The organism is Mesorhizobium sp. 43Arga, from assembly GCF_053714255.1.
Window position 1 is genome coordinate 1 of sequence record NZ_JBSKBO010000012.1, and the last position, 57,244, is coordinate 57,244.

At 62.0% G+C, this 57,244-nt stretch carries 51 protein-coding genes (1 of these 51 cut by a window edge); 25 read left to right on the plus strand and 26 right to left on the minus strand.

Features of this window, described 5'->3' with window-relative positions:
• A partial coding sequence (locus tag ACWGS8_RS30240) for an Ig-like domain-containing protein (RefSeq protein ID WP_454584367.1) occupies positions 1-1,995 on the minus strand: 1,995 nt, incomplete at its 3' end.
• A 322-nt stretch (positions 1,996-2,317) separates the two neighbouring features.
• On the opposite strand from ACWGS8_RS30240, the gene ACWGS8_RS30245 reads away from it, so the two are divergent.
• On the plus strand, positions 2,318-3,262 hold the full coding sequence (locus ACWGS8_RS30245; RefSeq protein ID WP_454584368.1) for a transglutaminase-like cysteine peptidase: 945 nt from the start codon (positions 2,318-2,320) through the stop codon (positions 3,260-3,262).
• Between the two features lie 84 nt (positions 3,263-3,346).
• On the opposite strand, the gene ACWGS8_RS30250 is transcribed toward ACWGS8_RS30245, so the two are convergent.
• From ACWGS8_RS30250 to ACWGS8_RS30265, 4 genes are read right to left on the minus strand one after another with little or no spacing between them, the layout of a single operon-like run.
• A complete protein-coding gene (locus tag ACWGS8_RS30250; protein WP_454584369.1) occupies positions 3,347-3,988 on the minus strand; it encodes a ribbon-helix-helix domain-containing protein in 642 nt (213 codons plus the stop codon).
• Positions 3,978-5,267, minus strand: a complete 1,290-nt coding sequence (locus tag ACWGS8_RS30255) for an HlyD family type I secretion periplasmic adaptor subunit (protein ID WP_454584370.1) — start codon at positions 5,265-5,267, stop codon at positions 3,978-3,980. Before ACWGS8_RS30255 ends, ACWGS8_RS30250 begins: the two co-directional genes overlap by 11 nt.
• 47 nt (positions 5,268-5,314) lie before the next feature.
• On the minus strand, positions 5,315-7,447 hold the full coding sequence (locus ACWGS8_RS30260; protein ID WP_454584371.1) for a type I secretion system permease/ATPase: 2,133 nt from the start codon (positions 7,445-7,447) through the stop codon (positions 5,315-5,317).
• A 40-nt stretch (positions 7,448-7,487) separates the two neighbouring features.
• Positions 7,488-8,936 (minus strand): TolC family protein, encoded by a 1,449-nt coding sequence (locus ACWGS8_RS30265; protein WP_454584372.1) that lies wholly within the window; start codon positions 8,934-8,936, stop codon positions 7,488-7,490.
• A 459-nt stretch (positions 8,937-9,395) separates the two neighbouring features.
• Between ACWGS8_RS30265 and ACWGS8_RS30270 the strand changes: the two genes are divergently transcribed.
• Entirely contained in the window at positions 9,396-9,932 is a 537-nt protein-coding gene (locus ACWGS8_RS30270; protein ID WP_454584373.1) for a hypothetical protein, read from the plus strand.
• Positions 9,933-10,070: 138 nt separating this feature from the next.
• On the opposite strand, the gene ACWGS8_RS30275 is transcribed toward ACWGS8_RS30270, so the two are convergent.
• The 11 genes from ACWGS8_RS30275 to ACWGS8_RS30325 all read right to left on the minus strand — a co-directional run bounded on the left by ACWGS8_RS30275 (position 10,071) and on the right by ACWGS8_RS30325 (position 18,606).
• Positions 10,071-10,646 (minus strand): hypothetical protein, encoded by a 576-nt coding sequence (locus ACWGS8_RS30275; protein WP_454584374.1) that lies wholly within the window; start codon positions 10,644-10,646, stop codon positions 10,071-10,073.
• The gene (locus ACWGS8_RS30280; protein WP_454584375.1) at positions 10,643-11,233 is read right to left on the minus strand and encodes a L,D-transpeptidase; all 591 of its coding nucleotides are present in this window, start codon (positions 11,231-11,233) and stop codon (positions 10,643-10,645) included. Before ACWGS8_RS30280 ends, ACWGS8_RS30275 begins: the two co-directional genes overlap by 4 nt.
• Complete coding sequence (locus tag ACWGS8_RS30285; RefSeq protein ID WP_454584376.1) at positions 11,217-12,380, minus strand: AAA family ATPase; 1,164 nt, start codon at positions 12,378-12,380, stop codon at positions 11,217-11,219. The genes ACWGS8_RS30280 and ACWGS8_RS30285 overlap by 17 nt, the downstream gene beginning before the upstream one ends.
• Positions 12,377-13,012, minus strand: coding sequence for a TadE/TadG family type IV pilus assembly protein (locus ACWGS8_RS30290; protein ID WP_454584377.1), 636 nt, complete (start codon positions 13,010-13,012; stop codon positions 12,377-12,379). The genes ACWGS8_RS30285 and ACWGS8_RS30290 overlap by 4 nt, the downstream gene beginning before the upstream one ends.
• A gap of 2 nt (positions 13,013-13,014) precedes the next feature.
• Positions 13,015-13,557: a TadE/TadG family type IV pilus assembly protein gene (locus tag ACWGS8_RS30295; RefSeq protein WP_454584378.1), complete on the minus strand. Its 543-nt coding sequence runs from the start codon at positions 13,555-13,557 to the stop codon at positions 13,015-13,017.
• Between the two features lie 5 nt (positions 13,558-13,562).
• Positions 13,563-15,065, minus strand: coding sequence for a TadE/TadG family type IV pilus assembly protein (locus ACWGS8_RS30300; RefSeq protein WP_454584379.1), 1,503 nt, complete (start codon positions 15,063-15,065; stop codon positions 13,563-13,565).
• Positions 15,066-15,142: 77 nt separating this feature from the next.
• Entirely contained in the window at positions 15,143-15,445 is a 303-nt protein-coding gene (locus ACWGS8_RS30305; protein ID WP_454584380.1) for a hypothetical protein, read from the minus strand.
• Positions 15,432-16,877: a type II and III secretion system protein family protein gene (locus ACWGS8_RS30310; protein WP_454584381.1), complete on the minus strand. Its 1,446-nt coding sequence runs from the start codon at positions 16,875-16,877 to the stop codon at positions 15,432-15,434. The genes ACWGS8_RS30305 and ACWGS8_RS30310 overlap by 14 nt, the downstream gene beginning before the upstream one ends.
• Before the next feature lie 47 nt (positions 16,878-16,924).
• Positions 16,925-17,989 (minus strand): Flp pilus assembly protein CpaB, encoded by a 1,065-nt coding sequence (cpaB, locus tag ACWGS8_RS30315; RefSeq protein ID WP_454584382.1) that lies wholly within the window; start codon positions 17,987-17,989, stop codon positions 16,925-16,927.
• Positions 17,990-18,057: 68 nt separating this feature from the next.
• The gene (locus ACWGS8_RS30320; RefSeq protein ID WP_454584383.1) at positions 18,058-18,231 is read right to left on the minus strand and encodes a Flp family type IVb pilin; all 174 of its coding nucleotides are present in this window, start codon (positions 18,229-18,231) and stop codon (positions 18,058-18,060) included.
• Positions 18,232-18,432: 201 nt separating this feature from the next.
• Positions 18,433-18,606, minus strand: coding sequence for a Flp family type IVb pilin (locus tag ACWGS8_RS30325; RefSeq protein WP_454584384.1), 174 nt, complete (start codon positions 18,604-18,606; stop codon positions 18,433-18,435).
• A gap of 541 nt (positions 18,607-19,147) precedes the next feature.
• Between ACWGS8_RS30325 and ACWGS8_RS30330 the strand changes: the two genes are divergently transcribed.
• From ACWGS8_RS30330 to ACWGS8_RS30395, 14 genes are all read left to right on the plus strand, one after another.
• Positions 19,148-20,533, plus strand: a complete 1,386-nt coding sequence (locus ACWGS8_RS30330) for a CpaF family protein (RefSeq protein ID WP_454584385.1) — start codon at positions 19,148-19,150, stop codon at positions 20,531-20,533.
• Positions 20,533-21,504: a type II secretion system F family protein gene (locus ACWGS8_RS30335; protein WP_454584386.1), complete on the plus strand. Its 972-nt coding sequence runs from the start codon at positions 20,533-20,535 to the stop codon at positions 21,502-21,504. Before ACWGS8_RS30330 ends, ACWGS8_RS30335 begins: the two co-directional genes overlap by 1 nt.
• A gap of 12 nt (positions 21,505-21,516) precedes the next feature.
• Complete coding sequence (locus tag ACWGS8_RS30340) at positions 21,517-22,473, plus strand: type II secretion system F family protein (RefSeq protein WP_454584387.1); 957 nt, start codon at positions 21,517-21,519, stop codon at positions 22,471-22,473.
• A gap of 53 nt (positions 22,474-22,526) precedes the next feature.
• Entirely contained in the window at positions 22,527-23,084 is a 558-nt protein-coding gene (locus ACWGS8_RS30345) for a tetratricopeptide repeat protein (protein WP_454584388.1), read from the plus strand.
• Between the two features lies 1 nt (position 23,085).
• Positions 23,086-23,610 carry a prepilin peptidase gene (locus tag ACWGS8_RS30350; RefSeq protein ID WP_454584389.1) on the plus strand — a complete coding sequence of 175 codons (525 nt, stop codon included), beginning with the start codon at positions 23,086-23,088 and terminating at the stop codon, positions 23,608-23,610.
• A 119-nt stretch (positions 23,611-23,729) separates the two neighbouring features.
• Complete coding sequence (locus ACWGS8_RS30355) at positions 23,730-24,527, plus strand: sterol desaturase family protein (RefSeq protein WP_454584390.1); 798 nt, start codon at positions 23,730-23,732, stop codon at positions 24,525-24,527.
• Positions 24,499-25,209 (plus strand): methyltransferase family protein, encoded by a 711-nt coding sequence (locus tag ACWGS8_RS30360; protein WP_454584391.1) that lies wholly within the window; start codon positions 24,499-24,501, stop codon positions 25,207-25,209. The genes ACWGS8_RS30355 and ACWGS8_RS30360 overlap by 29 nt, the downstream gene beginning before the upstream one ends.
• Entirely contained in the window at positions 25,187-26,245 is a 1,059-nt protein-coding gene (locus ACWGS8_RS30365) for a phosphatase PAP2 family protein (RefSeq protein ID WP_454584392.1), read from the plus strand. Before ACWGS8_RS30360 ends, ACWGS8_RS30365 begins: the two co-directional genes overlap by 23 nt.
• 179 nt (positions 26,246-26,424) lie before the next feature.
• Complete coding sequence (locus ACWGS8_RS30370; RefSeq protein WP_454584393.1) at positions 26,425-27,567, plus strand: hypothetical protein; 1,143 nt, start codon at positions 26,425-26,427, stop codon at positions 27,565-27,567.
• A 213-nt stretch (positions 27,568-27,780) separates the two neighbouring features.
• Positions 27,781-29,418: a DUF882 domain-containing protein gene (locus tag ACWGS8_RS30375; protein WP_454584394.1), complete on the plus strand. Its 1,638-nt coding sequence runs from the start codon at positions 27,781-27,783 to the stop codon at positions 29,416-29,418.
• A gap of 141 nt (positions 29,419-29,559) precedes the next feature.
• On the plus strand, positions 29,560-30,954 hold the full coding sequence (locus ACWGS8_RS30380) for a multicopper oxidase family protein (RefSeq protein ID WP_454584395.1): 1,395 nt from the start codon (positions 29,560-29,562) through the stop codon (positions 30,952-30,954).
• A gap of 86 nt (positions 30,955-31,040) precedes the next feature.
• Positions 31,041-32,354 (plus strand): NAD(P)H-dependent oxidoreductase, encoded by a 1,314-nt coding sequence (locus tag ACWGS8_RS30385; protein ID WP_454584396.1) that lies wholly within the window; start codon positions 31,041-31,043, stop codon positions 32,352-32,354.
• A gap of 66 nt (positions 32,355-32,420) precedes the next feature.
• Positions 32,421-32,663: a type II toxin-antitoxin system VapB family antitoxin gene (locus tag ACWGS8_RS30390; protein ID WP_454584397.1), complete on the plus strand. Its 243-nt coding sequence runs from the start codon at positions 32,421-32,423 to the stop codon at positions 32,661-32,663.
• On the plus strand, positions 32,663-33,055 hold the full coding sequence (locus ACWGS8_RS30395; protein WP_454584398.1) for a type II toxin-antitoxin system VapC family toxin: 393 nt from the start codon (positions 32,663-32,665) through the stop codon (positions 33,053-33,055). The genes ACWGS8_RS30390 and ACWGS8_RS30395 overlap by 1 nt, the downstream gene beginning before the upstream one ends.
• A gap of 115 nt (positions 33,056-33,170) precedes the next feature.
• On the opposite strand, the gene proC is transcribed toward ACWGS8_RS30395, so the two are convergent.
• The 3 genes from proC to ACWGS8_RS30410 are packed head-to-tail and all read right to left on the minus strand — an operon-like array spanning position 33,171 to position 36,339.
• Positions 33,171-33,986, minus strand: a complete 816-nt coding sequence (gene proC, locus ACWGS8_RS30400; protein ID WP_454584399.1) for a pyrroline-5-carboxylate reductase — start codon at positions 33,984-33,986, stop codon at positions 33,171-33,173.
• Positions 33,987-34,046: 60 nt separating this feature from the next.
• Entirely contained in the window at positions 34,047-35,372 is a 1,326-nt protein-coding gene (locus ACWGS8_RS30405) for an O-antigen ligase family protein (protein WP_454584400.1), read from the minus strand.
• Entirely contained in the window at positions 35,341-36,339 is a 999-nt protein-coding gene (locus ACWGS8_RS30410; RefSeq protein ID WP_454584401.1) for a glycosyltransferase family 2 protein, read from the minus strand. Before ACWGS8_RS30410 ends, ACWGS8_RS30405 begins: the two co-directional genes overlap by 32 nt.
• Before the next feature lie 171 nt (positions 36,340-36,510).
• Here ACWGS8_RS30410 and ACWGS8_RS30415 point away from each other — a divergent pair, with 171 nt between their 5' ends.
• Genes ACWGS8_RS30415 through ACWGS8_RS30425 form a run of 3 tightly spaced genes read left to right on the plus strand, consistent with a single transcriptional unit; the run spans position 36,511 to position 39,394 of the window.
• The gene (locus ACWGS8_RS30415; protein WP_454584402.1) at positions 36,511-37,683 is read left to right on the plus strand and encodes a glycosyltransferase; all 1,173 of its coding nucleotides are present in this window, start codon (positions 36,511-36,513) and stop codon (positions 37,681-37,683) included.
• Positions 37,680-38,471 carry a WecB/TagA/CpsF family glycosyltransferase gene (locus ACWGS8_RS30420; protein ID WP_454584403.1) on the plus strand — a complete coding sequence of 264 codons (792 nt, stop codon included), beginning with the start codon at positions 37,680-37,682 and terminating at the stop codon, positions 38,469-38,471. Before ACWGS8_RS30415 ends, ACWGS8_RS30420 begins: the two co-directional genes overlap by 4 nt.
• Positions 38,468-39,394, plus strand: coding sequence for a DUF6492 family protein (locus ACWGS8_RS30425; protein WP_454584404.1), 927 nt, complete (start codon positions 38,468-38,470; stop codon positions 39,392-39,394). The genes ACWGS8_RS30420 and ACWGS8_RS30425 overlap by 4 nt, the downstream gene beginning before the upstream one ends.
• A gap of 1 nt (position 39,395) precedes the next feature.
• Here ACWGS8_RS30425 and ACWGS8_RS30430 read toward each other — a convergent pair whose 3' ends face one another.
• Entirely contained in the window at positions 39,396-40,691 is a 1,296-nt protein-coding gene (locus ACWGS8_RS30430; protein ID WP_454584405.1) for a lipopolysaccharide biosynthesis protein, read from the minus strand.
• 199 nt (positions 40,692-40,890) lie between these two features.
• Here ACWGS8_RS30430 and ACWGS8_RS30435 point away from each other — a divergent pair, with 199 nt between their 5' ends.
• The 4 genes from ACWGS8_RS30435 to ACWGS8_RS30450 all read left to right on the plus strand — a co-directional run bounded on the left by ACWGS8_RS30435 (position 40,891) and on the right by ACWGS8_RS30450 (position 47,459).
• Positions 40,891-43,437: a GumC family protein gene (locus ACWGS8_RS30435; RefSeq protein WP_454584406.1), complete on the plus strand. Its 2,547-nt coding sequence runs from the start codon at positions 40,891-40,893 to the stop codon at positions 43,435-43,437.
• Positions 43,438-43,620: 183 nt separating this feature from the next.
• Positions 43,621-44,520 carry a bifunctional methylenetetrahydrofolate dehydrogenase/methenyltetrahydrofolate cyclohydrolase FolD gene (gene folD, locus ACWGS8_RS30440; RefSeq protein WP_454584407.1) on the plus strand — a complete coding sequence of 300 codons (900 nt, stop codon included), beginning with the start codon at positions 43,621-43,623 and terminating at the stop codon, positions 44,518-44,520.
• A 28-nt stretch (positions 44,521-44,548) separates the two neighbouring features.
• Positions 44,549-45,547 (plus strand): GlxA family transcriptional regulator, encoded by a 999-nt coding sequence (locus tag ACWGS8_RS30445; RefSeq protein ID WP_032920700.1) that lies wholly within the window; start codon positions 44,549-44,551, stop codon positions 45,545-45,547.
• A 268-nt stretch (positions 45,548-45,815) separates the two neighbouring features.
• Entirely contained in the window at positions 45,816-47,459 is a 1,644-nt protein-coding gene (locus ACWGS8_RS30450) for a vWA domain-containing protein (protein WP_454584408.1), read from the plus strand.
• Between the two features lie 64 nt (positions 47,460-47,523).
• Here the strand turns inward: ACWGS8_RS30450 and edd are convergent, their stop codons facing one another.
• From edd to zwf, 3 genes are all read right to left on the minus strand, one after another.
• Positions 47,524-49,347 (minus strand): phosphogluconate dehydratase, encoded by a 1,824-nt coding sequence (gene edd, locus ACWGS8_RS30455; protein ID WP_454584409.1) that lies wholly within the window; start codon positions 49,345-49,347, stop codon positions 47,524-47,526.
• 70 nt (positions 49,348-49,417) lie between these two features.
• Positions 49,418-50,134: a 6-phosphogluconolactonase gene (gene pgl, locus ACWGS8_RS30460; protein WP_454584410.1), complete on the minus strand. Its 717-nt coding sequence runs from the start codon at positions 50,132-50,134 to the stop codon at positions 49,418-49,420.
• Complete coding sequence (zwf, locus tag ACWGS8_RS30465; protein WP_019860336.1) at positions 50,116-51,585, minus strand: glucose-6-phosphate dehydrogenase; 1,470 nt, start codon at positions 51,583-51,585, stop codon at positions 50,116-50,118. Before zwf ends, pgl begins: the two co-directional genes overlap by 19 nt.
• 309 nt (positions 51,586-51,894) lie before the next feature.
• On the opposite strand from zwf, the gene ACWGS8_RS30470 reads away from it, so the two are divergent.
• Positions 51,895-52,641, plus strand: coding sequence for an SDR family oxidoreductase (locus tag ACWGS8_RS30470; protein WP_454584473.1), 747 nt, complete (start codon positions 51,895-51,897; stop codon positions 52,639-52,641).
• Between the two features lie 109 nt (positions 52,642-52,750).
• Here ACWGS8_RS30470 and ACWGS8_RS30475 read toward each other — a convergent pair whose 3' ends face one another.
• The 3 genes from ACWGS8_RS30475 to ACWGS8_RS30485 all read right to left on the minus strand — a co-directional run bounded on the left by ACWGS8_RS30475 (position 52,751) and on the right by ACWGS8_RS30485 (position 56,840).
• On the minus strand, positions 52,751-53,620 hold the full coding sequence (locus tag ACWGS8_RS30475; protein WP_454584411.1) for an SH3 domain-containing protein: 870 nt from the start codon (positions 53,618-53,620) through the stop codon (positions 52,751-52,753).
• 358 nt (positions 53,621-53,978) lie between these two features.
• On the minus strand, positions 53,979-55,265 hold the full coding sequence (locus ACWGS8_RS30480) for an NAD(P)/FAD-dependent oxidoreductase (RefSeq protein ID WP_454584412.1): 1,287 nt from the start codon (positions 55,263-55,265) through the stop codon (positions 53,979-53,981).
• A 138-nt stretch (positions 55,266-55,403) separates the two neighbouring features.
• Positions 55,404-56,840 (minus strand): glutamine synthetase family protein, encoded by a 1,437-nt coding sequence (locus ACWGS8_RS30485; RefSeq protein WP_454584413.1) that lies wholly within the window; start codon positions 56,838-56,840, stop codon positions 55,404-55,406.
• 143 nt (positions 56,841-56,983) lie between these two features.
• Between ACWGS8_RS30485 and ACWGS8_RS30490 the strand changes: the two genes are divergently transcribed.
• A protein-coding gene (locus tag ACWGS8_RS30490; protein ID WP_454584414.1) for an HAD family hydrolase crosses the window boundary here: on the plus strand, positions 56,984-57,244 show its 5' end (the start). It continues 456 nt past the right edge of the window; the window shows 261 of its 717 coding nt (coding positions 1-261); it begins with the start codon at positions 56,984-56,986; its stop codon lies off the right edge, out of view.

Here is a 57,244-nt window from a genome sequence, read left to right on the forward strand (position 1 = left end):
GACGTCATTGGCAAGCACGTCGCCCGAGACCGTGCTGGTCGGCGGCGTGTTGGCCGCACCCGCACCATCCTCGACGACCGCATAGGGGCCGTCATTGTGCGCCGTCGGCACGTCGTCGACGACGTTGACCTGGACCGTTGCACTCGCCTGGCTGCCGTCCGTATCCGTGGCGACCACATTGATGCCGGTCAGGTTGATGATGTTCTGCCCACCCGCGTCGGGATGCGGGAAGTTGTCGAGCAGCGTCACATTGATTGTGGCCGACCCGTCGCTGCCAGCCAAAATAGGCAGCGACGACGCGACCAGATCGATACGGATGGCATCGACGCCGTTGATCGAACCGGTGATCTGCGTCGGGCCGGCCAGTGTCCAGACGATGTCGGCGCCGGCAACCCCGTTGACGTCGGCCGTGATGCCGGCAACCGATGTGAACGCCACCCCGGTGATATTGTCCGAACCGGCATGAAACGATACCGTTCCGCTGCCGTCCTCGACATTGGTCGCGGCAGCGCTGCCGGTCGCATTGACGGTGCCGAGCCCCGCCTCGTCCACGGTGATGATCGCGTTCGTCAGCACCGACGGGTCAACCCCGTCGCTGATGGTGATATTCAGCGTCGTCTGCGAGGTGTCGCCGTCGCCATCCTTCAGCGTGTAGGTGAAGGTGTCCGTCACCGGCGATGCGTTGCTGATATTGGCATTGGCAACGTAGCTGTAGGTCCCGTCCGGGCTCAGCGTCAGCGTGCCATACTGACCAACGACATGGAAATCGCCGCCCACCACTGTGGTTGCCCCGGCGCCAGTGACGCCACTCACCGAAGCACCGTCGGCACCCCTGGTGTCGGCGCCAGCCGGATTGCCGTCGCCGCCAAGCCCGGTCATCACGTTGCCGTTTACCGTGCCGCCTTCCGTGACGCTGTCCGTATCGGCAACCGCCGTCGGCACGTCATCGATGATGGCGACGGCAAAAGTGGTGCTGGCCGAATCGCCGTCAACATCCGTAACCGTGACGCTGAAATTGTCGGGAACCGTGTCGTTGGGATCAAATCCGGTTGTCTGATCGGGATGGGTGACCGACTGGGTTACCGTATAATCGTAGTCGATGTGACCGGTGTTGGGATCGAAGGAAAGGATCGTGATGTAGCCGAACTGCCCTGGAATCTGCTGGCCGGCGGCGGTGACGGCGACGCCGTTGATGACGATTGACCCGATCCCATCCGGCGCGTTGACACTGATCGATCCGACCCCGGAGGTTTCCGCATTGCTCGGCGCGTCGCTGCCCGGCGACTGTGTCGGGCCGCCGTTCAGGCCGGTTTCACTGGCTGCCTGGTCGGGGTTGAGCAATGACGTGGCCACCACTGAAACCGGCCTGTCGACCAGAGACGGGAACAGTTCGCGATGTTCCGGCTGGCCGAACGCCAGATCCGTCGGCGGCAACAGCGCCGACAGGCCGAATCCGTCGCCGATACCGCCAGGGGGAACAGAGAAGTCTCCGCCGGCACTCGAGGGTGAACCGCCGGCGCCTGCCGATATCGAACCGTCGGCGCCGAAGGCGACGTCGACATGGCTTGCTTCCAACGCCGCGATCAAGGCAACACGCGGCACTTCGACATCGCCAATGATGAAGGTCGGCACGTTGAGGGCGCCGTCCTTGATGACGATCACCGATCCGTCCGCCTGCTCGAGCACGAGGTTATGGCCGTCGACCTTGATGTTGTCGATCGAGACATTGGCCGGAAGCTTCACCACATGGTTGGCGTCGGCCGCATATTCGTGCGGCGCGGCTGCCGGCGGCATCGTCGCCTCTGTAGGTGCTTCCGGTTTGACGGGCGCGCCGTTGCCGACATCGACAGGAACCGGTTCAGCGGCGGCGGGGGCCGCCTTTTGCGCCGGGCTGGCCTCCGCGACCTGCATCTGCGCCAGCGACGGCAGGCCGTTATGTTCAGAGTGCTCGTCCCGGGAATGAGAGACGGTGTCCAAATCGTTACTGGTGGTCATAGCCAAACCCCTCCGGCATTTCCCGGAAAGAGACAGTGGCCACTTCTACTTTGCAACTGTCCTGCAATCTGTTTCATATATTCTGATATGCGGGCTTCGGCATTTTTTATGCGTGGTAAATTCGAAACATATAACCTGATATACATTGGCCGGTATGCGATCCGTCCGGCTGGGATTGGCTTTGGTCGCTTGGTAAACAGAAGTATAAACTTGTATAAAACTTTAAATAAAACAACAGGTATCAAGTACACGAAACTTATCCACCTTCCTTTCCAATAATTTGAGACGGGCTTGGTAGCGTCCACAGTCAAAGGTGGGCGTTATGACAAAAGAAAAATCTACCCTGGCGGCAATCGGGCTCAAAGCGCTGCTGCTGGCAATCGGCATTATGGGCCTGCCGCAGCCATCGTTCGCGCGCACTCTCCCAACGCGCGCCGATCGTGTCGATTCGCTGCTGGCGAAGGTCGAAACGCCTCCGGCCCTCGGTGGCATTTCGCTGTTGCGGCTGCAGCCCTGGCAGCCGGCTTCGGCCTACACTATAGGCATGGTTCTCGGCAGCTACGGTCCTGCCGCCAGCGATCAGGAAACCGGCTTTTCGACGGCACAAGGCAATGCCGGGATCGATCCCATCCAGACGGCGGCGATCATCCCCGGCGTGTTCGGATCGGTTGCGCTGTCCATGCATAATTTTCCGGTTTCCGCGCGTTGGGCGCCGGTCTACAAGGCGATCGTCGACTGTTCCGCGGGTAATGGATGCGACGGCAAGAACAGCATCTTCACCGCGATCGTCAATGCCGCCAAGGACAAGCGGTTTGTCGACAAACTGTCCTTCATCAACTCAAGCATAAATCACGCCATCGCCTACAAAAAGGACAGCGCGGTTTACGGCAAGCTCGACTACTGGGCCAAGCCTTCCGAAATTCTCGAGCGGCGGGCGGGCGATTGCGAGGATTTCGCCATTCTCAAGATGGCGGCGCTGCTGCGTGCCGGCATTCCGGCGCAGAGCATGTCGCTCGTCGTCCTGCAGGACCGCAAGCGCGGTTTCTTTCATGCCGTGCTGTCCGTCAGCACCGGCAGCGGCGTCTTCATTCTGGACAGCCTGAGCAACGTCGTCTCGCGCGACAGCGATCTCCCGGACTACGTGCCATTGTACTCGTTCAGCACCGACCGTGCGTGGATCCACGGCACCAGGCCCGGCGCGGCCCAGGTCGCCGATATCAAGGGCGGACTTGCGACGGTCGCACCTGGCGAAGGCCTGCAGCCATAGCATACCCAAGCGAAGCAGCCGGTTCGGCACGCTTCGCTCTCATATCGCCTCCCCAGAACAGGGATCAATTTCTGGCGATATGCACTAGCCGCCGAAAACGAAGGCCATCAGCAGCTCCGGTTCGAGCACCGGCGCCCGCACCGCGTTCAATTGCCCCCGGTAGCGGCGGTCGCCCGCGCCGATGACGAAGCCGGTGGCGACCGGCGTTTCGCCATTGGCGTCGAGCCGCGCGAATATGTCAGCGACATTGAGATCGAGAGCAAGCTTCAAGTCGTGGCGCGCATCTTCGCTTGGCGCGACCGGCAATTGACGCCTGACCAGTTGCTGGAACGGCGCATTAAAGGTCAGGATCCTCTTCGACGATGAGAGCGCAAAAGCCGGTGACGGGCAGGCGACCAGAGTGGCGTTGATCGTCTTGATCGACGCAAGCCGTCGCAAGGTCTGGTTTTCGTCGGCCAGTCCGCGCATGCAGGCCACCCGGATTGCCGATGTCAGGTTTCCTGTGTGGGCATGGCTTTCGGCGATCTCGTCGATCAGCATGCCGATCGTGCATTTGCGGCTTTCGGCCATCTGCTTCAGCGTGGTCCAGAACGCTCGCTCCAGACGAATGCCGCGTCGTGTGCCGCCACGCGCCACAACCCGGAATTCCAGCCCGAAATCCTCTGTCGTCATGGGTGGCAGCAGCCGCTCACGATCGGCGGCAGGAGAAATGACGCTATCGTTCACTCATTGCCTCCTCGCGTGCCTTGTTGATCGGCTTCAGCAGATAGGTGAGGATGGTTTTGCGTCCGGTCTTGATGTCGACCGAACATATCATGCCGGGGATGATCGAATAGGTCTTGCCATCCCGTGTCAGTGTCGACCTCTCGGTTGCGACGCGCACTTGGTAGTAGGGCTCGCCCGTCTTCTGGTCGACCAGGCTGTCGGCGGTGATGTTGGAGACCTTGCCCTCGATGCCGCCGAAAATCGAGAAATCATAGGCGGTAATTTTGATAAGCGCGTCCTGGTCCGGCCGGATGAAGGCAACATCGCGCGGTGAAACCCGCGCTTCGACCAGCAGTGTCTCGGAAGTCGGCACGATGCCGGCCACGACCGCGCCGGGCTGCACGAAGGCGCCGACCGTGTTGATGTCGAGCGTGTTGACGATGCCGTCGACGGGCGAGCGAATATCCGTGCGCGCCACCTTGTCGGTAGCGCCGCGTATGGTCTCATCGACGACCGAAAGATCGGCCAGCGCCTGCGTCAGGTCGCTCAGCGCCTCCTGCTGCAGCTGCAGGCCGAGCTCGTTGACTTGAAGCTGGGCCTCGGTGATGGCCGCCTTGGCCTTCTTGATGGTTTCACCGGCGAGGTTCAGCTGCCCATGCAGTTCGGTCTGCTCGCGTTCGACACGGATCTGCTCGGTCCTGGCCATCAGCCCCTTCTTGACCATGGATTCGACCAGCGCCGTTTCCCGGTCGCTGACTTCGAGATTCTTGGTAAGGCGATCGAGATTGGCGTTGGCTTCGTCCAATTCGTTCAGGCGCTGATCGAGGCGCGATTTGAGGACCGACAGCTTGACCTGGAAGTTGTCACGGCGCGCAACGAGCAGCTTCTGCTCGTTGTCGCAGATTTCTGGGGCGACCTTCTGGATTTCGGGCGGACAGGGAAATGGACCGTCGATATTGCCGGTCTGCTCGAATTTCAGCCGCGCGATGCGGGCCTGCAGCGCTCGTGCCTTGGCCTGCTGCTCGCCGAGGCTGGACGTGTTTATCGTGTTGTCGAGGCGGATGATGAGATCGTTCTTCTTGACGATCTGCCCGATCTTCACGGCAATTTCCTGAACGACGCCCGGCTCGCTGGCCTGGATGATCTGGGTCTTGGAAGCCGGTATGACCTTGCCGTCGCCGCGCGCGATTTCGTCGACCTCGGCAAAGGACGCCCAGGCGACGGAAGACACAAAGAGTGCCCCTATGATGAACAAGGACGCCGACGCGAAAAGCGGCGGCCGGTCTTCCCTTGCAAGCATGTCCTACAACCCCAACGCATTGAATGCGTTCAATAAGTCTGTTTTTCTCAGGCGCTTGTTTTCTGCAGCGCCTGTATCACTTGGTCCTTTGGTCCATCGGCAACGATCCTGCCTTGCTCGATGACGATAAGACGGTCGGCCAGTTCGAGCATGCTGAAGCGATGCGTTGAAACGATCAGCGTCGTGTTCCGGTCGAAAGCCACTTTGAGCTGCTTGATCAGCTGCCGCTCGGAAGCCAGGTCCATCGACCCCGACGGCTCGTCCAGGAAGACGATTTTCGGTCTGGTCAGCAACAGACGGGCAATCGCCATCGTCTGCCTCTGGCCGCCCGATAGATTGGTGCCGCGCTCGCCGACATTCATGTCGTAGCCACGCGGATGGCGAGAGACGAAATCGTCGACGCCGGCAGCCTTGGCCGCTTCGACGATCTGCTCATCGGTCGCCTCCGGACATGCCATCAGGAGGTTTTCCTTGATGGTGCCTGAAAACAGATCGTTGGCCTGCGCGACGATCCCGACCGCGGCGCGAACCTCCGAAGGGTGGTATTGGCGGATGTCGATCCCGTCCAGCAGCAGCTCGCCTGATGTCGGCAGGAAGAGCCTGCCGATCAGCCGGCCCATCGTCGTCTTTCCCGAACCTATGCGGCCGATGATGCCGATGCGCTCACCTGGCTTCACCGAGAAATTCAGGCCGGTCAGGACCTCGTTCTCGGAACCCGGATAGACAAAGCCGACATTCCTGAACACCATGGCGCCGTTGCGAATGGGCCGGTTGACGAAACCCACGGTATCCGGGCGATCCTCCGGCTGCGCCATGATCGAGTTCACCATGCGCAAGGAGAGCATGGCCTGGCGAAGCCTGGACAAGGTGATTGCGATCTGGCCCAGTGGAGACACTGCCCGGCTGGCCAGCATCACGGTGCCGATAATGGCCCCGGTGGAGACGTGTCCTTCCGAGAAGGCGTAGGCACCGGCCACGATCAGGGCGACGGTGACCATTTGCTGGATGGCCTGCGTTATATTGCCGGCGGCCGCCGAAAGCTGCTTGATCTTTTCGGACGTGTTGGACGCATTCTTGGAATGCTCTCCCCATTTCCGCAGCAGATACGCCTCGGCCCGCAGCGACTTGATCGTCTCCAGCGTGGAGATGGATTCGACCAGCAGCGCCTGCCGTTGCGAGGCTTCGTTCATGGAGGCCGCGACACGCTTGCCGATGCGCCGCTGCGTGATCAGCCCGACGACCACGGAGGCGACGAAGGCCAAGGCCGGTATGATGACCAGCCAGCCGCCGATCGCGTAGATGACCAGGAGAAAAACGAACACGAAGGCGGTGTCGATGAACACGCTGATGGTGTTCGACGTGAAGAATTCGCGCACGAATTCATACTGCGTCACCCGATTTGCATATTCGCCCGTCGAGCCAGGCCGCGCCGACAGGGACGAGTTCAGCACTTTCTCGAACAGCAAATAGGAAATGCGCAGATCCGCCTTGCGCCCGGCATAGTCGATGAGGGACGCCCTCGCGGTTTTCAGAAGCAGGTCGAACAGGATGACCGCGCCGATGCCGATCGACAGCACCCACAAAGTCGATATCGCCTTGTTCGGCAAGATCCTGTCGTAGACGTTCATGGTGAAGATCGGCGAGGCGAGGGCCAGCATGTTGATGAAGATTGCCGCCAGGATGACCTTCGAATAGGTGCGCCAGAACGGCCCCATCGTTCCCGTCAGCCAGTGTCGCCTCTCGATCTTCGGCGCCGAACCGACGTTCATCCCTTCGGCAGCGTTGGCGTATGTTATCGAGAAGGAAACGCCGCCACTGATGTAGCTGGCCGCCAATTCGGATTTCGTGATGGTTACGCGGCCATCCTCCTGGGGAGCGGTCGTGAATGCGCCGTCCTCGGTTTCGGCCAGCAGGGCAACCGGCAATTGGCTGACGCGAAACACGATGGCGGGGAGGTCGATGCGTCCCCGAAGAAACTCGCGATGGCTGAATTCGGTGATTTCAAGGCCGATGCGCTCGGCAATATGCCGGATAGCTTCGATGTCGATACGCGTGTCCGACAGCGGCACGCCGGCGAACAGCACGGTCTGCGCGCTCGGCCTGCCGAGATAGCCGGCAATGGCCGAGAAGCAGGCCTTGAACGCCTCCTTCGGGGAGAGGATGTTGGGTTGCTGGTTCACGATCCGCCCTTAAGGACTTTCGATCGGTCCTTACATCCGCTTACTTTTTCCTGACCGGTGCCAGGATATCGAATGGCAGGTCGTTCTTCTGTTCCGACGGCGTCCGCGCATAGGTTTCCGTGTCGGCCGTTTCCGGTGCGCCGAACTCCGTCCGCGCATAGGCCGCGGCCTGCTTTGGCGGGCGGATGTCCATCGTTTTCAGCAACTGCCCAGTGGCCGCGAGAAGCCGATATTGGGCAAAGAGAGAGGCGTAGGATGCGGTGTCGGCCAGTGTCGCCGTATTGAACCGTGTATTCTGCGCATCCAGCACATCGAGCAACGAGCGCTGCCCGACCTTGAATTGCTCGCGATAGGACGCGACCAGCTTCTCGTTGGAAGCGGCCTGCAGCTTCAGCGTCTTTGCCAGGTCGGCTTGCCGGAAGCGGCGGTCCCACGACGTGCGAACGGCTTCTTCGATTTCCCGCAGCACCTGGTGCTGCGCAAGCCGCTGCTCGCTGGTGCGACGGATCTGCTCCTGCTCATTGGCCTTGTCGATGCCGCCCCGGTACAGGTTCCACCGCAGCACCAGGCGTGCCTGCAGGTCGGACGTGTCTCCATTGGCGCCGTCGATGTCATACCCACCCCGGGCGACGCCTTCGGCGACGATCGACGGGCCGTATTTCGCACGGGCCGCGTCCACCAGCGAGGCCGCGGCGGCGATATCGCTATTGGCCATATGGACGCGCGGATTGCTTTCCCGCGCAAGGCCAATCGCATCGTCCAGCGACCTTGGCAGCGCGCCGGAAACATCGGCCGGCCTCGATGCATTGGTCAACGGCTTCCCGACGGTCTTGAAGAACCGTATCCTCGAAGCCTCCAGCTCCTCCGAGGCTTCCTGCATGCGGGCCTTGGCCGCGAACAGGCGCTCTTCGGCCTGTTGCCGGTCGGCCTCGTTCAAGCCGCCGCCAGCAATGCCTTCCTGAATGTCGTGGAGCATTGCTTGGTGGAAGCCGAGGTTCTTCTTTGCCTCAGCCACGATCGAACCCTGAAGCATGTATTCGAGATAGTCCTGGACAACCGAGAGTCCGATGAATTCGGACCGCTCCAGCACACGAAACGACGCGCCGTCGACGCGCGAGGCCTGGCGGTTCAATTCGGCCCGCCTTGCGCCGCTGTCATAGAGCGTTTGCGAAACCGTCAGATCGGTTTCCGCCGGATAAAGTGCGTCATCCTCTATCGAGAGCACGCGCCGCGAGGAATTGTCGAGACGGCGAGCCCCGGCCGACGCTTCCAGGTCGACGCTGGGAAGATAGAGGCCCTTTGCCTGACGCAGCTCGAACTCGATTGCTTCGCGATTTTCTATGGCCTGGCCGATTTCGGGATTGGATTCGACGGCAACCGCCATCGCTTCCTTGAGCGTAAGTGCACTCGCACTTGCGCAGGCCAGCATCGTAGCCGCCATCAAAAGACCGAGGCGTTTGCCCACAGTCGACATGCCTATCGTATTCATTTAACCCGCCCCAACGTTTCCCCTGCGCCCTTTGCGAGGCGCTGATCCAAGCCTGAGCCTGTCTCAGGCGACTATCCAACAATTTCAAGAAATATGTGAGTGATTATTAATTTAGAGCAGCCTAAATTAGATATTTGGGCCATAAGGTTGGGAAATGTAGCAAAAATGGCACAAAATGGCTTGGCTGCGGCTCTGCTGAACGCCGCCAGGTGTGGAAAAGTCCAGACCCACATGCGGCTCAAATGCGGGCAGAATCGTATGAAGCCCGCATGGGCCGGAAGGCGGCCGTGAAAAATTTGACGGCGTTCGGCCAAGATCAGGCGGCCACTGCATGAAGGGCCGATACTGAATTGAGGGCTGCCCGCATGAACTCCCAAGCAGGGCGATAGTGGGGCGCCCTTGCGTTAAGCCTCGCGCAATCTCTGCAATCTATGCTGATGCCAGATTGTCGAGGTTAAAATGAAGCGCAGGCCACTACTACTCTTCGCTTTTCCGGCTTTCATCCTGATGGTTTTGGCTTGCGAGCGAATGGCTACCATGCTGCTCGGGAGCTATCCCGCCAGCCCCGCAATGTGGCGGATCTGGCTTGAGCTGCGCCCCTTGCCGGCGATGTTCTGGCAACAGGTCGACCTGTATCTCTACGGTTCGATGGCCCTGGATGCCCTCATCCTGGTTGCCGCGGCGCTGGTGTTCTGGAGCGCATGCCGTGTGAGACCAGCGGCCGCCTTCTTCCTGGCCAACCACGTTGCCCTGCTGTTTGCCGGATTGATGATCGCTTCCAGCAGTCATTCGCAGACGGCGAGCACGGTCGCGGCTTTTCCAATGTCCAACGGTCTCCAATTCGCCCTGAAGATCGATTTTACCTGGCAGAACAGCCTGGTGCTCGTTCTGGGTTTCGCGGCCTGCGCGTACTGTCATGTCGCGTTCCTTCGCGAGACGCGACTGCGCGCAGAGTCCCTGGCCCTGCGCCTCATGACTTTGGGACGGGATTTTTAGAGCAATTCCAGGAAAAGTGTGAGCGGTTTTCCGTCCGGAATTGCGTCAAAACAAAGAGTTAGAGCAGTTTGCCGTTTCCGTGAAACGGTGAAATGCTCTAGTGGGCGCACCGGGTTTCACACCGGAACGCGACATGCCTCAATTGATCTTGCGATAATAGACCTTGCCGTCCGGCGTCTCCGTTCGCTGGTAGGCGGGGTTCGGGCCAGGGGGCGCGGCACTCCTACGCTTGATTGGCCGTGGCGTCTCGACAGCCACGGGTTCGGCCGCGACATCGCTGTTGCCGGAAGAGGCGTCCGCCACGGTGCTGGTGGCGACGACGGGTTCCGCCGCGCTGGTGATACTGTTGTCGCGCGCCAAGGGCGGGTTTTGTTCCAACCGGGCTATGTTGCCGTTGATTTCGTTGAAATTGCCCTGCAGTTGGCTGTCCAGCCGTTCAAATCTGCTTTGAAAACCGTTGTTGACCGTGTCGAGCCGGGCAACGATCCGCTGCTCGAAGGCACCGAGTTCCTCGAGACGTCCCTCCACGGTGCGCAGGTCGTTGATGCCTCGATAGAGGTAGATGGCGGCGGTTGCGTTCAGCACGGCAAACAGGGTCAATCCAGCGCCGATCACAACGGCCAGCCGCGACCGGCTCGCATCCCTGCCGAGCAGTTGCGGTTCAATCGGCTCGGCCGAGACAGTCGGTACATGCGGGTCGCTGATCGTCGTCATTGAACCACCACCTTTGTGCCAATTGGCACGCGCTTGAAAAGATCGATCACATCCGTGTTGGTCAGGCGAAAACAGCCCGACGTGCCGTCGAATCCCACGCCCGAGGGATCGTTGGTGCCGTGAATACGGTAGAGCGTGTCGCGTCCGTCTCGCAGCAGATACAGCGCCCGCGCGCCGAGCGGATTGTACGGACCCGAGGGCACCAGTTCCGGCAGTTCCGGCTGGCGGGCGCGCATTTCGCGGGGCGGGCGCCACTGCGGCCATTCCGTCTTGGCGCCGACCTTCACCACCCCGGTCCAGCCAAATCCGTCACGCCCGACGCTGATCTGGTAGCGCAAAGCCTGACCCTGGCGGGTCACCAGGTAAAGCGCCTTCTCGCTCTTGCGAATGATGATTGTTCCCGGTTGTTCGGTGGTCGCGAAGACAACCGCCTTGCGCAGGCTGGGACCCATTGCCGGCAGCGGCGGCCGATCCGAAAGCCCCGACCGCGCCTGGGCGAAGCCCTGGGCGGACAATGTCAGCACCAGGCCGAGCACGCAGGCGCCGGCCAGCCTGGGGACGAGGTCATCTCTACCGGGTAGCGTCATCAAGCCGCTCTTTGAACATCTTCTTCAGATCCTTGTTGAAGCGCGCCCGCCCGTCCACTTCGGAGGGCAGGATCGCCCGGTTCAAGGCATCGGTCAGAAGGGCGTTGTCCAGCGCGACCGATTTGATGTGCGGCGCCTTGAATATCTTCTCGAGCTCGCTGCGCGAAAAATGGTTCCCGAACCATTTGCGCTTATGCTTGTTGGCGACGAGCGTGATGCTGACCGCATTGCCCCGCATCTCGCGGATCTTCTTGTAGAGCCGCTTGCCTTGCCGCAGCGAAGCGACGTTGAGTTCGAAGACGATGAAGATCTCGTCGCTGGTCGACAGCACCGAATTGTGCCAGGGCGTTTCGATATTGGGCAGGTCGATGACGATGTCGTCGAAGCGGTAGGCGACGAGGTCCAGAAGCCGGAAGACGAAATCGCCGCCATGCGGTTCGAAGGGCAGTTGCGGCCGCTCGAACGCGTAGAGGGTGAGACCGGATGGGCGCGTCAGCTTGATGACATCCATCAGCTCGACATCCAGCCTTTCCGGCTGGTTGATGATGCCCGCGAGGTCGAACTGGTTGAACAGATTGAGATAGGCGCCGCAATTGGCGCTCTGGAAATCGAGATCGACCAGACAGGTCGAAGCCGCGCGCTCAGTCGATTTCGAGGCGAGGAATTCGGCCGCCGACAACGCCAGCGTCGTGGCGCCCGCGCCGCCGCTGGCGCTGATGAAGGTGATGATGCGGCTTTTGGCGCCCTGGTTGCCGGTGTCATGGAAGGTCACCGCATTGAGCAGTTCCTTGCCGTCGAGCGGCTTGTGCAGCCAGTCCGAGGCGTTCATGCGCACCAGCACGCGCGTCTGTTCCGACGTCAGCTCATCGGAAACCGCGATCAGCGGCACCGTCGCCCACAGAGCGCGCGCCTCGACAATGCCGGCCCTGCCGAGCAACTCGCCTCCGCCGAGATCGAGGATGACGATGCCCGGGCGCGTATCGGCGGGCGGGCCTTTGAGAAAGTCATCCGTCTCGGAAACCCTGACATCATAGATCGCCAGCGCATCGAGCCGCGTCGCCACCTCGCGCTTGAAATTCGGATCCGACGAAAACAACGCCACCTGCTTTCGTTTGGTCGGTGTAACCTTGGTGTTGATGGCATTCATGGCCAGGTGCTCTTCAAGTCTTCGCCCGTGACCGTGCTCAGCATGGAGGGCATGTTGATGTTGGCGAAACCCATCAGTCCCTGGAGGAAGAAGAACTGGAAGGTCCGGTTCTGCAGGCTGACGGTGATTGTCGGAACCGGACCGCCAAGCCGGGTCTGATAGCCGAGGCCGGTGGCCGTGTAGCTGACGACGACGTTGCTGCGCAGCAGGCCCGGGAAGAAGTGGCACATGCCCGGCCGCTGGTTTGCCGCCAGCGCAGGGCAGACATCGTCATTGGTGTTTGCGGTGTCGCCACGAAAGATGCGGCTGAAATTGGCGGCGCTGAAGCCGCCGCTGTTGCTGCAAGCGCCCGTGCCGGCGTTGTAGGTGCAGACGAAGGGACCATAGGCGCCGGCGGCAACCGGGGCGCCGGGAGACGCGATCGGGGCCGCGGTCGCGAGGTTGGTTGCCACCGCATCCGATATCGCCGCCAGCCGGGCGCCGACCTGAACGGCCTTGGTAGCCGCGTTCCATTGATAGAACGCGTAGCCGAAATCGACGAAGCCCAAGACCAGCGAGAACAGCAGCGTCGATACGATGGTCATTTCCACCATCGCCGCGCCGTCTTCCGATTTTGCGAAACGCTGGATCATGGTCAGAACCGGATCAACCGCTCGTCGTGGGAGCCCTGCAGCGTTATCGGCCCGATGCCGATGAACGACAGCATCCCGACACCGGTGTATGGGTAGGTACCGGACGCGCGTACGGTGCAGACTTGTGCGGTGGTGGAGCGATATTGGGTAACGCCGCCCACCACGGTGTCCTGGCAGGAGTTGTTCGTCGTCACGGTCACATTCGATGTCTGCCAGCCGCTGACGCGCGGAGTATCGGTCACGACGCCGTTGACAACGGTTACAGATGGGTTGCCGTAGACGGCGATGTTCGCGGCAATGTTGGTACAGTTGATCGCTGCCAGCCCGGAGTCGGTGTACAGCTGACTGTTGCAGCGCGCGGCAAAACGAGCGGCGTCTGTAAGCCCGGCCTCCATCAGCAGCTTGTCATGGATTAGATTGCCGAACTCGAACACCCCGGCCGACAAGACCAGCATCAGCGGCGTGATCAGTGTCATCTCGACCATCACCGCGCCGCGCTGGTCGTGTCGAAATCGATCAATATATCGGGACAGCATCTTGAACATCGCGGTCACCGATAGAGCTGCGCTTCATCGCGCAGGTAGTTGTCGAGCGTGCCATTGCCGCCCTTGCCGGTAATGTCGACCAGCTCGACGTAGATATTCTTCCCGTCCTTGATCGGCTCGGTGATGAAGAAGCTGCCGAATCTCCTCACCGGAATGCCCGTCTGGCGGCCGCTGAAATTCGTGCCCGAAGCCTGAAGCGCATTGCAGTCCAGGATTGCGCCGTAAAGCAACCGGCGGTCGGGCGTCGAGATCGGCGTGCCGGCTCCGGCGGGCGGCACTCCCGTTTCGCCACCGACGGCAGGATCCTGATAGATATTGTTGTCGATCTCGTAGCGATAGACCTCATAGCGTGTCGGGAGATTGGCGCCGGTTCCTGATAGAGCCGCTGGCACGGCACGTGTGGGATGATTGGCGGCCCAGTAGCGCGCGAAATTCCAGTCACCGGCACCCATGCGGCCGCCCATCATGGTGCAGTTGCCCGCGATCTGGCACGAATCGCGCTCAAGCCCGACACCCTTTGTCGGGTCTGTTTCATAGTCGACCTTGTTGCTCTTGACGAACTGGCTGCCGTTCGTGGCACCCTTGCGCACATTGACCGCGGGTCCGTCCGAGTAGCTGGACGAATCGATGCCGAAGCGCGAGTTGATGCCGTTCTCGACAGGGCCGGCGTTCTGTCCCGGCTCGGTGTCGACGCCGTCGCGCGAATAACAATTCTGCGGCTTAGAGTCTGCGAGCATCTTTTCGAGCTGGTTGGCGCCGTTGCCGAACGGAGAAGCCAGGAAAGCGAAGTTGCCGGGAAAGTAGGATCCGTCTCCACGCAACACGATCTGGCGGCGACGGTATTGCCTGGTTTGTGCCGCCTGTTCCAGCGTGACGCCGCCGGTGATGGTTGTGTCCTCATACGGGTTGCACATGAAAACGGGCGTGTAATCGCAGACGCCCGACGTGAATCCGGCGACCGCCGAGGCCGCAACGTTGAACCCGTTACTGGCCGAATTGCCCGTCAGAAACGACGCTGGGAAAATCGCGGCGAAGCCAGTCGGTGCGACCTTCACTTCAATGAATGCCGTTTCATCTTCGCCGACGGATTGCGTTGCATTGGCATAGTTCGCGCTGGTGACCGGAGTTCCGTCCGACGCGGGTATGGTCTTCAGGAAACACCACGAAATGTTGCCGGCGCTGTTGCAGCGTGCGGTGCCGCCTGGTTGCCCGGAAGTCAAAGTGAACCGGCCATTAGCGCCAACGGTTGAGAAAGCGGCCTGATTGGCAACAAGTGTCGCCATGGCGCGTTCGGCTCTGGCCCATGAACCGGGCAAGCCATCAAGCTCGGCGGCTCCCGCCAACGCAAAGGCATCGGCGCCCTTCTGCAGGTCGTTGTGCAAGTTGTTGACCCGGCTCATGTCGATCGCCAGTAGCGAAAAGCCGATGATCGCCGGCAGTGTAACGCTGACGAGGATTAGCGCTATTCCCCTCTGATCGTGCCAGAACGCGCGAATGGTTCGCAGCATGGCCTTACTCTTTGCTCCCTGGCGCCAGGTTTCCTCGTATGGCCTGGCGCGCTGAAACCGCATCCTTCCGTTTCAGTTTACGGCGTCGTCGTCACACTCGACCCCGCCCCGCCGACATTGACCGTGATGGCAGGTGGCGGCGGCGGCGGTGGTGGAAACTTGTAGTTGTGAGCCACGGCGGCGGCGCGCTGGCCGTCACCCTCTATGTGCGTGTTCCTCGAGGCCGGGTTGAACGGATCGACTGTCTGCAGAAGCGAATTGTGCTTCTGTGAGTCGCCCGCGGCCAAGGTCACCGAATCGTAGTGATTCAGATAGTCCGCGGCACAACCCGTCAGCAGGCCGGTGGTCAGCACGAGGATCAAGGCGCTATTTCTTGACATAGAGCATCTTGTCCTTCGATTTGAAGTTCAGCATGTGGCCATAGGGGCCGGTGACACCGTCGCCCGTTTCATATTTTCGGATCATGTCCTTGTTCACTTCGAGCTGGCCGAGCACGAAGAATTCCGGGTCGTTGGCGGGCCGCGTCTTGTCGAAAGGCGTTGCCAGCTGTTCGCCGGGCTTCACTGGCCGCACGACATGCGGCGTGACGATGACGACCAGCTCGGTCTCTTCCTTCTGGTTGCTCGAATTGCGGAACAGCGTTCCGATCACTGGCACCTGGCCGAGCCATGGCACCTGGTTCTGCAGCTTGGTGGTCCTGCTGGACAGGAGCCCGCCGACCGCAAAGCTCTGGCCGTCGCGCAATTCGACGACGGTGGACAGTTTGCGGTTGGTGAAGATCGGGTCGCCGGCTGTGGTGAAGCCGTTCAGGTCGCTGACTTCCGGCGCCAGGTTCATGTGGATCTTGCCGTCGTCGAGTACGACCGGCGTGAACAGAAGATTGACGCCGAATTGCTTGTAGACGATGCTTATCTCACCATTCTTGTCGAGAGTTCGGATAGGGACTTCACCACCGGCGTTGAAACTTGCCTGCTCGCCGGAGAGCGTGGTGAGATTGGGATTGGCAAGTGTGCGCACCGCGCCCTTGGCCTCAAGCGCCTCGATGTACAAATCGACCTTGATATTGTTGTCGATAACGCGAGTGAGCAGGGCTCCGAAGGGAGTGGAGGTGGACAGGAGGTCGCTGAGAAAACCTCCGGTGCCGAGCACCACCTTGTCCTTGTCGACGGCGGTAATCCCGGTTCCAACGAGTGTCGTGCCACGGCTGTTTGTGCTCCTGATCGATACGCCGAGATCTCGGCCAGCGTTGCGCTTGGCTTCGAGAATGCGCACTTCGAGATTGACCTGCTGGCTGTCTTCGACCGTGACGGAATTGATGATGTCGTCGGGACCATATTGCTTGGCCACCTCCAGGATCGCCGCCAGCGTGGCGCCGTCCTTGACACGGCCGGCGAGCCTGACCCTGCCGTTGACGGAGCCGATCTCGATGCGCGACCTTGGGGCCACCTGGCGGATGGCTTGCGCCATGTCGCTGACGTCGACGCCGACCTCGATCTGGATGACGCCGAGCGAGCGCTTTTCAGGTGAGAACAGATTGACCGTGGTGGTGCCGGCACCCTTGCCGATGACATAGAGTGTGCGGTCGGTCATCGGTTGCGCGTCGGCGATTTTTTCGTCACCGACGACGATATCACCAAGGGTGGCGTTCACCGCGATCGTCACCGACTGCGACATCGGCAGGAAAACACGATGAACGCTGGGGTTCGACACATCGATGAAGCGGTCTGCGGCGTCGGCCACGAGACTCCACGTTGGCAGCGTCGCGAAACAGGACAGCGCGACCGCAGCCATCCTCACCCAAAACCCCTGCATCCCCATCTCCCCGATTGCAGCCTCATTTTTGTTAGCTGCGCCTTATATCATGGCTGTCGCGGCACGTCATATGTCTCAAGCTTCACCCCTCGAAAAACGCCCACTGTGGCTCGCGACGGCGGCTCGGGTGTGACATATTTGACGACTTCCCGCACTTCCGGCGCCGAGGCCACGGCCGGAGCCGGCTTGACCTTGCCCAACTCGTCGAGCTTGCTTCCCACCCGGTCCACGGCCTGTGCCAATCCTGCGATCTTCTCGTCGGCGCGCTTCTGCGCATCTTCCGCGCGCTGACGTTCGGCTGCCGCAGCAGCCTCGGCCGCGGCCTGCTTGGCGAGTTCGGCTTGCTTTTTGGCGACGTCGGCCGGCATTTCGCCCGTCAGGTCAGAAAGCGTCACCCGCTCGGTCACCTCACCCTTGCTGGCGGCGGCCTGGCGAAGCGCCAGCGACAATTGGCCAGCGCCTGCGGCCAATGTCAGCTTCTGTGCGTCCTTGGTGCTGGCCTCGAGCGTGACCGACTTGACCACGGTCGGGCTGTCCTTGCTTTCGTCGGCCACCTGGTCGACTGCGAGCACCTTCATGCCCTGCAAAAGCACATCGACAAAACTCTGATCCGCGCCGCTGTCGCTTCTCACAGTGCGCGTCAGCAACACATCGACCCGGTCTCCCGGGAAAACGAAGCCGGCGACACCAAGCACGTCATTGACGCGTATGGACACGGCCTTCATGCCCTCGCCGAGCACCGCCGAAAGCGTGGCGCGCTGGCCCGGGCCGGTTATCTTGCTGGCAAGGACCGGTTCGTTGACGCCGATCGACTGCAACGCTTGCTTGGGGCCTCCACCAACGGGAACGTCTTTCGACAGGAGTTCCTCGGTTGTCTTGTAAGCGCCAGCTGGGACGGCGCCTGTCGGCCATGCGACTTCGCGCAGTTTGTCGGCGGACAGCGTGTCGCCGAACTTCAGCGCCACCGCGGCCACCACGACCGTATCGCGCTGGATATCATTCGTCTGCGCAATCGCGCTGCGCTGGTTGGCCAGCCAGATGTTGGCAAGCACCACCGCCAGGACGCCGAACACGCCGGCGAGAACGATCATGATGATAGTATTAGCGCGCATTTCTTCCCCCGCCAGATAGGCGTCCCATTAGGCCGATGCCGGGAGATCCCGGCATCGGTCATTAGTTGTTATGGCAACGCCGCCTGCAGCGTTGTCCACTGACCGACGACCCAATTGCCGACGAGAATGATCGTAGCGATCACCGCAATGGTGATCATGCCGAGCAGGATCGTGTATTCGACCATGGCAGCGCCGGTATCGTCGTCGCGGAACTGCCGGGTCATCGCCATGAGCTTCTTCATGTCAATTACTCCCTTTGGAGTTGAACCCGACGAGATAGAGCCAAGGATGAACCTCATACCCAAGCATCCCCCCGTCATCTTCAGTTCGATCGCCAGGCACATAGACGTAGACGAGTGTCACGATATCCGCGCGTCTTGCCAATTGCGTTGGCGTCCGATGGACACCGGATATACCCGATGTCCATCATGCCTATCAGAATGTCACGGCAACGCTGCCTGCAGCGTGGTCCACCGACCGACGACCCAGTTGCCGACGAGAATGATCGTAGCGATTACCGCAACGGTGATCATGCCGAGCAGGATCGTGTATTCGACCATGGCAGCGCCGTTTTCGTCGTCGCGGAACTGCCGGGTCATCGTCATGAGCTTCTTCATGTCAATTTCTCCCTTTTGGAGTTTGAACCCGACGAGACAGAGCCAAGGATGTACCCCATACCCAAGCATCCCCCGTCATCTCGATCCTAGGTCTCGAAAAATTGCGGAGTCAAACGGGATTAATGGTTCCTTAACTTTCCAATACATGAACTGTCGAGTTTTGCGCGACGTTAAATTCCATCAAGAGCTTGATTCTTCTAATTTTTCAAGCGCCCTTAACCATTCGTTCACAATTATGGCCTCGCTCTAATAAAGGCATAGCTACTTTAGTGATATCGCATATTCCTTTATATCTAAGGGGTTATAGCCAATTATGGGATGGATTCCCGTGTCGGAGCACGCGAGAGCCATAGGGCACCGCAAAGCTCAGTGCACCACTCATGTTTGGCACCACGAAGGTCGGAAATAAAAACGATATTTTTTGGCGCCGCTTCTTAACTATGTTGAAAGTATTGCCCGGGGGTGAGGCGTCCCGGCGCTTGTGCGGCGCTTGGTTAACGTTTAGTTTCCGCTAATATGCGCTGGAGGGGTATAAGGGATTATGCTGGGGCGGTTCATCAAGGGTGGCGAGACGCGGATCGAGCCAAGAGTGGAGTCGATAGCGGTTGTCCCTGTTGCCAATGGGGCCACGCCTGTCGCCGATCTCGAACCGCATGGCGACGAGTTCCTGGCGCTGAAAGTCGATCTGCATCGACATCTTATTGATCGCTTCAACCTCGCGTCGCTCGAAACTGCGTCAAAGGACGAGATCCTGAACGAAATCCGCCCCATCGTGCGCGAATTCGTGCGCGGGCGCAACGTTCCGCTGAACGCGCGCGAACTCGATCAGCTGACCAGCGACACCGCCGACGAAATGCTTGGCCTGGGGCCGATCGAGCCGCTGCTCAAGGATGATTCTATCGCTGACATTCTGATCAACACCCACAAGCGCGTGTTCATCGAGCGATATGGCGTGATCGAGGAAACCGCTATCCGCTTCCGTGACGAAGCGCATCTGTTGCGCGTGATCAACAAGATCGTCTCGGCGATCGGCCGGCGCGTCGACGAATCGGCGCCGATGGTCGATGCCCGCCTTGAGGACGGCTCGCGCGTCAACATTGCTGTCCGGCCGATCTCGGTGGACGGCCCGCTGGTCTCGATCCGCAAATTCTCCAAGAACCCCTATTCGCTGGAACGCCTGATGGCGTTCAATTCGATTCGACAGCCGATGGTCGACCTGCTGCGCATCGCTGTCCAGGCACGCAAGTCGATCCTGGTTTCCGGCGGCACCGGCAGCGGCAAGACGACCCTGCTCAACGCATTGTCGAGCTACATCCCCTCGAAAGAGCGTCTGATCACCATCGAGGATGCGGCGGAACTGCAACTGCAGCAGCCGCATGTCGGACGGCTGGAGACGCGCCCGCCCAATGTCGAGGGCAGGGGCGAGGTTCGTCAGCGCGAGCTTCTGAAGAATGCACTGCGCATGCGGCCGGACCGCATCATCGTCGGTGAGGTTCGTGGCGAGGAGGCCTTCGACATGCTGCAGGCGATGAACACCGGCCATGAGGGCTCGATGACCACCATCCATGCCAACACGCCGCGCGATGCGATCTCGCGGCTCGAACAGATGGTCGGCATGGCCGGCATGCCGATGACCAACGATTCCATTCGCGCGCAGATCGCCTCGGCCATCGACATCATCGTGCAGACCCAGCGTCTCTCGGATGGCGGGCGGCGTGTAACGTCCATATCGGAACTGACCGGCATGGAAGGAAACGTTGTCCAGTTACAGGAAATCTATCACTTCGTTCGCCGTGACGTCCGCGCCGATGGCGCCATTGTCGGTGAATTTCGTGCCACCGGCGTTCGGCCGCGCTTCGCCCAGGAAGCAGCCACACTCGGTCTTCACTTCGCCAAGGATGCTTTCAACCCACAGGTTCCGCTCTGATGCCGACCGGCCAGACACTGCTTTACTTCATCTACGTGCTTGCAGCCGCGTCGGTCATCCTCGCGGCCGAGGCTGTGTATGTCTCTTATAGTAAAAGGCGCTCTACGGTAAGTACGGTCAACCGACGGCTGGAGCGATTGGCCCATGAGGCCCCTGCGGAACAAACGCTGCAAGGGCTGCTTCGCGAGCGGGGCCTAACCAGTTCGGGCGATTTTCTTTTTAGTGCAGTCGGATTGAACCGGCTTTACACACAGTCTGGCATTACTGGGAATCCGTTGTCGTTTGTGACGATTTTCATCCTTGCTGGCCTGATACTGGCGATAGCGCTAACCTTCCTACTTCACCTCTCGGTTTTACCGTCGCTCATAATTTTCGCCCTGATTGGATTTGCCTTACCGTTTCTGGTTGTCCGTCGCGCGCGCAACAAGCGGATTAAGAAGTTCGCCGCACAGCTGCCCGACGCACTCGACATGATCGTGCGTTCATTGCGGGCTGGGCATCCAACTACCACGGCGATTGCACTGGTGGCTCGAGAAATGCCGGACCCGATTGGTACCGAATTCGGCATTGTTTCCGACGAAATCACCTTCGGTCTCAGTCTTGAAAACGCCGTGCGGAAACTCTCGCAACGTGTCGGTTTCGAGGGCCTTCAACTGTTGTCGGTATCGCTCTCGATCCAGGCCAAGACTGGCGGCAATCTGACTGAGATCCTGTCAAATCTCTCCTCGGTATTGCGCGAAAGACAGAAACTCAAGTTGAAGATTAGGGCGCTCTCGGCCGAGGGGCGAGCCTCGGCGTGGATCATTTCGCTGTTCCCGGTTGCGATGATAGTGATCCTCATGATTCTCGCCCCAAGTTTCTATGGTGACGTATGGGGCAGTCCACTGATCGCGCCAGTTTTTACAATCTTTGGCTTATGGGCGCTGCTGGGTGACTTCATCATGTATCGCATGGTCAATTTCGATTTTTAATGGGAGGGAGCCATGAACCTGCCTTCCTTTACCCATGATCTTAGCCTTGTGGTTTCCATGGCGGTTTTCTTGGCCGCTGTGGCGCTTTTCCTGTTAGGCGCGCTTTTCTTGACGCCGGTGCTGCAGACACGGAAACTGGTCGCGCAAAGCCTAATGGCAGACGGCATCGCTAATCGCCGCTCGCTTGTGGGCCAAGAGGCTCTGGCCAGGATCTATGCGCAGCAACCGGTCGACGCCTATTTCCGATCGATAGAAAAGGAGCGCGACGAGCCAAACGCGCTCGAGGCAAAGCTCTTTCGCGCTGGCTTCTATCAGCCGAGCGCCCCGCTCATCTACACCCTTTCGCGGCTCGGTGCGGTCTGCCTCGGCTTCGGCGTCACCTATGCGTTGCTTTCTCAGGTTTTGCCACCCCGATTGCCCAGTCTTGTTGCTTTTGGGGGAGCAGCCTTGCTCGGGCTGGCATGCATCGTTGTTCCCAGTGTCGCGCTTGATCGATTCGAGAACAAGCAGAAGCAGATCTATCGTCGCGGCTTTCCCGATTTTATGGACATGATCATCACTTGCGCCGACGCCGGCATGAGTCTCGAGGCGGCGGTCGAGCGCGTCAGCAACGAACTTGCCGGCACTCACAAATGGCTCGGTATCCAACTCTCGATCATGACCCTGCAACTGAGAGCGGGCAAGCCGTTGCGCGAGGCGCTGCGCGGGCTCGCTGACCGTATCGGGCTTGAAGAGGCGCGGGCGCTCGCGGTCCTGTTCCGGCAATCTGAGGAACTCGGCACAAGCCTGACGGACGCACTTCGCGTCTACAGCGACGAAATGCGCTCCCAGAGAATCATGCGTGCCGAGGAACAGGCCAATGCCTTGCCAGTCAAAATGATGATCCCTTTGGGCCTCTGCATTTTTCCCGTCGTGATGATGGTGGTAATGCTGCCGGTGGTAATCCGCATGAAAGGCATTTTCTTCTAATCGCGTATATGCTTTGGTTCTAAAACGGAGTCGGGGGACTCTTGGGAGACAAAATGACAAGGCCAATGCGCCTCGCAGCCATAGCCGTAGCCAGTCTGTTGATGGCGCTCGCCGGTTGCCAAACGAACGGTGCGGACACCACCGATGGTGTCGTGCGCACCAATGAGCCGTCGAAAGGCGACGTGACGGCCTTTGGCGATGCCTTCGATGGGTTGAAAACGGTCAGCAACGTCGAATATTACGCCTCGGACCAGGCCGTGGCCGAAGCCACGAACCAGTTCCGAGCGGAAAACTACGGCAATGCCGGCGCGCTGTTCTTCAAGGCGACGCAACTGGCGCCCAATGATGGCGGCGCCTGGATGGGGCTGGCCGCTTCATGCGACCGCATTCGCCGCTTCGACCTTGCCGATCGAGCCTATGGCAAGGCCTTCAAGCTGGTTGGCGCGTCACCTGAATACTACAACAATATCGGCTATTCCTATCTGCTGCGCGGCAAGCTGCAGGACGCACGCACGAGTTTCCTCAAGGCCTATGAACTGGCGCCCAAAGATCCGACCGTGGCGAACAATCTGAAGCTGCTGTCGTCGAGCGTGCAGAACATCGAGCGTTAATATGTTGCTTGTCGAAGTGCTGCTGCTGAAAGCACTCGCCATACCCTTGCTCGCAAGGATTGCATGGCTGGACTTTACCACGCAGAAGATAGCCAATCGCGATGTGCTGCTGCTGCTCTGCCTGGGAGGGGGGTCACTTCTGCTGCTATCGCTTCAGTCGGAGTCGTGGTGGGACATGGGGCTGAGCGCCATCGCCGCGTTTCTGCTGTTTGTGGCACTCTTTCCATTTTGGGTGCTGCGAAAGGTCGGCGCGGGCGATGTCAAGCTGATGGCAGTCGTGCCTTTTCTGATCGGTGGCAGCGACCTCATCGTGTTTTCCGCGCTGCTCTTGGTTTTCGCCCTCGCCACGGCGATGGTCGTAAAAAATCCCTTTATGCTCCCCTCAGGTGCCTTCCGCGTTTACGTTCAGCATCTGGATCGCAAGGGAGTGGTGCCGTTCGGTGTGCCGATTTCGGCTGCTTTGGGCTGCGCCTTGGCGTTTCAGATCTACCAATGGTTGACGATCCCTATCGGTCTATCGAACTGACGCGGGGCAGATCACGGGAACCGGGTTTCACGCAGGGGGCGGATTAACCCTTTGGAAACCATTAGCTTGCGCTAAAGTCAGCGAAATGATTGGATTGCTCGTTGTCGGCGGGGCGCCAAATGGATCTCCTAAATCTCAAAGCGCTTTTGATTGCGGTCCTGATCTTCGTTCCGATCGAACAGCTGTTTGCGCTTCGACCGGATCAAAAGATATTCAGGAAAGCGTTTTTCAACGACCTGATTTACGCTCTCTTCAACAGCATTCCGACAACCGTTGGCCTGCTTGCGGCTGTTACGCTGGCAACGAGCACAGTGGGACAACTGATACCGGCGTATGTTGGCAGCGCTATGTCATCACAGCCGGTTTGGCTGCAGGTGGCAGAGATCATAGTCATCGCGGACTTTGGATTCTACGTGGCGCACCGTGCCTTTCACGCCATTCCGTTCTTGTGGCGCTTTCATGCAATCCATCACAGTATCGAAGAACTAGATTGGCTGGCCGCGCACAGGATTCACCCTGTGGATTTGGCTCTCACGAAAAGCGCGTCGTTCGTGCCTCTCTATTTGCTGGGTTTCAGCAGCCCGGCAATTGCTTTGTTCGGGTTCATTTTTCACGCTCACGGCCTGTTGCTGCATGCCAACGTCAAGCTAAATGTCGGTCCGCTTCGGTGGCTGATCGCCTCACCCCAATTTCATCATTGGCATCACGCGCATGAGCGCGCGGCATACGACAAGAACTTCGCCGGCCAGCTAGCATTTATCGACGTGCTTTTTGGAACGATGTACCTGCCTGGTAATACGGTGCCAGAGCGCTACGGCATTGATGTCCCGATACCTCCAACTTACGTGGAGCAACTTGCCTATCCGTTGATCCCGAAGGGTAAAACAAATGACGCTCCCGCCGCCAGAGATGCGTGATTTCATCGGGCGTGCCGTGATGACAATTTACTTCACGATCTGCACGACCTTGAAGGCCGGAACTTTGATTGTCGCTTTACGTGACCCAGATTGGAATGCTGCGCGAATGGTCGGTGTCGTAGCAGACGTTGCTGCTCTCGGGTTTCTTGTGCTCATCGTGGCAACGACAGTGGCACGTCTTCCGCCAGTGAAGACCGCGCAAGGGATCGAACCTCGAATCTCTGCGCTTATTGGGTGCTTTGCCACCGCAACTTTGATAGCTATTCCCCGCGTTGAGCCATTTCCGCAGGTTCGGCTTGTTGCCGACCTCATCACCATCGTTGGTTTTGCGCTTTGTATCTGGTGCCTGTGGTGGCTCGGCAGGTCGTTCAGCATCACGGCACAGGCGAGACGACTCGTCACGGCTGGCCCGTATCAAATCGTGCGGCATCCGCTCTACGCCTGCGAAACCATCGTCCTTCTAGGGATTGCCTTGCGTAATCCGATATGGGCAACAGTCGCAGTTTGTGTGATTGCCCTCGCTTTCCAATATCGGCGGCTGGTTAACGAGGAGAAGGTCCTACTAATGGCATTCCCCGAATACAATGCTTACCAGCGATCGACCCCAATGCTGATCCCGTGGTGGCGATGGCCCCACTCTAAAAGAGCCGGGCTGCCTCATGATCCTGCTTCGCACGCCTAGCGACGCTTCATCCGTCGAGATCGACAGGGGAACGCGAAATTATCTTGCAGTCATCGCCCTAGTCATCGCCTTTTTCGGGCTGATTGACGTCCTGTGGCTACCATTCTCAACCGTCAACTTCTCGCCAAGGAACTGGTTGGATCTAGGGCGAGTCGCCATCGGCCTGTCCGCCGCTTGGGCTGTTGCGAAATTCGCTATCAAGCGGCTCGGGTCTGATGCCAGCACAGCAGCCTCAATCATCAGACATTTTTCCAAGTCGTTGCTTATGCTGGTGTCAGCGGCTTTGGCATTCATACCGCTGACCGTTGCAACATCCGTATTCATGTATCTGGCAACGGCTTCGGCCAGGCCGCTCGTGGACGAAAAACTTGCAACTCTCGACGCCATGCTGGGCTTCAACTGGGTAAGTTTCCTTGCAGCAAGCAATCAAAGCGCTGTTTGGAGTTCCGCGCTATTTTGGACCTACCACGCTCTGGGTCCGCAGGTGCCGATTGTCCTGCTCGTTCATTTGATGCGGCAGCGACAAGACCGCGTATTCGAATTCATCGCTCTTATGGCGGTGTCATCGCTTTTTACCGGGCCTCTGATGGCCATCTTCCCGGCAGCCGGCGCCTATGCATTCTACAAACCAGCGCCCGAGCTCTTCAGCAACCTCACTGCCCAGGCAGGCATGTGGCACTATTCTACGCTGTTGTCGCTACGCTCGGGCGCCCCATACGAACTAATCGTGTCAAATGCGGAGGGGCTCGTAACATTTCCGTCGTTCCACACCGCGTTGGGGATTCTGGTCGTCTACGCCTTGCGTGACATTCGTCCGCTTTTTGTGGCGGCTCTCATAGTCAACGCCATCATGATCGTGTCCACACTGCCGGAAGGCGGACATCATTTGGTCGATGTGATCGTCGGTGCGGCTATTGGGTTGCTGTCGGTAGCGATTGTCAGAAGGTTGAGCATGGGAGCATTGGCCGCAAGATTAGAAGGGGCACGTCGAGATCATCTTGAGCTACCTGGATCTAGTGCCGTGCACGACGACTAGCTTTCGCACCTCGGGCCGCCTTTATTCGAGCCGTCGAGGCCGGATGGATGCGCCGCCCAAGGTCCCAGCTGGCCGCCTGCTCAATTGGCACGTGTCCCAACCACTTGCCTGTCGGTAGCGAACACCTTGCCGAGCAACCCGGTCGATGGCTAAATAAATGACCACGGGGAGAAGGCATCATGGCACTTCACCTTTCAGCAGATACCCCGGCCTCGGTCGCGACCGCTCCGCAAAAATATCTCTTTGGGCCGTTCATCGACTTCTTCATGCTTGGCGGAAGCGCGCTTGTCATCCTGCCGATCCTGTATTTTCTGCCGCTGCGGTACGAAGCCACCGTGACGCTGACGATGTTCTTGCTCTCGCACCTCATAAACCAGCCGCATTTCGGTCATTCGTACCAGATCTTCTACCGCAATTTCGCGCGCAAGGTGCGGGGCGAGGGCTACGGCCGGAGCCTGCAGATCCGCTATGTTCTCGCGGGCATTTTCGTCCCGCTGGCCATGATTGCCTTCTTTGCCTATGGCTCGCTGACGGACAACGCCCGGCTGCTCGGCAATGCGACCAACGCGATGGGTTTTTTCGTCGGCTGGCACTATGTCAAGCAGGGCTACGGCATGCTGATGGTGGATGCCGTGCTGAAGCGCAAATTCTTCAGCGGTCAGGACAAGAAGGTGTTGCTGTTCAACGGCTACGCGGTGTGGCTGTTCGCCTGGCTCCAGACGAACGTGGTGATCACCCAAAGGCAGTTCTGGGGCCTGGACTATTACACCTTCGCGGTGCCGCCATGGCTCATCACCGTCGCCATGTCGATCGCCGCCGCCTCGTCGGCGGCAACCGTCGTGATGTTCATCAACCGCTGGCGCAGGCATGGTGGCGCGCTGCCCTATAACGGCGTCGTCGCCTACCTCGTGTCTCTCTATGCCTGGATCCTGTTCGTGACGCTGAACCCGCTCTGGCTGCTCGTGGTGCCGGCGATGCATTCCTTGCAGTACCTGGCCGTGGTCTGGCGCTACCAGACCAATGTCGAGCGCGACCGCGCGGATGCCGGCGAGAAGCCGCAGTTGAAGGTCTTCTCCATTCTCGGACCGCAGTACAGGCTGCGGGTGCTTGCCTTCATCATGGCCGGCGCGGTTCTTGGAGCGCTCGGTTTCTGGCTGGTGCCGATGGCGTTGACTGACCTGGTTCCCTACAACAAGGCCGTGTTCGGCTCGTCGCTGTTCCTCTTCATCGCCTGGATCTTCATCAACGTGCACCACTACTTCCTGGACAATGTGATGTGGCGGCGCGGCAATCCGGAAGTCTCGAAATATCTGTTCCGCTGAAGCGATCGACTGAATTCACTCCAGGCAACCCGCCGCTGTCGGCAACGTCCATCCCGCCACGAACACGATTCGTTAACCAAGATGCTGTTCATCGACGGGACGCAGGACGGATGCCCGCCTGCCTGGTGAAACCTGCGTGTCCAGGGTTCGAAAAGAAGGCTCTGGCTCCGGCGACGACGTCAAATCGCCTGAAACAAGAACAATGTGCAAGGCATGACCGTGACTGAAAGCGAACAGAACGCGCCCGCCGCCTCCCATCGTTGGACATGGTTGCCGGCCATTGTAGTCGCGTTGCTTTGCCTGTGCGTTACCAGTGCGTTCGCCGAGACGCGTGCCTTGAAAATCCAACATCTCCACACGGGCGAGAAGGCGGAGATCGTCTTCAAACGCAACGGGCGCTACGATCAGGCGGGATTGAAGAAGATCAATTTCATGCTGCGCGACTGGCGCCGCAACGAGCCGACCAGGATGGATCCGCGCCTGCTCGACCTCGTCTGGCAGGCCTACCGCGCCAGCGGGTCGAGCGCCTATATCCATGTCGTCAGCGGCTATCGCTCGCCGGCGACCAACGCCATGCTGCGCAGCCGCTCGAAGGGTGTGGCCCGGGAAAGCCAGCACATGGTCGGCCGCGCCATGGATTTCTTCCTGCCGGATGTGCCGCTGAAGAAGCTGCGCGACATCGGCCTCAGGATGCAGGGCGGCGGCGTCGGTTATTACCCGACCTCCGGCTCGCCTTTCATTCACATGGACGTCGGCAATGTACGGCACTGGCCGGGCATCAGCCGCCAGGAACTTGCCAGGGTCTTCCCGGACGGCAACACGCTGCATGTGCCGAGCGACGGCAGGCCGCTGCCCGGCTATGACCAGGCGCTTGCCGCCTACAAATCGCGCAAGGCCGCCAGCACGCCCAACATCGAGCTGGCAAGCGCCGAAGCCGGCCAGCGCAAATCGCGAGGCCTGCTGGCGACGCTTCTGGGCGGGCGCGGCGCCGACGAGTCCGAGGATGTCGCGGATGCAGCGCCCGCGCCACGCAAACCGGCCAAGTCCGTTGAACCCAAGACCGCCGGGGAGGGCATCGCCATCGTGCCGCCGGCGGCACCCCAGCGGGCGGACATCCAGACGGCTTCCTCCAGTGCGGCGGAAGAGCCGCTCGCTGAACAAAACAGCAAGACGCCCGAAGCGATCGTCATTGCGATGGCCCCCAGTGCGGTGCCGTTGCCCGCCTTCGCTCCGCGCGCCGTCGCCACGGCCAGCATTCCGACGCCGCAAACCGCACCGATAGCCGGCGCGTCCACGGCGCGGGCCGAACTCTCGGCGGCCAAGCCGGTGGTGGCCAATGCCGAAATGCCCTTGGGCAAACCGGATGCCGCTGCCGCGAGCGTCGCACCGGACATGGCGGCGCTCAACATCCCGTTGCCGACATGGCGGCCGCAAAGCCAGACGAACCTGGCGCGTCCGTCGGAAGCAGCCAGATCCGACGATGCCGTCGCTGCCTTGCTGGCCCATCCCGATACCGTTCTTGATGGATCGGCCGCTCAGCGGATTGCAGTCCCGGCACCAAAACCCGAGGATCGCGTCAGGACAAGCCCGAAGGCCGACCGTGTCCAGCCACGCGTCGATCCCGAGGCCGCCGCCATGATTGTGCCCGTGGCGGATCGGTCGCTTCAGGCGGGTCGCGGCATTGTTGGTGGAACCGGCGCGGCAGCGGCGCCCGTTGTTGCGGCCAATTTCATCCGCACGGCGCCGGAGCAGGTCTATCTCGACGGATTCCAGCCGCGGGGACAGGCGTCCGATCACCGCCGCTTCACCGGCTCGGCGGTGAAATTCCTGCCCATCGCCAGCTTCAAATAGGGGGCGAACGCTTCCGAGCCAATGCCATCTCGTCGCCATGGCATTGGCGAGACGCGGTGTGCCAATATCGGCATTTGCACTGGTGGCTCGCCTGTGATCCAAGGCGACGGTAAATCCCAGGCTTTGCAGTTGGAGCGCTGAATGACCGGATGGACACGCCGTGGGCTCTTGAAAACGGCCGCCGTCGCGGGCGCAACCGGAGTGGGGCTTTCGGCCATCGGCAGGCTTGGCAGCTGGGCCGCCGCCAGCCCGGAGCCGGTGGTGCTGCAGACGGCCAAAATCCAGGCCAGGCTGATGGATGCCGGTCCAACCAACAATGTGCTGACCTATGGCGATGCCGGAATGCCGCCGGTGCTGAGGATGAAGAAGGGCAAACCCTTCGCTGCGCGCCTGGTCAACGCCATCGATGATCCCACGACCATCCACTGGCACGGCATTCGCCTGCCCAACAAGATGGATGGTGTGCCCTTTCTTGTGCAGCCTTACGTCTACACCGGCGACCATTTCGACTACGCTTTCACGCCGCCCGATGCCGGCACCTTCTGGTACCATCCGCATTGCAACACGCTGGAGCAGATGGGCCACGGCCTGACCGGCGTGATCGTGGTGGAAAACCCGAACGATCCGAAATTCGACGCCGAATTCGTCCTCAATCTGCGCGACTGGCGTCTTGGCGACGACGGCCAGTTCATCGACCAGTTCCGGCCACGCGATGCCGCCAAGACCGGCACTTACGGCACGGTGCGCTCCGCCAACTGGCTCGACCAGCCGCAATATGACGCGCCGGCCGGAGGCCTGGTGCGGCTGCGCGTCGCCATCACCGATGTCACCCGCATCTATGCCTTTCGCGTCGACGGCGCCGAGGCGATCGTGATGGCGCTCGACGGCAATCCGGTGCCTGAGCGTTTTTCACCCGATGCCTTGCTGCTTGGGCCGGGGCAGCGCATGGAACTCGTCATTCGCATGCCCGATCAAGAAGGCGCGGTGGTAAGTCTGCGGGATGTCAGGGGCACCAAGCCCAAGATACTGGCGACCCTGCGCGCGACGGGCAACTCGCTCAAGCGGGATGTTCGCGATGTTGCGCCCCTCGAAGTCAATCCGGTGGCGGAAGTGGACCTCAGCGCCGCCCAGCACATTTCGCTGGCTCTCAGCGCCACGGCGGAAAACGTCCCGAGCGACGGCATCTGCGGTTCGCTAGGCTACAGTTTCTGGGCCATCAACAAGGTGCCGTGGCCTGGCGATACATCCGATCCGACCGCGCCGCTGGCCGAATTGAAGCTCGGCAAGAGCTATGTCGTCGACATGGAGAACCTGACGTCGCAATCGCATCCGATGCATCTGCACGGCATGAGCTTCAAGGTGCTGTCGTCCTCGACGCGGCCGGTGCAGCCGCTGATTTCGGACACCTATCTCATCCAGCCCAACGAGAAGGTTCAGCTCGGCTTCGTTGCCGACAATCCCGGCGACTGGTTGCTGCATTGCCACATCATCGAGCACCAGAAATCGGGTATGACGAGCTACGTCAGGGTGATCTGAAGCCAGGTTCGAACGGTTTTGTTGGCAAAAGCGGGTGGTTCCCTGCTATTGCCGCATCCAAAATCGAGAACCATGGACATCTCAGCATGACCAATGTCGCCTTGACCGGGCTTGCCCGTGATCTCGCCAGCCGTGCCGCCGAGGGCCGTCCGGTGCGCATCGGTGTCATCGGCTCGGGCGAGATGGGCACCGACCTCGTGACGCAAGGCATGCTGATGCCGGGCATTTCGGTCTGCGCCGTCTCCACACGGCGCCCGCACACCGCGCGTGATGCCATCCGCATCGCCTATGGCGACGAGGCGATGGCAGTCGAGGCAGACGCGGCATCGAAAGTCACCGCGGCCATCGAGGCGGGAAAGATCGCCGTTACTTCCAACGAGATGCTGGTCACCAATCCGCTGATCGACGTCGTCATCGACGCCACGGGAAAACCGGGCGTCGCCGCCGATTTCGACCTGATGGCGATGGAGCATGGCAAGCATCTGGTGATGATGAATGTCGAGGCCGACGTCACCATCGGCTGCTATCTCAAACAGCAGGCCGATAGGCTCGGCGTCGTCTATTCGGTCGGCGCCGGCGACGAGCCGTCAAGCTGCATGGAACTGATCGAGTTCGCCACCGCGCTCGGCCTGACCATCGTCTCGGCCGGCAAGGGCAAGAACAACCCCCTCAACCACGACGCCATGCCCGACGATTATCGTGAGGAAGCGACCCGCCGCAACATGAACCCGCGCATGCTGGTCGAGTTCGTCGACGGCTCGAAAACCATGGTCGAGATGTGCGCCATCGCCAACGCCACCGGACTGGTGCCCGACGTGCCCGGCATGCATGGTCCGAAGGCCGACCGCGATGATCTCGCCAAGGTGCTGATCCCACGCGAGGATGGTGGGCTGTTGTGGAAAAAGGGCGTCGTCGACTACACCATCGGCAAGGGTGTGGCGCCCGGTGTCTTCGTCATCGTCGAGGCCACGCATCCGCGCATCATCGAGCGCATGGACGATCTGCATATCGGCCATGGTCCCTATTACAGCCTGTTCCGGCCCTATCATCTGACGTCACTGGAAGTGCCGCTCACCGCTGCCCGCATCGTGCTCTTCGGCAAGCCCGACATGGTGCCGCTGCCAAGGCCGGTCGCCGAGGTCTGCGCGGTCGCCAAGCGGGACCTGGCAGCCGGCGAGACCTTCGATGCGATCGGCGAGACCTGCTATCGGTCCTGGACCATGACCGTCGGCGAAGCCCGCGCCCAACGCGCCGTGCCGGTCGGCCTGCTCGAGGGCGGCAAGGTGCTGAAACCGGTCAGGAAGGGCGAATTGCTCACCGCCGACAATGCCGCGCCCGATCAGGCGACGAGGCTGTTCGCCTTGCGCCGGCTGCAGGATGAGACGCTGTATGGAAAATAGGTCGTTGTGGCGTTGTCATGACAATTGCACTATGTTGTAGTGGCAAATGTTGCTGAGGATCGACCAATGAACCTCCAGATCAGGGACCCGCGTGCACGTGAACTGGCACAGCGGCTCGCCGCCAAACGCAAGATTTCGATGACCGAAGCGGTTATCGAAGCGCTTGAGTCGGAATTGAAACGGGAAAGCGGACGCGTTCCCCTGGCGAAGCGGCTGGCTGCAATCGCCGATGAGCTTAAAGCCAAAGCTGGCCACGGCGGCCGGCCAGTGAGCAAGGATGAGATCGACGACATGTGGGGACATCCCTGATGTTCGTCGACACCTCCGTGGTCGTCGCCGTTCTTTCGGGGGAAGAGGATGCCAGCGAGTGGAGCAACCGGATCGCGGCAGCACCTCGCAAGATTACTTCCGCTCTGGTGGTGCTCGAAGCGGCGATGCGGCTTTCTACTATGCTTGCTGTCGAGCCGGTTGTCGCGGAAACGGCGATAGAAGCGTTTCTACTCGAGGCTGAAATCGAAGTCGTGCCGATCGACGCCGACGACGCCAAGCTCGCGATCCAGGCCTTTTCGGACTACGGAAAGGGGCGTGGGCACCCCGCGCAACTCAATCTTGCCGATTGCCTGTCCTATGCTTGCGCGAAGAGCCACGGCTCTGTTTTGCTCTACAAAGGCAACGACTTCTCACATACGGATCTCGCTTAGAGCAATTCCAGGAAAAGTGTGGGCGGTTTTCCGTCTGGAATTGCGTCAAAACAAAGAGTTAGAGTGGTTCGCCGTTTCCATGAAACGGTGAAACGCTCCAGCGGGGACATCCGCTCTATTTCCCCAACTCGATCGACCGCAGCCGCGCCGCATCGACAGCCTGCGTGAGCAAATTGGTCAGCCGGTCCTCGCCCATCAGCACACCAAGCGCCGCTGCCGTCGTGCCGTTCGGGCTGGTCACCTGCTGGCGCAGCACGCCGGGTTCCTCTTGGCTTTCGGCGGCGAGCGAGGCGGCCCCATAGACGGTCTGCATGGCGAGCAGCCTGGCGGTCGCCTTGGGCAGCCCCGCCTTCTCGGCGGCAACGGTCAGCGCCTCGATGAAGTGGAAGATATAGGCCGGCCCCGATCCCGACACGGCGGTCACCGCATCCATCAGACCTTCGTCCTCGATGGTGGCCACTTCGCCGCTGGCCGACAGCAGGTCGGCGACAAAGCGCTTGGCATCATCGGAGACGAGCGGGTTGGAAAACACCACCATCATGCCTTTGCCGATGGAAGCCGGCGTGTTGGGCATGCAGCGCACAACAGGCGCGCGGTTGCCGAGGATGTCTTCGAAGGTTGAGACCGGTGTGCCGGCGGCGATGCTGACGAAGGTGGTGCGGCCATCGCCGAAACGCTTGTAGGCGGCGGTGACGTCACGGATCACCTGGGGTTTTACCGCGATGACGACGAGATCGGGCACCGCGTCGGCTGGAATCTCACTGGCATCCGCTGAAGTGGCGCAGCCAAGCGTTGCGGCGCGCTGGCGCAGCTCCGCATTGGGCTCGATCACGAAAACGGCCGAGGGTGCAAGCTTGCCGGATTTCAGCCAGCCCGAAAGCATGGCGTAGCCCATATTGCCGCAGCCGGCGAGAACAAGCCTGATGGTCATGGAAAGCCCTCCGAAGGAAAGCTTTGACATAGACGCTCACGCTTCAGGGGGGAAGCCCCGTCAGGCCGGACGGGAGCCCCGCACCGGGATCGGCCGCAGCGACACTTGCCTCAGGCCAAGCACGCCGAGCACCAAGAACAGCCAGACCGGGTCGCCGCGATGGAAGAAGAAGCTTTCGAGGAAAGCGTTGAGCGCGGTGAACAGCACCACCATCATGAAGAAGTCGCCGAGATAGATGTTTTCCTTGCGCAGCGGAATGCGCATGTAGTCGCGCAGCGGCGCGATCAGGAAAGTGTAGACCGCCACGCAAAGGGCGGGAATGCCCATCAGCACCGCGATGTCGAGATAGCCGTCATGGCCATGCACGATGGTCCGGATGTCCCAGGGCCGGTCGAAAGGCTGATCCTGGTTGAGCAGCAACGGCGTGCCCCAGAAGCTTTCATAGCCGTAGCCGGTCCAAGGCTTCTTCGCCAGCATCGAGCCGGCGAACTCCCACAGCGTCGTGCGGCCGGTATAGGTCATGTCGGGGAAATAGATGGCCGCCAGATGTTTCACCGGCGGCAGGAAGACGATGCCCAGCGTGCCGACCGCAGTGGCGATGATCGCCAGCGCGAACAGGATCGGCGTGCCGAGCCGCATGCCCATCAGGCTCGGCAGCACGACGATCAGGATCGAGAACGGCACCAGGCCGGCGGTGGTCTTGGAGCCAGTGTGCAGCATGAAGATCATCGCCGCGCAGAACATTCCCGCGCCCCACCAGCGCTGCCCACGCCGGTAGAGGTAAAGGCCAGCAAAACTGAAGCAGGCCATGATCGGGCCTGCGATGTTCTTGTGGGTGAACACGCCCCGCCACAGACCGGCATGTTCCGGCTCCTGTGAATCGGCCGTGTGCATCGCCTCATGCGGAAAGACGATCAGGCCGACATAGGAAAGGCCCATCACCACCACGGCGGTGAAGATGATGATTTTCGAGAAGGATTCGGCATCGCGCGACAGCGCCAGGATCGTCGCCATGGTCAGGATGCCGATCATGGTGAAGGACGCCGCGCGCATCGCCGAGGGCGGGTCGGTCGCCAGCACCACCGACAGGAAGAAGAAGCCCAGCATCAGCACCCAGGACGGGCTGAGCAGGGAGCGCACGATGCGCGGATCGGCAAAGGCCATCAGCGAGAAGATCGAAATGGCGCCGAGCGAACCGAAGCCGAGCTGGTTGACGATGTCGCCGCCGTCGCCGGTGAGTTCGGCGCCGGCCGGCTGGAACGGGCGGAAGGACACCATGATGACGGTGAACAGCAGTGCGGCGATCGCCGTCGCCACGCCGTCGCGCGTGAACGCGTCGCTGAGCGGGGCGCGCTCAGTTTTTCTCGGGTTGGCGATACTGCTCATTGGCATATCCGAATTCGGCCAGCACGCGGCCGAGCGCCACATGGACGGGGTAGAGGGCGATCGCCGGCGATCCTGTGCGCGCCAGCCGGATCACGCCGCGAAACGGCGCGGCGGCCAGCAGCGCCAGGCTCTTCGCCAGCACCTTGGCGCCGGCCAGCGGCGTGCCGGCGCGCTTCTTCTTCTCGACCAGTGTCGAGATCACGCCGTTGCGCAGGCTGCGGGCCCGGATCCAGTCGGGCTCGACGCGCCGCGCCGGGACGGTCTCGCGAACCTTTGCCTCGGCACACCAGCCGAGCACAAAGCCCTCCTGCGCCGCCCGGCTGAGAAAGTCGGAGTCACCGCCGCCCATGAAGTTGAATCTGAGATCGAGGAAGGGCGGCCCCATAGCGATCAGCACGTCGCGCCCGACCAGAAGATTGCCGGACGAATAGAGCGCCGGCACGCGCCCGGTTTCCCGGTAGGGCGGCGCGAACACCGGATGCTCGGCCCATCTCGCATGGGCTGCGTCTGCGAAGACAGGTACCTGCGGGCCGCCGACAATATCGGCGCCGAGCGTCTCGGCGGCCGTGCACATGCGTTCCAGCCATTGCGGATCGGCGATCTCGTCATCGTCGATGACCAGCAGATGCCTGAAGTTCGGAAAGTGCAGCATCGCCGTCTGCCAGCCGGCATTGTAGGCGCTGCAATTGCCGCGTTCATGCGCGATGATGACCATGCCCGGCATCTCGCCGCGCTCGAACAGCGGCAGCACCGCCTTGGCGCCTTCCCGCGCCCCGGCTTCGTTCTCCATGACGATGACGGCAAAGCGCCTGCCGGTCCGCTGTGCACGCAGCGACGTCAGCGTTTCCAGCACCTGTTCGGGGCGCTTGAAGGTCGGCAAGGTGACGACCGCTTCGACAGTCTCCACGTTAAGCCGGGGAGACCGTCCAGCGATCGATACCGAACCATCCGATGGCAAAGGGATCATCCGCGTCCAGCCACATGGTGAGTCGCGTTCTGGTAGCACCACGGTGATAAGGTTTCGTTAATCACCTTGCACGGAGAGGCCCGTCGGGCAGGGGCTTTCGGGCGTTGATTGTGCTCGCTTAATCAAGGGTTCACCGCGCTTTGCTACCGACTACACCACAGGATAGGTGAGATGCATCTGCTGTTCGCCACATCGATCGTGCCCGACGGCGCTCTCGCCTCTGGCTACGAGATCGCCAATGCTGCGATCATCGCTGCGTTGCGGCGGGCTGGCGCGCGCGTCACGGTCATCGGTTTCACCTGGCCCGGGAAGGTCGCGGCCGACCCGGAAAACACCGTGGTGCTGGGTGCGATCGACGTGCGCACCGAAAGCGCCTCAACGCTGCAAAAGCTCGCCTGGGTCGGCAAGGCGATGCTGTCGGGCCTCACCTTCGCGTCGGTCAAGCTGCGAGCGGTGTCCGAACACGAAGTGCAGGCCGCTCTCGAACAGGCCAGGCCGTTCGATGGCTATGTGCTGAATTCCGTACAGTTCGCCGGCGCCTTCGAAAAGCTCTTCGAAGACAAGCCTTCGATCTTCGTCGCCCACAATGTCGAGCACCTTTCGGCGCGGGAGAACGCGGCTGCCGCGGGCGGCCTCTTCCAGCGCTTTCTGTTCCGTCGCGAGGCCAGGCTGCTCAAGGTCGTGGAAGAGCGCCTCTGCCGCCGCGCGCGCTTCGTCTTCACGCTGGCCGAACAAGACCGCGCGGCACTCGGCGTCGCCTCCGTCGACCGCTCGGCGGTGCTGCCGCTGGTGACTTGCACCAAGGCGCCAGCCCTGTCTGGCCAGCGCCGGATCGATTGCGACGCCGCGTTGATCGGCACCTGGACCTGGCAGCCGAACCGCATCGGCCTCGACTGGTTCCTGGGCGAGGTGGTGCCGCACCTGCGGCCCGATTTTCGCATCCGCATCGCCGGCCACATGCCTTCCGGCGTCACCTCGACGCATTCGGGTGTCGAGTTTGTCGGCCGTGTCCCGGATGCCAGGGCGTTTGTGTGCGGCGCGGCCGTGGTTCCGCTGATCAGCATCGCCGGCAGCGGCGTGCAGCTGAAGACCATCGAGACCTTCGAGCTCGGCCTGCCTTCCGTCGCCACCAGCCATTCGCTGCGCGGCATCGACCATCGGCCCGACAATTGCGTCGTCGCCGACGATCCGGCCGGTTTCGCCAGGGCGCTCGAGGCCGCGGCGACCGACATCCGGGACGTCGATGGCGGCGCGTTCCATCGCCAGCAGGTCAAGGCGCTCGATGCCGCCATCCGGCATGGCCTCTCAAAACTCGGGGCGGTCACGCAGGAGGTGTTGGTATGAATATGCACACCGCCCGCGCCGCCTTCGGGCTCGACAGCTTGAAGACGATCCTCGGCATTTCGGTGCTCGCCATCCGCTGGGACGATGCGATCGTCCTGCTCACCCGGCTGATCGCCGAAAGACGCTTCACCAAGGTCAGTTTCCTCAACGCCCACAATGCCAACATCGCCTATACCGACCCGGTCTTTGCCGAGGCGCTCGACGACTTCCTCATCCTGCCGGACGGCATCGGCGTCGATCTCGCCGCGCAGCTTCTCTATGGCGCGCCGTTTCCGGACAATCTCAACGGCACCGATTTCGTGCCGGCCTTCCTGCAGGCCTCGACACGACCGCTGACCGTCGGGCTGCTCGGCGCGACGCGCGTCAACGCCGAGGCGGCGTCGGTCAAGCTGGCGGCCCTTGCCGTGCAGCACAATTTCGTGGTCATCCATGACGGCTATTTCTCCGCAGCCCAGGAGCCGGAGATCATCGGCCGGATCGCGGCGCTGCGGCCGGATATGCTGCTGGTCGCCATGGGCGTGCCGCGCCAGGAACTGTGGATTGCGCGCCACATCGACGAACGCCACTGCACCATGCCGGTCGCGGTCGGCGCGCTGCTCGATTTTCTGAGCGGCTCGGTGCCGCGCGCACCGCTCTGGATGCGCCGCCTGCGCCTCGAATGGCTGTTCCGGCTGGCGGTCGAGCCGGGCCGGCTCTGGCGCCGCTACGTCGTCGGCAACCCGGTGTTCCTGTGGCGGGTCGTCAAGCAGAGATGGTCGCATGGCGAAACGGCCCGAGAGCTCCGTTGAACAAGCGGTTCGTTCCAGACGCCCTGGCCGGCCCCGGCCTGTTGCCGAAGACGCCGACGGCGGCGGTGGTGACGGCGAGCTACGCGCCGGATTTCGAGCGCTGCCGCCTGTTGTGCGAGACGCTTGACCGACATGTTTCCGGCGCCGCGCACCACTACATCCTGGTCGAACACCGCGATATCAAGCTTTTCCGCCAGCTGGAGACCAGCCGGCGCACAGTTATCGACGAGCGTGACCTGCTGCCGCGCTGGCTGCGCGCTTTCGACGATCCGCTCAGCCTGTTTCGCCGGCGTGTCTGGCTCAGCCTGAAGACGCAGCCGCTGCGCGGCTGGCACGTGCAGCAGCTGCGCCGCATTGCCATCGCGGCGCATGCCAGGGAAGATGTTCTGGTCTTCTGCGATTCCGACGTCGCTTTCCTGAAGGCGTTCGACTGCGCCGCCTTCTGGCGCGACGGCAAGGCGCGGCTGTTCCGCCGCGACGGCGTGCTCGCCGATGACGGCCACGACGAACATCGCATCTGGTCGCGCAATGCGGGTTCCGCACTCGGCATCGACCCGTCCCGGACGTCGGTTCACGATTATATCTCGACGCTGATCGCCTGGCGCCGTGACACCGTGCTTGCCATGTGCGCCCAGATCGAGAAGGTGCATGGCCGCAACTGGGTCGAAGTCGTCGGCTCGGCGCGCAGATTCTCCGAATGCATGATCTATGGCCGCTATGTCGACGATCTGCTGGACGGCGCCGGCCACTTCCACGGTTCGGAGGAATTCTGCCGCGTCCACTGGACGGGCGAAGCGCTGTCGGATGACGATTTCCGCCGCTTCGTCGCCGGCATGGCGCCGGAGCAAGTGGCGATCGGCATGCAATCCTTCATCGGCACCGATATCGGCCGCATCCGCCGCCTGATCGGGCTGGCTGGCTGAATTAGATCGCCTTCGCCGGTCTGCGCAGCGCCGAATAGGTCAGCAGCATCGAGGCGAGATAGAGCAGCAGGAAGACGATGTTGAGCGAAAGCACCAGCTTCGACGTATCGGCGATGGTGGTCAGCACATAGGTCAAAAGCAGTGCCTTCAGGGCGGCGAGCAAACCGAGATTGAGCGCCCGCACCGCCGTCTGGCCGCGGGCGAACAGAAGCTCGGCCTGGTATTCGACCAGATTGCGCAATCCCGGAACGCAGATTGCCAGCGCCACCAGCGGCGCGGCCTCGGAGACGTTCCTGCCCAGCGCGTTGGGGAAGAAGTGCAGCACGATGCCGAGCGCCAGCAGCGCCAGCGTCGAAACGGCGAACACGCCGCCCTCGATGCCGCTCTTGACCGCCAGTCGCGACAACAAATCCGGCGCGCGCATCATGCGTTGCACCAGCATCATCGAGAAGGTGCGGATCGGGATCGCGGTCAGGTCGACCAGCCGCATGATGATGGCATAGATGCCGGCCAGATGCGGACCGCCGATCGCCAGCACCAGCAGCTTGTCGAATTCCGATTGCAGGTAGAACAACACTTCCGCGCCGGCGACGTAGATGGAATCGGCCAGCCGCCTGAGATAAAGCTCGATACGCAGCCGCAGTCTTTGGCGCGGATAGAACCAGCCGAAAGCCAGAAGCAGCGAGGCGGCGTTGGCGCCGATGTAGAACCAAGACCACGCCCAGATGCTGTGTTGCGCCGAGACCATGAACAGTACCGCGCCAAGCGCCCGCAGCGCCGTCGTCAGGATCGCCAGGATCGCCGCACGGCCGAACTTGCCGAGCCCGTTGTTGACGATCAGCGCCACCTCGACGGGCCGCCACAACAGCGCTTCGGCAAACACGATCGCTGAAAACACCGACAGCGGCACGGTGCCGGCGAAGAAGATCAGGTAGACGCCGAACGAGGCCACGGCCAGGAGAGGCAGCGATACGATGCCGAGGAGCAGGAAGCCGGCTGTGAAGGTGCCGATCAGATTGGGGCGGATGGTGGCGGTGCGGTAGAGCGCCGAGATGAAACCGAAGGCCAGGATCCGCGACAGCATCACACCCGCCGCCGAAGCGGTGGCGAACATGCCGAATTCGGAGATCGACAGCGTGTTGGCGAGCGCGATGAAATAGGCGAGCGAAAATACCAGTCGCCCGCCGGCGCCGCTGATCGCCGAAAAATAGTCGCGCACCAGCCCCCGTCGCTCGGCCACGAAAGTGCCGATCCGGGCGAAAGTGCGCCTTTGCGGTATGCCGCGAGCTTCGGTCATGTGCCGGGAAGCCATAGGCGGGAAAGCTTAACGTGCCGTTCTGGGCTCCGGATGCACTGAAATTCCGGCACTTGAGGTTATGGAAAGCTTACGCGCCGGCCTGCCGAAATTAACCTTTTGTTTCCTATGCTTGTTTAGCGTGGCTTAACGAATAGCCGACCGCCGCTGCCCAGCGGCCAAAGAGTGAAGCTCCAAGACAATGGTCGACAGGGAAAACCGTGAAGACTGGAGGCGCGAGCGTTCATTGCTGGCGCTCGGCCAGGCCATGCGCGGTGAGGATGACGCATCCCTGGTGTCGCTAGGCGATCGGGCGGATTCGGCATGGCGCGAGGATGCCGCCACACGCCACCGCCTTGCCCGCTCGCAGCGTGAGGCGCGGACGAACTCAACGCCGTCTGCCGCCGCCGGACCAGAGCGCTTCCGGCCGGATGAGCAGCCGGAAGCGGCGGCTCGGGACGACGCCTGGCGCTCGCAAGAGGACGCCGACGATCTGCCGCCGGCCATGCCGTATTCAAGGCAGCCCGCTGAAGAACCTTCCGGCAGCGCTCGCTCGCATGACAGGTCCCGCCAGGCAGGCGAAGCGAATGCATCCTTTGATGATCGCGGGGACGACCAGCAGTGGAAGCCGCTGATCGATCCGATGCAGGTCGTGCGTGGCATTGCCAGGTCGAAACTGCTGATCATCACCACCACGCTGATCGGTGCTGGGCTTGGCATCGCGATCGCGCTGTCGACGCCGAAGAAATACGAATCGATTACCGAATTGGTCGTCGATCCACGCGACCTGAAACTTTCGGACCGTGATCTCACCCAGATGGCGGTCGTTCCTGACGCGACACTCGTCAACGTCGAAAACCAGATCAGACTGCTGACCTCGGGCACGGTGCTGGGCAAGGTCGTCAATAAGCTCAATCTCGCCGACGATCCTGAGTTCAATGGCCAAGGCTCGGGCGGCCTGGGCGTGATGTCACTGATCCGCTCGATCCTGTTGCGCCAAGACGGACCAGGCGGTGGCGATGAGTCTCGCCGCCTGTCGCTTGCCGTCGGCAATCTGGCTGAAAGCCTTTCGGTCGAGCGCGCGGGCAAGACCTCCACGATCATGATCGGCGTCACCACGCAGAATGCCCAGAGATCGGCGCTCATCGCAAAAACGATGACGGATGTCTTTCTGCAGACCTCGGGTGAGCTCCAGTCCCTCACCGTCGGCCGGGCCAACAATGAATTGACGGCGAAACTCGAGGAGATGCGCAAAGGCGTCGAGACGGCCGAGCGCAAGGTCGAGGACTTCAGGGCCACCCACGACCTTGTCGACGCGCAGGGCCACCTGATCAGCGATGACCAAATGCTCAAGGTCAACGAGCAACTGTCCGTTGCCCGTGCCCGCACTGCGGAGCTGAGCGCCCGCGCTGGCTCGGCACGCTCGACCAATGTCAATTCGGTGCTCGGCGGTACCTTGCCGGAAGAAATCAATTCCAACACGATGAGCGATCTGCGCGCGCAATATGCCACGCTCAAGCAGGAGGCCGATCGCGCGGCGGTCCGGCTTGGTCCGCGCCATCCCGAACTCCAGGCGCTCAACGCGCAGCTTGCAGGCGCACGCGATCGCATCGCCGCGGAGCTCAGCCGCATCGCCTCTTCGCTGCAGGTTGACCTGAAACGCTCGATCCAGGTCCAACAAGACTTGGCGTCCCAACTGGCCCAGATGAAGGTCCGCAGCGGCGACGTCAACAGCGACCTCGTCTCGATGCGCGAACTGGAGCGCGACGCCGCGGCCAAGCGCTCGGTCTATGAACAATATCTGCTGCGCGCCAAGGAGATTGGCGAGCAGAAGGGTATCAACACCGCCAACATGACCGTCATCTCGCCGCCCTCCGTTCCGCTCGAGCCGAACGGTCCATCGCGCGTCGTGATGGCGCTTGCCGGCCTGTTCCTGGGTTTTGCTTCTGGAATTGGTCTCGGTGCCATGCGTGGCGCCTATGAAAGCTTGCGCGAGACCGCCACGTCGCGCTCGCGCCGTGGCCGCAAGGCGCCCGTCGAAGACCGGGCATTCCGGGCTGCGCCGCCGCCCGCGCCGCCAATGCCGGCAGCGCCGGTGCCGCCAGCGCCACCCCCGCCACCTGCGCCGCCGCCGACTTTGGCACAGGCTGAAGCCGCTCCCGTCGAACGGCCCGGGCGTGTCGCCACGCTGATGGCGAAACTGCGCAATGCCGTATCCCGCAAGCCATCCGCCGAAGTGGACGATGATAGCGAATTCGCCGCATTCGGTGACAATGCGCGGCCGGATGCCGCCATGCCCTCCGGCTTCCCGAATCCGGAGTCCGCCTTCATGCCTCGGTCGTCGGACTATTCGCGGCTGCCTTTCCCTCCGGGCTTTGATGCCGCCTATTCCCAGCCAATGGGGCCGCCATCGCGGTCGCCCGTGATGCCGCTACTGCCGCTCTATCCGGCTCCGCCGCCCTATCCCCCTGCATCACAGGCCGGCTCGATGCAGCCCCGGCAGACGCCGTCGCCGGCAAGTTACCCCTATACCCAGGCCATGACACCCGATGCCGGGCATATGCCGTATCCGCCGCAGCCCGCGCCACCGCGGCCACAGGCCAATCCATCCGAGCCATCGATGGAGCCTTCGCCGGTTGAGGAAAGCGCCGAACAGGCGCCGATCGAGGAAATCCGCGCCAGCCTGCGCGAATTCCGCGAGGCGGTGCGTGAACTCACCGAGAGCCGCGCCCGCCGCCGCTACTTCTGAGCCACAAGATACATCACCGAGGCCGAACAAAACCCTCCCGGTTTTCGCGTAAACGGCATGGGACGGCGCTTTGACGGGATTGCGCGCCGGAATTTTCGTGACAATGCCGCGCTGCATGTTGCCGGCGCCCGGACATTGCGTTCTCGAAAGCGGCGTTGGGCGAAACAGGGTTGAGGATGGTTCATGGCCGAAGTGATTGACGGAAAGAGCGTTGCCGGGGATGTGGTGCGGACGGTCAAGGCGTTGACCGCCGAGCTTGTCGCCAAGGGCAACGCCAAGCCCGGTCTGGCCGTGGTCATCGTTGGCGAGGATCCGGCCAGCCAAGTCTATGTCGCTTCCAAGTCGCGCACCGCCAAGGAATGCGGCTTTCATTCGCTCCAGCACACGCTGCCGGCCGAGACCTCCGAGGAGGCGTTGCTCAAGATCATCAGCGATCTCAATGCCGATCCGGCCATCAACGGCATCCTGGTGCAGTTGCCGCTGCCCGCCCACATCGACGCCGGCAAGATCATCCAGGCGATCGCGCCGCAGAAGGATGTCGACGGCTTCCATTTCATCAATGTCGGCAAGCTCGGCACAGGCGAGCTGGACACGGCCTTCGTTCCCTGCACGCCGGCCGGCTCGATGCTTCTGATCGAGCGCGTGCGCGGCAAGGACCTGTCCGGCCTGAACGCCGTCGTCGTCGGCCGCTCCAACATCGTCGGCAAGCCGATGGCCAATCTGCTGCTCGCCGCCAACTGCACCGTCACCATTGCCCACAGCCGCACCAAGGATCTGCCGGCGCTTGCCCGCACGGCCGACATTCTGGTCGCGGCCGTCGGCCGGCCGGAAATGATCAAGGGGGATTGGGTGAAGCCGGGCGCCACCGTCATCGATGTCGGCATCAACCGCATTCCCGCGCCCGAGAAGGGCGAGGGCAAGTCGCGCCTCGTCGGTGACGTAGCCTATGCCGAGGCGGCCAGGCAAGCCGGGGCCATCACGCCGGTGCCCGGCGGTGTCGGGCCGATGACCATTGCCATGCTGATGGCCAATACGTTAGCTTCTGGCTACCTTGCGGCCGGCTTGAAGCGGCCCTCCTTCTGAGCCTGGGTTGACCCTGAAAGCGCCAGTTTTGCCCAACCCTACCATTTCCCCGGAACGGCCGGTCACGACTGATCCCGTTCAAGGTGGCCGGCAGTTCGCTTTCCTGCTGGTCGACAAGTTTTCCATGTTCTCGCTGGCCGCGGCGATCGACACGTTCCGGTCGGCGAACCGTCTGCTCGGCCGTGATTTCTATGGCTGGACCACTGTGTCCGCCGATGGCGACCCGGTGATGGCGTCCAACGGCCTGCCGCTCAAGATCGACTATGCCGTCGCCGACCTGCCGCCGGTCGACATCCTTTTCGTTTCGGTCGGCCTGACGACGGAATTTCCCGGCAAGAGCAAGGTTCTTGCGGCCCTGCGCAGCTGGGGCCGGCGCGGCAACGCGCTTGGCGCGCTGTCGGTCGGGTCCTATTTGCTGGCCGAGGCCGGCCAGCTCGACGGTTACCGCTGCACCATCCATTGGGAAAACCGCGCCGGCTTCATGGAGCGCTTCCCCGACATCAACTGCACCGGCAATGTCTTCGAGATCGATCGCAAGCGCTACACCTGCGCCGGCGGTACGACCTCGATCGACCTGATGCTGGAAATCGTGCGCGGCGACTTCGGCTCGAACCTCGCCAATGGCGTCGCCAACCAGTTCCAGCACGAGCGCATCCGCTCGGCCGGGGACCGCCAGCGCGTCGGGCCGGAGCGCGACCTGACCGGCAAGTCGGAGAAGCTTAGGCGCATCGTCGAACTGATGGCCGACCATCTCGACGAGCCGCTATCGGCGGTGCAACTCGCCAAATCGGCCGGTCTTTCCGTGCGTCAGGTGGAGCGTCTTTTCCTGCGCCACCTCAATGTCACGCCGGGCCGCTATTACATGCGGCTGCGGCTGGAGCGGGCGCGCGAGTTGCTGCGCCAGACCAACATGCCGATCCTTGATGTAGCGATCGCGACGGGCTTCACCTCGCATTCCTATTTCGCCCAGAGCTACCGGCTGCAGTTTGGCCGTCCGCCCTCGGAAGAGCGCCGCACCACCTACTAGCCCGCGTGGGAGCCAGTCCTTCCCCTCACCCCGCTACCTCGAAGAGGCGATGCGGCGCAAGGGAGGACGATATGCTGGGCATCCGCATCGAGCCTCGCTTCAAGGGATTGCGGTCCGATGCCCGATACCGCGCCATCGTCGAGCACGAGGGCTTCGGGCCTGCTCCGCCGGTTGGCGCCTGAGCCACATCGCTGCGTCCGGGCTTGTGTCCCGACACGCGCTCAAATAGCTTTGGGCTGCAGGCGGGGCGGCTACTCAGGAGATTTTGATGGTGGGACTTTCACGGAGCATCGCTGCGGCGATCCTCCTTTTGTCGATGACGACGTTCGGCTTTGCCGCAAACAAGGTCATCATCATTCTCGACGCTTCCGGCTCGATGTGGGCGCAGATCGACGGCAAGCCCAAGCTCGAAATCGCCAGGGAATCTCTGAGGACCGTGCTTCAATCCGTTCCCGCCGACGATGAGATCGGCTTCATGGCCTATGGCCATCGCGAGAAAGGCAGCTGCGAGGACATTCAGCTGATCGTGCCGCCTCAGGCAGGCTCGGCAAGCGCCATCACGGACGCCGCCGACAGTCTGAAATTCCTTGGCAAGACGCCGTTGACGGCAGCCGTCAAGCAGGCGGCCGAAGCGCTGAAATACACCGAGGACAAGGCAACCGTCGTCCTCATCACCGACGGGCTCGAGACCTGTGGCGGCGATCCCTGTGCATTGGGCAAGGAACTCAAGGCATCCGGCGTCGATTTCACCGCCGACGTCGTCGGCTTCGGTCTGACCGCCGACGAGGGCAAGCAGATCGCATGCCTGGCCGAAAACACCGGCGGCAAGTACATCCAGGCCTCGGACGAGAAGGCGCTGCAGGAAGCCCTGGTCGAAACCGTCGCTGCGCCGGCGCCGGCACCCGCGCCCGCGCCTGCGCCGAAAGCAGCCGAGGTCGATTACAACCTCATCCCGCAAGCGTTCTTGAAAGAGGGCGGCGAGGTGCCGAAGATCGACGTCTACTATGAAGTCTTCAAGGACGATGCAAAGGGTGTCGGTGGAGACAATGTCAACTACGGTTACAACTCTATCAAGTTCCACGTTCCCGCTGGCAACTACATCGTCGTTGCCACCAGCGGCGCAGCCAAGGCCGAGCAGAAGGTCTCGCTGGCGGCCGACAAGGCGACGGAGGTGTCGCTCAATCTGAACGCCGCGGAGATATCCATCCATGCGCGGCCCGCGCCTGGGGCCGATGTCGACCGCAATGCGCAGATCAGCATTGCCTATCCCGGCGGCACATCGGACAGCAACTATGGCGAGGTCAAGTTCGTCGTTCCGGCCGGCGAGACCAAGGTCACGGTGAAGCTGGGAGCCGGCGAGGCAAGCGAGACCATGCAGCTTGCCGCCGGCCAGGTAGTCGACAAGGACATGATCGTCGGTGTCGGCAAGGCCAAGGCCAACGCCTTCTACACCCAGGGCGGCGAGAAGGCCGAAACCGATGTGGGTTGGAAGGTGTACAAGGCCACCAAGAAGCTCGACGGCAGCCGCGATCAGGTGACTTACGCCTACGGGCCCGACAGCCAGTTCGATCTGCCTCCGGGCGACTATGTAATCGGGGTCGATGTGCAGGCCGTGTCCACGGAACAGCCTTTCAGCGTGACGGTCGGGCAGATGACCGAGGTCAATGTGACGTTGAACGCGGGCGTCCTGGCCGTCGACGCGCCAGGCGCGGATGGCTTCAAGATCTACGAGGCCAAGAAGAACATCCAGGGCGAACGCAAGCAGGTGACCTACGCCTATGGAGAAAAGATGCAGACCACGCTGGCGGCGGGCGACTACGTGCTCGTGACCAATTTCACTGCCGACAAGGCCGACAAGGAGACGCCCTTCACGGTCAAGGCTGGCGAGCGGAGTGAACTCAAGGTCGAATAGCATCCGGCAGGCCAAGCAAAAAGGGCGGCTCAAGGCCGCCCTTTTCATTTGGAAGTCAGGAATGTCACGCCGTTCCGAAGGCGCTGGCGCCATGGTCGGCACGGCCCACCAGCTGCCGGAAGCCGGCGAAAAGCTCGCGGCCGAAGCCGAACTCGTTGCCGATGAGGTCGGCTTCAGCGGTGCGGCGCAGCGCGAACTCGGTTCCCGGAACCAGCACCTCCAGCGTGCCGGCATCGGCGTCGAGGCGGATGATGTCACCGTCATGGAGCCGGGCGATCGGTCCGTCCTCGACGGCTTCCGGTGTTACATGGATCGCCGCCGGCACCTTGCCGGAAGCGCCCGACATGCGCCCGTCTGTCACCAGCGCGACGCGCTGCCCGCGGTCCTGCAGGATGCCGAGCACGGTGGTCAGCTTGTGCAGTTCCGGCATGCCATTGGCCTTCGGTCCCTGGAAGCGAATGACGGCGATGAAATCGCCGGTGAGGGTGCCGGCCTTGAACGCGTCATTCAGGCCCTGCTGGCTGTCGAACACCTTGGCCGGCGCCTCGATGATGCGCCGTTCCGGCTTGACGGCGGACGTCTTGATAACGGCATGGCCGAGATTGCCCGCCAGCACCTTCAGGCCGCCTGTCGGCTGGAACGCCTTGTTGAACGGCGCCAGCACCTTTTCGTCGCCGCTAACACGCGGCGAGGCCTCGCGCACCACCGAGCCATCGGCGCCGAGCTTTGCCTCGACCGCGTAGGGTCGCAGGCCTTCGCCCCACACCGTCTGCACATCCTCGTGCAGCAGGCCTTCGTCGAGCAGTTCGCGGATCAGGAAGCCGAGCCCGCCGGCGGCATGGAAATGGTTCACGTCGGCAAGCCCGTTCGGGTAGACCCGCGCCAGCAGAGGCACCGCTTCCGACAGGTCGGAAATATCCTGCCAGGTCAGTGCGATGCCGGCCGCTGCCGCCATGGCGATGAGGTGGATGGTGTGGTTGGTCGAGCCGCCGGTGGCATGCAGGCCGACGACGCCGTTGACGATCGAACGCTCGTCGATCATCCGCCCGACCGGCGTATAGGCATTGCCGAGCGCGGTGATGGCGAGTGCCCGCTTCGTCGCCTCGCGGGTCAGCGCATCACGCAACGGCGTGCCGGGATTGACGAAGGAGGCGCCGGGCGTGTGCAGGCCCATGATCTCCATCAGCATCTGGTTGGAGTTCGCCGTGCCGTAGAAGGTGCAGGTGCCTGGCCCATGGTAGGATTTGGATTCGGCTTCCAGCAGTTCGGCGCGTCCCGCTTTGCCCTCGGCATAGAGCTGGCGGACCTTGGCCTTTTCGTCGTTGGGCAGGCCGGTGGTCATCGGTCCGGCCGGGATGAATACCGCCGGCAGATGGCCGAAGGTCAGCGCCGCGATCACCAGTCCCGGCACGATCTTGTCGCAGACGCCGAGAAAGACGGCGGCGTCGAACATGTTGTGCGACAGGCCGACCGCCGCCGACATGGCGATCACGTCGCGCGAGAACAGCGACAATTCCATGCCGGGCTGGCCCTGCGTGACGCCGTCGCACATCGCCGGCACGCCGCCGGCCACCTGGGCGATGCCGCCGGCCTCGCGCGCGGCCACCTTGATCAGGGCAGGGAAGGTTTCGAAGGGCTGATGCGCCGAAAGCATGTCGTTGTAGGAGGTGATGATGCCGAGATTGGGCACCTTGTCGGCGCCGAGCGCCAACTTTTCCGAGGGGCTGCACACCGCAAAGCCGTGGGCGAGGTTGCCGCAGGACAGCACCGACCGGTTGGCGGTCTGGTTCGACGCTTCGGCGATACGGCCGAGATAACGTTCGCGGCCCACCTTCGAACGTTGGCGGATGCGCTCCGTGATGGCTTCGATGTCGCGTCTTGCGGTCATGGCGGTCGGTCCTTTCAGGCGAGGTCCCGGAAACATCCTCCCGCCGTTGCCGGGACCACTAAATCTAAAATCAGGGCGCCCAGAAAACCTCTACGGGCCTGGGCGCGGCGTCGAGCACGGCGCGGATCGGCTTTCGCGGCCCGGGCGCGACCGCGCCGTCGAAGGCGGTGCGCTTGTCCTCGCCCTCTATGTGCAGCGCGATGAAGCCGGCGTCGATGATGCGCGCCAGCGTCAGGGTCAGCCGCGGCTCGCCCGCACTGGCTGCATGAACCGGCAGGATGATCCTGTCCGAGGCCGGGTCGAGCAGCTTGGCCAGATCGTCGGCATCGGGAAAGAACGAGGCGGTGTGGCCGTCCGGCCCCATGCCGAGCACCACGACATCGAGCGGCCACGGCAGGGAGCGCAGTGCGGCATCGTCCGATGCCGCTGCGTCCTCGATGCCCGATGCCTCATGGTAGAGCGGCACGAAGCGCGCCGCTTTGGCGGCGTTCTGCAAGAGATTGGCGGCCACCAGCCCGGCATTGGAGCGCGGCGAGGAGGCGGGCACGAAACGCTCGTCGACCAGCGTCACGATCACCTTGTCCCAGGCGATCGGCATCGCCGAGAGGGCGGCGAAGAATTTTGCCGGCGTCGTGCCGCCGGAGACCGCCAGCACGGCCGTGCCGCGCTCGGCGATCGCCTTCTCCAGGCGATCGGCGACGCGACCGGCCAGCGCCGCGGCCAGGTGCGGACGGTCGGGGAAAGCGTTCCAGTTGTAGCTGGCGCCGTTCAATTGCTCTCGTGCCATGTCCGCCCGTCGCGTTCGATCAGCGCTATCGAGGCCGACGGCCCCCATGTGCCTGCCGTATAGCCTTGTGCTTCCTGCTTGGCGCCTTCCCAGGCATTCTGGATCGGGTCGATCCATTTCCACGCCGCCTCGACCTCGTCGCGGCGCATGAACAGCGTCTGGTTGCCGCGGATGACGTCCATGATCAGCCGTTCATAGGCGTCGGGCGCGCGACCGTCGAAGGACTGCGCGAAGCTCATGTCGAGCGAGATCTGGCGCAGCCGCATTCCGCCTGGGCCCGGATCCTTGATCATGATGAACTGCTTGACGCCCTCGTCGGGCTGCAGCCGGATGACCAACTGGTTGGCGAAGATCGGCCCGGCGCTGTCGCCGAAGATCGAATGCGGGATCGGCTTGAACTCGATGACGATTTCCGAAACCCGGGTCGCCAGCCGTTTGCCGGTCCTGAGGTAGAACGGAACGCCAGCCCAGCGCCAGGTGCCGATCTCGGCTTTGATGGCGACGAAGGTTTCGGTGTTGCTGTCCTTGCCGAGCTCCTCGACATAGCCCTTCACCGGTCCGCCGGCAGAGGCGCCGGCGCGATACTGGCCGCGCACTGTGTGCTTCGGCGCCTCGTTGCCATTGATGCGCTTCAGCGCCCGCAGCACCTTGAGCTTCTCGTCGCGCACGGCGTCGGCGTCCATTGACGACGGCGCCTCCATGGCGACGAGGCAGAGCAGCTGCAGCATGTGGTTCTGCACCATGTCGCGCAGCGCGCCGGCCTTGTCGTAATAGGTGACGCGGTCTTCCAGGCCGACGGTCTCGGCGACCGTGATCTGTACGTGGTCGATATGGGCGGAGTTCCACAGCGGCTCATAGAGCGCATTGGCAAAGCGCAGCGCCATCAGGTTCTGCACCGTCTCCTTGCCGAGATAGTGGTCGATGCGGAAGATCTGGCTTTCGTGGAAGTCGTCGCCGACCAGATCGTTGAGCGCCTGCGCCGAGGCAAGGTCGCGGCCGATCGGCTTCTCCAGCACGATGCGCGAGTTCGGCGTGATCAGCTTGTGCTCTTTGAGCTTGTGCGAGATATCGCCGAACAGCGCCGGCGCAACGGCGAGATAGAAGGCGCGGATGCTCTCGCTCTCGCCGATCGCCTTCTTCAACTTGTCGAAGCCGGCGCCGCTCGTCGCATCGGCGGAGACATAGGAGAGCCGGGCCAGGAAGGTCTTCAATTCCTTGGCGTCGATATCGGCCGGCTTGACATGGTCGGAGATCGCCTGGCTGGCGAAGGCCCGGAATTCCTCGTCGCTCATTTTCGAGCGCGATGTGCCGATAATGCGCGTCGGCTCGGAGAATTGGTGGTCGCGCTGGCGATAATAGAGTGACGGCAGAAGCTTGCGTTCCGACAGGTCGCCGGTGCCGCCGAAAATGATGAAGTCGAAAGGATCGACGGGAATGATCTGGCTGGTCATGGTCTGTCCGCTCTGACGCCGGTCGCGAGTACGCGGCTGATATATTCTAATCGATTTAAATTTTCCAGTGCCATGGTGTCACATCGAGGACCAATCGCTGGATATTGATTGGATCCACATGTGCGCTTGACACTGGCGCTTGCCGGAGGCTTGTCGGTGAACGAAGACTCCGGAAGCTTTCGCAGTTGCAGCATAGAACGTGAATGTGACGAAAGCTAAGGGAGAAATGGCGCCTTGTCTGTCGCGGCATGGGCCGCGCCGGTCAGTCGCCTAATTGATTCCAGGAAGACATCGATGAGCGGACAAGGCATGCGTCTGGAAAACAAGGTCGCCATCATCACCGGCGCGGCTTCAGGCTTCGGCGAAGGCATGGCCAAGCGCTTCGCGCAGGAGGGGGCCAGGGTCGTTGTCGCCGATCTCAATGCCAAGGGGGCGGAGCGCGTCGCCGGCGAGATCGGCGAGACGGCGATCTGGACGCAGACCGATGTCTCGCTGCGCTCCGAATTCGACGAGATGGTCTATGCCGCCGAAAGCGCCTTCGGCCGCATCGACATCATGGTCAACAATGCCGGTTACACCCACCGCAACGGCGATATGCTCAAGGTCGACGAGGAAACCTTCGACCTGATCACCGCTGTCAACATGAAGGCGATCTATCACGCGGCCCTTGCCGTGGTGCCGATCATGGAGCGGCAAGGCGGTGGCGTCATCCTGACCACGGCCTCCACCGCTGGCCTCAGACCACGGCCCGGCCTCACCTGGTACAATGCCTCGAAAGGTTGGGCGATCACCGCCACCAAATCGATGGCGGTGGAACTCGCGCCGAAGAACATCCGCGTCAACTGCCTCTGCCCGGTCGCCGGCGAAACCGGCATGCTGGAGAAATTCATGGGCGCCGACACGCCTCAGATTCGCGAGACTTTCCGCGCCTCGATCCCGCTCGGCCGGCTTTCGACGCCGCTCGACATTGCCAATGCCGCACTCTGGCTGGCGTCGGACGAAGCCGCCTTCATCACCGGCGTGGCGCTGGAGGTCGATGGCGGCCGCTGCATTTGAAGCGCATCGTCATTGTGACGCAGGGCGGTTCGACCGTGCCTGCGACTTCGATTTGACTGGTACCGGCAACGTGCGGCGAGCCTGGCCCCAGCCGCAAATGCGTCGGTCATCAGCCACCGGTCTTGATGTAGCTCTTGTAGACCCAGCCGGTCTTGCCGTTATAGACGATCTGGCACCATTGCTTGCAGTTCATCACCTGCACCGAGGTCCTTGCCGGCACGGTGCCGATGGCGGCTGCGTTCTTCTTCGGGCCGCTGCGCATCGTCACCGGCCTCAGGATGCGCCCATTGCCGGCCGCCGCCACTTTGCGTGGCTTGGCCTTGCTGCCATCATCACTCGCCGTCGGCTGCTGTTCGGGCGCTTGTGGCTGCACTTCAGGGATGGCGGCGGTCTTCGCGCCATCCGGATTGCTGCTTGCCGCTGGTGCGGGCGCGGCAACCTTGGCAAGTTCGCTGGCGGCATCGGTATTGGTCGCCGATTGCGCGAATGCCGCCGCGACAGCCGGCTTGTCCGGCGCCGGCTCAGCCTGATTGGCCACCTGGCTGGGGGCAGCCGCTTGATCGGGTGCCGCCGAAGCGGTCTTCGGCTGTGCTTCGGTCCAACGGGGGTTATTGGCGGCAAGCGCTTGTATGTTTGCTTTCGCCGCCGCGACGGTCGGTGAAACCTGGTCGGACTTGCGGGCGGGCTGCGGCACGGTCGCTGCGGCCACCGTGGTTCCGGCCGGGACGATCTTCGTCGTTTTCACCGGAATGGCCGGAATGCTCTGCCCTTGGCTGGCGGCTGCTTGCCGCTCGCTCGTCGGCAATGCCAGCCAGAGCGCCACCGCGGCCACGCCAAGCAGCGCGGCGGTGCCGACCGCGGCAATCACCAGATGCGAGTTCGAACGGACTTCCTGCCAGAAGGACGGCCGCATGTCGTATCCAAACTGCATGGCAAAGCGCCGACGTTCCGGAGCACCGAAACTGAAGGGCTCTCTCACTCTCACCACCTCCATAAGCGGGCCGGTGTTCTTTCGATCGTTGCCGGAAGTCCGGCGTCTGATCGGCATCGGTCCCAAAAATCAACACGGGCGAGCCCGCAGCAATCCCCGAATAGTCGCCCAGAAGCGCGAACCCTTCGCCCCCGATTGTGGCAGCAGTACGCCATTGTAATGGATTCTGCGCCTTTGCCGGCATTTCCGCAACGTGTCGCAAGGGCAATGAATATTACAATATTACATGAGGTCGTGATAGCGATCGGATCCAGCACGAGGCGCGTCGCGTCGGAATGGATCCATGCGACGCCCTTCAGGCCTATGTCGCTTCCCCTGACCGGGGCGCACTTTTGGCTGATATGCACTAGATCCGGTCGCGCAGCGCGAACCAGTTGAGCGCCAGGAAAAGCAGCGGCGTGCGGAAACGGCGGCCGCCGGGAAATGGCGGAATTTTCAAATCCTCGATCAGTTTCAGCCGGTCGCGATTGCCGACAACGGTCTCGGCATAGAGCTTGCCGAAGAAGTTCGACAGCATGACACCGTGGCCGGAATAGCCGCCGGCCGAGATCACATTTGGCATCACCTCGCGCACGAACGGTTTCCTCGGCACGGTGATGCCGACATAGCCTCCCCAGCCATGGGTGATCTCGACATCTTTCAGCGCCGGATAGAGCTCCACGATCTGGCGGCGAATGTGGATGTGGATGTCCTTCGGGTCGTTGACGCCATAGACCTCGCGTCCGCCGAACAACAGCCGGCCATCCCTCGATTTGCGGAAGTAGCGCACCACGAAGCGGGAATCATCGACGGACTCGCCGCCGGGCAGCACTTTCGAATCCGCCCCCAAAGGCACGGTCGCACCGATGAAGGAGCCGATCGGCATAATGTGTGCGGCACTCACCGGTTCGAGCGTGCCGCCATAGGCGTTGACCGCGATCAGGCATTTCTGCGCCGTCACGGTACCTCTTGGCGTGGAAACCCTGACCTTGCCGCCAGCGGAAACGATGCCGGTCGATGACGTTTTTTCAAACAGCTGCGCGCCGGCCTGCGCCGCCACCCGCGCCGTGCCGATCACCAGCTTCATCGGATGGATATGGCCGGTGCCTGTGTCGCGCGTGCCGCCGAAATAGGCGGTCGAGCCGAGCCGCTCCGCCGTCTCCTTCGCATCCATGAAGGAGATGTGCGGATAGGAGAAACGACCGGCCATGATCTCGGCATGCGCCTTGTAGTCGTCGACATAGCGCGGCTTGTGCGCCACCGAGAGCTGGCCCGGCATGTAGTCGATATCGATCTGGTTGGCGGCGGCGAATTCGATGAGATGCGCCTTCGCCTCCTCGGCGAGATCGAACAGCGCCTTCGCGCGCGACAGACCGTATTCGGCCTCCAGATCTTCTGCCCAGGCGCGCTGGCCGGTGCCGAGCTGGCCGCCATTGCGGCCAGATGCGCCGTCACCGAAGCGATAGGCTTCGATCAAGACGACATTGGTTCCTGCCTTGGCGAGATGCGTTGCGGCCGACAGACCGGTAAAGCCCCCACCGATGATGACGACGTCGCAACTCCGGTCGCCATCGAGTGCCGGATATTCTGGTCTAGGTCCCGCCGTGTCTTCATACCACGAGCGGCCGGGAGAAATCGGAGACTGATAGGGCATGGAACGACAGTGAATCCAATGAATGGTGAACAGGGTGGACGGTGGGTGGCTGCGGGAAAGCGCGGCGTCTGCGCTCATCCATCCAGTATGAAACTACTCACCATTCACTATTCACCATTCACGCGCCGAAGCCGCCGCTCATACGTTGAGCAGAAGGTACTCCCGCTCCCACGGACTGATCACTTCCATGAACGTCTCGAATTCCGCCCGCTTGATCGCCGCATAGGTGGCGGCGAAGGATTTGCCCAGCAGCGCGCCGAGTTCATCGTCGCCCTCGAACAGGTCGACGGCTTCGAGCAGGCTGCGCGGCAGGTCGATCTCGTCCGCATTGGCGGTCGTCAGCACCGGCGGCTCGGCCTTGATCTTCCTGGTGATGCCGATCAGCCCGCAGGCAAGCGAAGCCGCCAGCGCCAGGTAGGGATTGGCATCGGAGGACGGGATGCGGTTTTCGACACGCCGCGCCGCCGGATCCGAACGCGGCACGCGGAACGCCGTGGTGCGGTTGTCATAACCCCATTTGTTGTTGACCGGTGCCGAGGCCGCCTGTGTCAGCCGGCGGTAGGAATTGACATAGGGCGCGAACATCACCAGCGCGTTCGGCACGTGTTGCTGCATGCCGCCGATGAAATGGAAGAACTCCTCGGTCTCCGAGCCGTCCTCGGCCGAGAAGATGTTCTTGCCGGTCTTCTTGTCGATGATCGACTGGTGGATATGCATGGCCGAACCCGGCTGGCCCTGGATCGGCTTGGCCATGAAGGTGGCGTAGATCTCGTGCTTGAGGGCGGCTTCGCGGATGGTGCGCTTGAACATGAACACCTGGTCGGCGAGCTCGATCGGGTCGCCGTGGCGCAGATTGATCTCGAGCTGGCCGGCACCCTCTTCATGGATGAGCGTGTCGATCTCCAGGCCCTGGCTTTCGGAGAAATGATAGATGTCGTCGATCAGTTCGTCGAACTCGTTGACGCCGGCGATCGAATAGCCGGCGCCGCCGCCGATTGCGCGGCCCGAGCGACCGACGGGCGGGGTGAGCGGATAGTCCGGGTCCGGATTCTTGCGCACCAGGTAGAATTCGATTTCGGGCGCCACGACCGGCTTCAGCCCGCGCTTGTCATAGGCGGCAAGCACGCGCCTCAACACATTGCGTGGCGTGAATTCGACCGAGCGACCGTCCTGGTGGACGAGGTCGCAGATGACGGCGGCCGTCGGGTCTTCTTCCCAGGGGACCACTGTCAGCGTCGACAGGTCCGGCATCAGCTTGAGGTCGCCGTCGTCTTCCGGATAGTGGAAGCCGTTGCCGTCTTCGGGATAGCCGCCGGAAATCGTCGTCATGAAGACGGCCGAAGGCAGCGCCAGCGAGGTGTTGGAGGTGAATTTCTTCGACGGCATCATCTTGCCGCGTGCCACGCCCGCCTGATCAGGCGTGATGCATTCGATGTCCTCGATACCGCGCCATTCCAGCCAGTCGCTGACTTCCTTCCAGTTCTTCACACCGCGCAGGTTTTTCACGAAGGCAGGCGTACGCGCTCGTCCTCCGCGGCTCGACGGACGGACTTCCTTTTTTGCAGGCGGCATCATTCACCAGATTGGGTTGCGGATTTCGGAGTATAGCCGTGCCCCACTGTGGAAGGAAAGGGGAGCTTCTGCCGGCATTCCTCGTTCCGGTTGAAAATCACGTCGGCCGGCTTAGGGTTCGGACGGCTCCCATCCGGAAGGCATCGATGCGAAACAACAACGACCTGACGACCATCGGCTTCGACGCCGACGACACGCTTTGGCAGAACGAACAGTTCTTCCGGATGACTGAGAAGCGTTTCGCCGTCATGCTTGCCGATCATGGCGAGGAGGGACAGATTTCGGCGCGATTGCTCGCGGCCGAACGGCGCAACCTTGCCGTCTATGGCTTCGGCATCAAAGGGTTTACGCTATCGATGATCGAGACGGCGATCGAGGTCACCGACGGGCGTGTGCCGGCTTCGGTC

Excerpts from the sequence above, each read along its gene's own strand:
- ACWGS8_RS30275 (WP_454584374.1), bottom strand. The coding sequence starts at position 10,646 with ATGACGACGATCAGCGACCCGCATGTACCGACTGTCTCGGCCGAGCCG.
- ACWGS8_RS30345 (WP_454584388.1), top strand. The coding sequence starts at position 22,527 with ATGACAAGGCCAATGCGCCTCGCAGCCATAGCCGTAGCCAGTCTGTTG.
- ACWGS8_RS30305 (WP_454584380.1), bottom strand. The coding sequence starts at position 15,445 with ATGTCAAGAAATAGCGCCTTGATCCTCGTGCTGACCACCGGCCTGCTG.
- folD (WP_454584407.1), top strand. The coding sequence starts at position 43,621 with ATGGCCGAAGTGATTGACGGAAAGAGCGTTGCCGGGGATGTGGTGCGG.
- cpaB (WP_454584382.1), bottom strand. The coding sequence starts at position 17,989 with ATGCGCGCTAATACTATCATCATGATCGTTCTCGCCGGCGTGTTCGGC.
- ACWGS8_RS30325 (WP_454584384.1), bottom strand. The coding sequence starts at position 18,606 with ATGAAGAAGCTCATGACGATGACCCGGCAGTTCCGCGACGACGAAAAC.
- ACWGS8_RS30410 (WP_454584401.1), bottom strand. The coding sequence starts at position 36,339 with ATGATCCCTTTGCCATCGGATGGTTCGGTATCGATCGCTGGACGGTCT.
- ACWGS8_RS30405 (WP_454584400.1), bottom strand. The coding sequence starts at position 35,372 with ATGAGCAGTATCGCCAACCCGAGAAAAACTGAGCGCGCCCCGCTCAGC.
- ACWGS8_RS30380 (WP_454584395.1), top strand. The coding sequence starts at position 29,560 with ATGACCGGATGGACACGCCGTGGGCTCTTGAAAACGGCCGCCGTCGCG.
- ACWGS8_RS30300 (WP_454584379.1), bottom strand. The coding sequence starts at position 15,065 with ATGCTGCGAACCATTCGCGCGTTCTGGCACGATCAGAGGGGAATAGCG.
- ACWGS8_RS30265 (WP_454584372.1), bottom strand. The coding sequence starts at position 8,936 with ATGAATACGATAGGCATGTCGACTGTGGGCAAACGCCTCGGTCTTTTG.
- ACWGS8_RS30280 (WP_454584375.1), bottom strand. The coding sequence starts at position 11,233 with ATGACGCTACCCGGTAGAGATGACCTCGTCCCCAGGCTGGCCGGCGCC.
- ACWGS8_RS30340 (WP_454584387.1), top strand. The coding sequence starts at position 21,517 with ATGAACCTGCCTTCCTTTACCCATGATCTTAGCCTTGTGGTTTCCATG.
- ACWGS8_RS30390 (WP_454584397.1), top strand. The coding sequence starts at position 32,421 with ATGAACCTCCAGATCAGGGACCCGCGTGCACGTGAACTGGCACAGCGG.
- ACWGS8_RS30270 (WP_454584373.1), top strand. The coding sequence starts at position 9,396 with ATGAAGCGCAGGCCACTACTACTCTTCGCTTTTCCGGCTTTCATCCTG.
- pgl (WP_454584410.1), bottom strand. The coding sequence starts at position 50,134 with ATGGCACGAGAGCAATTGAACGGCGCCAGCTACAACTGGAACGCTTTC.
- edd (WP_454584409.1), bottom strand. The coding sequence starts at position 49,347 with ATGACCGCAAGACGCGACATCGAAGCCATCACGGAGCGCATCCGCCAA.
- ACWGS8_RS30360 (WP_454584391.1), top strand. The coding sequence starts at position 24,499 with ATGACGCTCCCGCCGCCAGAGATGCGTGATTTCATCGGGCGTGCCGTG.
- ACWGS8_RS30320 (WP_454584383.1), bottom strand. The coding sequence starts at position 18,231 with ATGAAGAAGCTCATGGCGATGACCCGGCAGTTCCGCGACGACGATACC.
- ACWGS8_RS30290 (WP_454584377.1), bottom strand. The coding sequence starts at position 13,012 with ATGATCCAGCGTTTCGCAAAATCGGAAGACGGCGCGGCGATGGTGGAA.
- ACWGS8_RS30355 (WP_454584390.1), top strand. The coding sequence starts at position 23,730 with ATGGATCTCCTAAATCTCAAAGCGCTTTTGATTGCGGTCCTGATCTTC.
- ACWGS8_RS30335 (WP_454584386.1), top strand. The coding sequence starts at position 20,533 with ATGCCGACCGGCCAGACACTGCTTTACTTCATCTACGTGCTTGCAGCC.
- ACWGS8_RS30350 (WP_454584389.1), top strand. The coding sequence starts at position 23,086 with ATGTTGCTTGTCGAAGTGCTGCTGCTGAAAGCACTCGCCATACCCTTG.
- ACWGS8_RS30450 (WP_454584408.1), top strand. The coding sequence starts at position 45,816 with ATGGTGGGACTTTCACGGAGCATCGCTGCGGCGATCCTCCTTTTGTCG.
- proC (WP_454584399.1), bottom strand. The coding sequence starts at position 33,986 with ATGACCATCAGGCTTGTTCTCGCCGGCTGCGGCAATATGGGCTACGCC.
- ACWGS8_RS30415 (WP_454584402.1), top strand. The coding sequence starts at position 36,511 with ATGCATCTGCTGTTCGCCACATCGATCGTGCCCGACGGCGCTCTCGCC.
- ACWGS8_RS30245 (WP_454584368.1), top strand. The coding sequence starts at position 2,318 with ATGACAAAAGAAAAATCTACCCTGGCGGCAATCGGGCTCAAAGCGCTG.
- ACWGS8_RS30435 (WP_454584406.1), top strand. The coding sequence starts at position 40,891 with ATGGTCGACAGGGAAAACCGTGAAGACTGGAGGCGCGAGCGTTCATTG.
- ACWGS8_RS30395 (WP_454584398.1), top strand. The coding sequence starts at position 32,663 with ATGTTCGTCGACACCTCCGTGGTCGTCGCCGTTCTTTCGGGGGAAGAG.
- ACWGS8_RS30285 (WP_454584376.1), bottom strand. The coding sequence starts at position 12,380 with ATGAATGCCATCAACACCAAGGTTACACCGACCAAACGAAAGCAGGTG.
- ACWGS8_RS30385 (WP_454584396.1), top strand. The coding sequence starts at position 31,041 with ATGACCAATGTCGCCTTGACCGGGCTTGCCCGTGATCTCGCCAGCCGT.
- ACWGS8_RS30310 (WP_454584381.1), bottom strand. The coding sequence starts at position 16,877 with ATGCAGGGGTTTTGGGTGAGGATGGCTGCGGTCGCGCTGTCCTGTTTC.
- ACWGS8_RS30370 (WP_454584393.1), top strand. The coding sequence starts at position 26,425 with ATGGCACTTCACCTTTCAGCAGATACCCCGGCCTCGGTCGCGACCGCT.
- ACWGS8_RS30295 (WP_454584378.1), bottom strand. The coding sequence starts at position 13,557 with ATGTTCAAGATGCTGTCCCGATATATTGATCGATTTCGACACGACCAG.
- ACWGS8_RS30430 (WP_454584405.1), bottom strand. The coding sequence starts at position 40,691 with ATGACCGAAGCTCGCGGCATACCGCAAAGGCGCACTTTCGCCCGGATC.
- ACWGS8_RS30330 (WP_454584385.1), top strand. The coding sequence starts at position 19,148 with ATGCTGGGGCGGTTCATCAAGGGTGGCGAGACGCGGATCGAGCCAAGA.
- ACWGS8_RS30420 (WP_454584403.1), top strand. The coding sequence starts at position 37,680 with ATGAATATGCACACCGCCCGCGCCGCCTTCGGGCTCGACAGCTTGAAG.
- ACWGS8_RS30470 (WP_454584473.1), top strand. The coding sequence starts at position 51,895 with ATGCGTCTGGAAAACAAGGTCGCCATCATCACCGGCGCGGCTTCAGGC.
- ACWGS8_RS30365 (WP_454584392.1), top strand. The coding sequence starts at position 25,187 with ATGATCCTGCTTCGCACGCCTAGCGACGCTTCATCCGTCGAGATCGAC.
- ACWGS8_RS30480 (WP_454584412.1), bottom strand. The coding sequence starts at position 55,265 with ATGCCCTATCAGTCTCCGATTTCTCCCGGCCGCTCGTGGTATGAAGAC.
- ACWGS8_RS30255 (WP_454584370.1), bottom strand. The coding sequence starts at position 5,267 with ATGCTTGCAAGGGAAGACCGGCCGCCGCTTTTCGCGTCGGCGTCCTTG.
- zwf (WP_019860336.1), bottom strand. The coding sequence starts at position 51,585 with ATGACCAGCCAGATCATTCCCGTCGATCCTTTCGACTTCATCATTTTC.
- ACWGS8_RS30375 (WP_454584394.1), top strand. The coding sequence starts at position 27,781 with ATGACCGTGACTGAAAGCGAACAGAACGCGCCCGCCGCCTCCCATCGT.
- ACWGS8_RS30485 (WP_454584413.1), bottom strand. The coding sequence starts at position 56,840 with ATGATGCCGCCTGCAAAAAAGGAAGTCCGTCCGTCGAGCCGCGGAGGA.